This window comes from Flavobacterium rakeshii, from assembly GCF_009741375.1.
Classification (GTDB): Bacteria; Bacteroidota; Bacteroidia; order Flavobacteriales; family Flavobacteriaceae; genus Flavobacterium; species Flavobacterium rakeshii.
The window spans coordinates 115,344-171,905 of record NZ_WOWP01000024.1 but is presented as its reverse complement, the minus strand read 5'-3'; the positions used below and the strand labels follow the sequence as shown (position 1 = coordinate 171,905).

The 56,562-nt window shown below is 36.9% G+C and carries 65 protein-coding genes (2 of these 65 running past the window's edge); 50 read left to right on the top strand and 15 right to left on the bottom strand.

Annotated features, from left to right (window positions below; genetic code table 11):
• The 5 genes from rlmB to GN157_RS08205 all read right to left on the bottom strand — a co-directional run.
• A protein-coding gene (rlmB, locus tag GN157_RS08225; protein WP_157482974.1) for a 23S rRNA (guanosine(2251)-2'-O)-methyltransferase RlmB crosses the window boundary here: on the bottom strand, positions 1 to 32 show its 5' end (the start). 703 nt of this gene lie to the left of the window's left edge; 32 of the gene's 735 nt are visible here — the first part of the coding sequence; it begins with the start codon at positions 30 to 32; its stop codon lies beyond the left edge, outside the window.
• A 61-nt stretch (positions 33 to 93) separates the two neighbouring features.
• Positions 94 to 600 (bottom strand): lipid-binding protein, encoded by a 507-nt coding sequence (locus GN157_RS08220; protein ID WP_157482827.1) that lies wholly within the window; start codon positions 598 to 600, stop codon positions 94 to 96.
• A gap of 11 nt (positions 601 to 611) precedes the next feature.
• Positions 612 to 1,262 (bottom strand): DUF5011 domain-containing protein, encoded by a 651-nt coding sequence (locus GN157_RS08215; RefSeq protein ID WP_157482825.1) that lies wholly within the window; start codon positions 1,260 to 1,262, stop codon positions 612 to 614.
• An 18-nt stretch (positions 1,263 to 1,280) separates the two neighbouring features.
• Complete coding sequence (locus GN157_RS08210) at positions 1,281 to 2,822, bottom strand: SusD/RagB family nutrient-binding outer membrane lipoprotein (RefSeq protein ID WP_157482823.1); 1,542 nt, start codon at positions 2,820 to 2,822, stop codon at positions 1,281 to 1,283.
• 11 nt (positions 2,823 to 2,833) lie between these two features.
• Positions 2,834 to 5,989 carry a SusC/RagA family TonB-linked outer membrane protein gene (locus tag GN157_RS08205; protein WP_231749092.1) on the bottom strand — a complete coding sequence of 1,052 codons (3,156 nt, stop codon included), beginning with the start codon at positions 5,987 to 5,989 and terminating at the stop codon, positions 2,834 to 2,836.
• A gap of 487 nt (positions 5,990 to 6,476) precedes the next feature.
• On the opposite strand from GN157_RS08205, the gene GN157_RS08200 reads away from it, so the two are divergent.
• A complete protein-coding gene (locus GN157_RS08200) occupies positions 6,477 to 9,218 on the top strand; it encodes a fibronectin type III domain-containing protein (protein ID WP_157482821.1) in 2,742 nt (913 codons plus the stop codon).
• Between the two features lie 50 nt (positions 9,219 to 9,268).
• On the opposite strand, the gene GN157_RS08195 is transcribed toward GN157_RS08200, so the two are convergent.
• On the bottom strand, positions 9,269 to 10,864 hold the full coding sequence (locus GN157_RS08195) for a BamA/TamA family outer membrane protein (protein ID WP_231749090.1): 1,596 nt from the start codon (positions 10,862 to 10,864) through the stop codon (positions 9,269 to 9,271).
• A 251-nt stretch (positions 10,865 to 11,115) separates the two neighbouring features.
• On the opposite strand from GN157_RS08195, the gene rpsL reads away from it, so the two are divergent.
• The 45 genes from rpsL to GN157_RS07970 all read left to right on the top strand — a co-directional run bounded on the left by rpsL (position 11,116) and on the right by GN157_RS07970 (position 43,333).
• Positions 11,116 to 11,496, top strand: coding sequence for a 30S ribosomal protein S12 (gene rpsL / locus GN157_RS08190; RefSeq protein ID WP_035129761.1), 381 nt, complete (start codon positions 11,116 to 11,118; stop codon positions 11,494 to 11,496).
• A 27-nt stretch (positions 11,497 to 11,523) separates the two neighbouring features.
• Complete coding sequence (rpsG, locus tag GN157_RS08185; protein ID WP_035129762.1) at positions 11,524 to 12,000, top strand: 30S ribosomal protein S7; 477 nt, start codon at positions 11,524 to 11,526, stop codon at positions 11,998 to 12,000.
• Positions 12,001 to 12,023: 23 nt separating this feature from the next.
• Entirely contained in the window at positions 12,024 to 14,147 is a 2,124-nt protein-coding gene (gene fusA / locus GN157_RS08180; RefSeq protein ID WP_157482817.1) for an elongation factor G, read from the top strand.
• Between the two features lie 11 nt (positions 14,148 to 14,158).
• Positions 14,159 to 14,464 carry a 30S ribosomal protein S10 gene (rpsJ, locus tag GN157_RS08175; RefSeq protein WP_035129767.1) on the top strand — a complete coding sequence of 102 codons (306 nt, stop codon included), beginning with the start codon at positions 14,159 to 14,161 and terminating at the stop codon, positions 14,462 to 14,464.
• A gap of 110 nt (positions 14,465 to 14,574) precedes the next feature.
• Positions 14,575 to 15,192 carry a 50S ribosomal protein L3 gene (gene rplC / locus GN157_RS08170; RefSeq protein ID WP_035129769.1) on the top strand — a complete coding sequence of 206 codons (618 nt, stop codon included), beginning with the start codon at positions 14,575 to 14,577 and terminating at the stop codon, positions 15,190 to 15,192.
• Positions 15,192 to 15,821, top strand: coding sequence for a 50S ribosomal protein L4 (gene rplD, locus GN157_RS08165; protein ID WP_035129772.1), 630 nt, complete (start codon positions 15,192 to 15,194; stop codon positions 15,819 to 15,821). Before rplC ends, rplD begins: the two co-directional genes overlap by 1 nt.
• A 7-nt stretch (positions 15,822 to 15,828) precedes the next feature.
• Positions 15,829 to 16,119 carry a 50S ribosomal protein L23 gene (rplW, locus tag GN157_RS08160; protein WP_035129776.1) on the top strand — a complete coding sequence of 97 codons (291 nt, stop codon included), beginning with the start codon at positions 15,829 to 15,831 and terminating at the stop codon, positions 16,117 to 16,119.
• Between the two features lie 6 nt (positions 16,120 to 16,125).
• Positions 16,126 to 16,950, top strand: coding sequence for a 50S ribosomal protein L2 (rplB, locus tag GN157_RS08155; protein WP_035129779.1), 825 nt, complete (start codon positions 16,126 to 16,128; stop codon positions 16,948 to 16,950).
• A gap of 11 nt (positions 16,951 to 16,961) precedes the next feature.
• Positions 16,962 to 17,240: a 30S ribosomal protein S19 gene (gene rpsS / locus GN157_RS08150; protein ID WP_020213638.1), complete on the top strand. Its 279-nt coding sequence runs from the start codon at positions 16,962 to 16,964 to the stop codon at positions 17,238 to 17,240.
• 9 nt (positions 17,241 to 17,249) lie between these two features.
• Positions 17,250 to 17,660, top strand: coding sequence for a 50S ribosomal protein L22 (gene rplV, locus GN157_RS08145; protein WP_035129784.1), 411 nt, complete (start codon positions 17,250 to 17,252; stop codon positions 17,658 to 17,660).
• An 8-nt stretch (positions 17,661 to 17,668) separates the two neighbouring features.
• Positions 17,669 to 18,394, top strand: coding sequence for a 30S ribosomal protein S3 (gene rpsC, locus GN157_RS08140; protein WP_035129787.1), 726 nt, complete (start codon positions 17,669 to 17,671; stop codon positions 18,392 to 18,394).
• 19 nt (positions 18,395 to 18,413) lie between these two features.
• Positions 18,414 to 18,833: a 50S ribosomal protein L16 gene (rplP, locus tag GN157_RS08135; RefSeq protein WP_129749318.1), complete on the top strand. Its 420-nt coding sequence runs from the start codon at positions 18,414 to 18,416 to the stop codon at positions 18,831 to 18,833.
• 12 nt (positions 18,834 to 18,845) lie between these two features.
• Positions 18,846 to 19,037, top strand: a complete 192-nt coding sequence (gene rpmC / locus GN157_RS08130; protein ID WP_035129792.1) for a 50S ribosomal protein L29 — start codon at positions 18,846 to 18,848, stop codon at positions 19,035 to 19,037.
• Between the two features lie 17 nt (positions 19,038 to 19,054).
• Positions 19,055 to 19,312, top strand: a complete 258-nt coding sequence (gene rpsQ, locus GN157_RS08125; protein ID WP_035129794.1) for a 30S ribosomal protein S17 — start codon at positions 19,055 to 19,057, stop codon at positions 19,310 to 19,312.
• Positions 19,313 to 19,314: 2 nt separating this feature from the next.
• Positions 19,315 to 19,683, top strand: a complete 369-nt coding sequence (gene rplN / locus GN157_RS08120) for a 50S ribosomal protein L14 (RefSeq protein WP_035129796.1) — start codon at positions 19,315 to 19,317, stop codon at positions 19,681 to 19,683.
• Between the two features lie 12 nt (positions 19,684 to 19,695).
• On the top strand, positions 19,696 to 20,010 hold the full coding sequence (gene rplX, locus GN157_RS08115) for a 50S ribosomal protein L24 (RefSeq protein WP_035129797.1): 315 nt from the start codon (positions 19,696 to 19,698) through the stop codon (positions 20,008 to 20,010).
• A 2-nt stretch (positions 20,011 to 20,012) separates the two neighbouring features.
• A complete protein-coding gene (gene rplE, locus GN157_RS08110) occupies positions 20,013 to 20,564 on the top strand; it encodes a 50S ribosomal protein L5 (RefSeq protein ID WP_035129798.1) in 552 nt (183 codons plus the stop codon).
• 3 nt (positions 20,565 to 20,567) lie between these two features.
• Positions 20,568 to 20,837, top strand: coding sequence for a 30S ribosomal protein S14 (gene rpsN, locus GN157_RS08105; protein WP_035129799.1), 270 nt, complete (start codon positions 20,568 to 20,570; stop codon positions 20,835 to 20,837).
• Between the two features lie 71 nt (positions 20,838 to 20,908).
• Complete coding sequence (rpsH, locus tag GN157_RS08100) at positions 20,909 to 21,307, top strand: 30S ribosomal protein S8 (protein ID WP_157482815.1); 399 nt, start codon at positions 20,909 to 20,911, stop codon at positions 21,305 to 21,307.
• 17 nt (positions 21,308 to 21,324) lie between these two features.
• Positions 21,325 to 21,867 (top strand): 50S ribosomal protein L6, encoded by a 543-nt coding sequence (gene rplF, locus GN157_RS08095; protein WP_157482814.1) that lies wholly within the window; start codon positions 21,325 to 21,327, stop codon positions 21,865 to 21,867.
• Positions 21,868 to 21,878: 11 nt separating this feature from the next.
• Positions 21,879 to 22,229 carry a 50S ribosomal protein L18 gene (rplR, locus tag GN157_RS08090; protein WP_035129805.1) on the top strand — a complete coding sequence of 117 codons (351 nt, stop codon included), beginning with the start codon at positions 21,879 to 21,881 and terminating at the stop codon, positions 22,227 to 22,229.
• Positions 22,230 to 22,236: 7 nt separating this feature from the next.
• The gene (gene rpsE, locus GN157_RS08085; RefSeq protein ID WP_035129808.1) at positions 22,237 to 22,761 is read left to right on the top strand and encodes a 30S ribosomal protein S5; all 525 of its coding nucleotides are present in this window, start codon (positions 22,237 to 22,239) and stop codon (positions 22,759 to 22,761) included.
• A 12-nt stretch (positions 22,762 to 22,773) separates the two neighbouring features.
• A complete protein-coding gene (rpmD, locus tag GN157_RS08080) occupies positions 22,774 to 22,956 on the top strand; it encodes a 50S ribosomal protein L30 (RefSeq protein ID WP_035129810.1) in 183 nt (60 codons plus the stop codon).
• Positions 22,957 to 22,971: 15 nt separating this feature from the next.
• On the top strand, positions 22,972 to 23,424 hold the full coding sequence (gene rplO, locus GN157_RS08075) for a 50S ribosomal protein L15 (protein WP_157482812.1): 453 nt from the start codon (positions 22,972 to 22,974) through the stop codon (positions 23,422 to 23,424).
• Between the two features lie 14 nt (positions 23,425 to 23,438).
• Entirely contained in the window at positions 23,439 to 24,785 is a 1,347-nt protein-coding gene (gene secY, locus GN157_RS08070) for a preprotein translocase subunit SecY (protein WP_157482810.1), read from the top strand.
• An 8-nt stretch (positions 24,786 to 24,793) separates the two neighbouring features.
• Complete coding sequence (gene infA / locus GN157_RS08065; protein WP_035129818.1) at positions 24,794 to 25,009, top strand: translation initiation factor IF-1; 216 nt, start codon at positions 24,794 to 24,796, stop codon at positions 25,007 to 25,009.
• Positions 25,010 to 25,019: 10 nt separating this feature from the next.
• Entirely contained in the window at positions 25,020 to 25,136 is a 117-nt protein-coding gene (ykgO, locus tag GN157_RS08060; protein ID WP_002987490.1) for a type B 50S ribosomal protein L36, read from the top strand.
• Positions 25,137 to 25,138: 2 nt separating this feature from the next.
• The gene (rpsM, locus tag GN157_RS08055; protein ID WP_035129820.1) at positions 25,139 to 25,513 is read left to right on the top strand and encodes a 30S ribosomal protein S13; all 375 of its coding nucleotides are present in this window, start codon (positions 25,139 to 25,141) and stop codon (positions 25,511 to 25,513) included.
• A gap of 11 nt (positions 25,514 to 25,524) precedes the next feature.
• Complete coding sequence (rpsK, locus tag GN157_RS08050) at positions 25,525 to 25,908, top strand: 30S ribosomal protein S11 (RefSeq protein WP_035129822.1); 384 nt, start codon at positions 25,525 to 25,527, stop codon at positions 25,906 to 25,908.
• A 91-nt stretch (positions 25,909 to 25,999) separates the two neighbouring features.
• Positions 26,000 to 26,605 (top strand): 30S ribosomal protein S4, encoded by a 606-nt coding sequence (gene rpsD, locus GN157_RS08045; protein WP_035129825.1) that lies wholly within the window; start codon positions 26,000 to 26,002, stop codon positions 26,603 to 26,605.
• 20 nt (positions 26,606 to 26,625) lie between these two features.
• Entirely contained in the window at positions 26,626 to 27,618 is a 993-nt protein-coding gene (locus tag GN157_RS08040) for a DNA-directed RNA polymerase subunit alpha (RefSeq protein ID WP_035129828.1), read from the top strand.
• 33 nt (positions 27,619 to 27,651) lie between these two features.
• A complete protein-coding gene (gene rplQ, locus GN157_RS08035; RefSeq protein ID WP_035129831.1) occupies positions 27,652 to 28,149 on the top strand; it encodes a 50S ribosomal protein L17 in 498 nt (165 codons plus the stop codon).
• Positions 28,150 to 28,316: 167 nt separating this feature from the next.
• Positions 28,317 to 29,426 carry a glutamine-hydrolyzing carbamoyl-phosphate synthase small subunit gene (carA, locus tag GN157_RS08030; protein WP_157482808.1) on the top strand — a complete coding sequence of 370 codons (1,110 nt, stop codon included), beginning with the start codon at positions 28,317 to 28,319 and terminating at the stop codon, positions 29,424 to 29,426.
• Between the two features lie 213 nt (positions 29,427 to 29,639).
• Positions 29,640 to 30,935, top strand: a complete 1,296-nt coding sequence (gene eno / locus GN157_RS08025) for a phosphopyruvate hydratase (protein WP_157482806.1) — start codon at positions 29,640 to 29,642, stop codon at positions 30,933 to 30,935.
• Positions 30,936 to 31,106: 171 nt separating this feature from the next.
• Positions 31,107 to 33,080 carry a tetratricopeptide repeat-containing sensor histidine kinase gene (locus tag GN157_RS08020; RefSeq protein WP_197429419.1) on the top strand — a complete coding sequence of 658 codons (1,974 nt, stop codon included), beginning with the start codon at positions 31,107 to 31,109 and terminating at the stop codon, positions 33,078 to 33,080.
• 1 nt (position 33,081) lies between these two features.
• A complete protein-coding gene (locus tag GN157_RS08015) occupies positions 33,082 to 33,843 on the top strand; it encodes a LytR/AlgR family response regulator transcription factor (protein WP_035129841.1) in 762 nt (253 codons plus the stop codon).
• Positions 33,844 to 33,950: 107 nt separating this feature from the next.
• Positions 33,951 to 36,083, top strand: a complete 2,133-nt coding sequence (locus GN157_RS08010; protein WP_157482802.1) for a T9SS type A sorting domain-containing protein — start codon at positions 33,951 to 33,953, stop codon at positions 36,081 to 36,083.
• A 316-nt stretch (positions 36,084 to 36,399) separates the two neighbouring features.
• A complete protein-coding gene (locus tag GN157_RS08005) occupies positions 36,400 to 37,683 on the top strand; it encodes a citrate synthase (protein ID WP_157482800.1) in 1,284 nt (427 codons plus the stop codon).
• A gap of 176 nt (positions 37,684 to 37,859) precedes the next feature.
• On the top strand, positions 37,860 to 38,774 hold the full coding sequence (locus GN157_RS08000; RefSeq protein ID WP_157482798.1) for a dimethylarginine dimethylaminohydrolase family protein: 915 nt from the start codon (positions 37,860 to 37,862) through the stop codon (positions 38,772 to 38,774).
• A gap of 21 nt (positions 38,775 to 38,795) precedes the next feature.
• Complete coding sequence (gene ctlX / locus GN157_RS07995) at positions 38,796 to 39,731, top strand: citrulline utilization hydrolase CtlX (protein ID WP_157482796.1); 936 nt, start codon at positions 38,796 to 38,798, stop codon at positions 39,729 to 39,731.
• A gap of 2 nt (positions 39,732 to 39,733) precedes the next feature.
• Complete coding sequence (locus GN157_RS07990; RefSeq protein ID WP_035129856.1) at positions 39,734 to 40,147, top strand: RrF2 family transcriptional regulator; 414 nt, start codon at positions 39,734 to 39,736, stop codon at positions 40,145 to 40,147.
• A gap of 83 nt (positions 40,148 to 40,230) precedes the next feature.
• Positions 40,231 to 40,497, top strand: coding sequence for a DUF2061 domain-containing protein (locus GN157_RS07985; RefSeq protein ID WP_157482794.1), 267 nt, complete (start codon positions 40,231 to 40,233; stop codon positions 40,495 to 40,497).
• A complete protein-coding gene (locus GN157_RS07980) occupies positions 40,469 to 41,185 on the top strand; it encodes a phosphoadenylyl-sulfate reductase (RefSeq protein ID WP_317163525.1) in 717 nt (238 codons plus the stop codon). The genes GN157_RS07985 and GN157_RS07980 overlap by 29 nt, the downstream gene beginning before the upstream one ends.
• Positions 41,186 to 41,196: 11 nt before the next feature.
• Positions 41,197 to 42,090, top strand: coding sequence for a sulfate adenylyltransferase subunit CysD (gene cysD, locus GN157_RS07975; RefSeq protein ID WP_317163524.1), 894 nt, complete (start codon positions 41,197 to 41,199; stop codon positions 42,088 to 42,090).
• Position 42,091: 1 nt separating this feature from the next.
• Positions 42,092 to 43,333 carry a sulfate adenylyltransferase subunit 1 gene (locus GN157_RS07970; protein WP_157482788.1) on the top strand — a complete coding sequence of 414 codons (1,242 nt, stop codon included), beginning with the start codon at positions 42,092 to 42,094 and terminating at the stop codon, positions 43,331 to 43,333.
• Between the two features lie 42 nt (positions 43,334 to 43,375).
• Here the strand turns inward: GN157_RS07970 and GN157_RS07965 are convergent, their stop codons facing one another.
• Positions 43,376 to 44,008 carry a MarC family NAAT transporter gene (locus GN157_RS07965; protein ID WP_157482787.1) on the bottom strand — a complete coding sequence of 211 codons (633 nt, stop codon included), beginning with the start codon at positions 44,006 to 44,008 and terminating at the stop codon, positions 43,376 to 43,378.
• Positions 44,009 to 44,124: 116 nt separating this feature from the next.
• Between GN157_RS07965 and GN157_RS07960 the strand changes: the two genes are divergently transcribed.
• A complete protein-coding gene (locus tag GN157_RS07960) occupies positions 44,125 to 45,231 on the top strand; it encodes a carboxypeptidase-like regulatory domain-containing protein (protein WP_157482785.1) in 1,107 nt (368 codons plus the stop codon).
• 77 nt (positions 45,232 to 45,308) lie between these two features.
• Complete coding sequence (locus tag GN157_RS07955; RefSeq protein WP_157482783.1) at positions 45,309 to 45,677, top strand: CoA-binding protein; 369 nt, start codon at positions 45,309 to 45,311, stop codon at positions 45,675 to 45,677.
• On the opposite strand, the gene GN157_RS07950 is transcribed toward GN157_RS07955, so the two are convergent.
• Positions 45,652 to 47,163, bottom strand: a complete 1,512-nt coding sequence (locus GN157_RS07950) for a sodium:solute symporter (protein ID WP_157482781.1) — start codon at positions 47,161 to 47,163, stop codon at positions 45,652 to 45,654. The two genes, GN157_RS07955 and GN157_RS07950, sit on opposite strands and share 26 nt — an antisense overlap.
• Before the next feature lie 77 nt (positions 47,164 to 47,240).
• On the opposite strand from GN157_RS07950, the gene recR reads away from it, so the two are divergent.
• The gene (gene recR / locus GN157_RS07945; RefSeq protein ID WP_157482779.1) at positions 47,241 to 47,861 is read left to right on the top strand and encodes a recombination mediator RecR; all 621 of its coding nucleotides are present in this window, start codon (positions 47,241 to 47,243) and stop codon (positions 47,859 to 47,861) included.
• 2 nt (positions 47,862 to 47,863) lie between these two features.
• Here the strand turns inward: recR and GN157_RS07940 are convergent, their stop codons facing one another.
• The 7 genes from GN157_RS07940 to GN157_RS07910 all read right to left on the bottom strand — a co-directional run bounded on the left by GN157_RS07940 (position 47,864) and on the right by GN157_RS07910 (position 55,455).
• The gene (locus GN157_RS07940) at positions 47,864 to 50,662 is read right to left on the bottom strand and encodes a COG1470 family protein (protein ID WP_157482777.1); all 2,799 of its coding nucleotides are present in this window, start codon (positions 50,660 to 50,662) and stop codon (positions 47,864 to 47,866) included.
• A gap of 8 nt (positions 50,663 to 50,670) precedes the next feature.
• Positions 50,671 to 51,690: a hypothetical protein gene (locus GN157_RS07935; RefSeq protein ID WP_157482775.1), complete on the bottom strand. Its 1,020-nt coding sequence runs from the start codon at positions 51,688 to 51,690 to the stop codon at positions 50,671 to 50,673.
• Entirely contained in the window at positions 51,690 to 52,487 is a 798-nt protein-coding gene (locus GN157_RS07930) for a fimbrial biogenesis chaperone (RefSeq protein WP_157482773.1), read from the bottom strand. Before GN157_RS07930 ends, GN157_RS07935 begins: the two co-directional genes overlap by 1 nt.
• Before the next feature lie 35 nt (positions 52,488 to 52,522).
• Positions 52,523 to 52,927 (bottom strand): hypothetical protein, encoded by a 405-nt coding sequence (locus tag GN157_RS07925; RefSeq protein ID WP_157482771.1) that lies wholly within the window; start codon positions 52,925 to 52,927, stop codon positions 52,523 to 52,525.
• 268 nt (positions 52,928 to 53,195) lie between these two features.
• A complete protein-coding gene (locus tag GN157_RS07920) occupies positions 53,196 to 53,738 on the bottom strand; it encodes a hypothetical protein (RefSeq protein ID WP_157482769.1) in 543 nt (180 codons plus the stop codon).
• Between the two features lie 194 nt (positions 53,739 to 53,932).
• Entirely contained in the window at positions 53,933 to 54,457 is a 525-nt protein-coding gene (locus tag GN157_RS07915) for a hypothetical protein (protein ID WP_157482767.1), read from the bottom strand.
• Positions 54,458 to 54,573: 116 nt separating this feature from the next.
• Positions 54,574 to 55,455 carry an AraC family transcriptional regulator gene (locus GN157_RS07910; protein ID WP_157482766.1) on the bottom strand — a complete coding sequence of 294 codons (882 nt, stop codon included), beginning with the start codon at positions 55,453 to 55,455 and terminating at the stop codon, positions 54,574 to 54,576.
• Between the two features lie 312 nt (positions 55,456 to 55,767).
• Between GN157_RS07910 and GN157_RS07905 the strand changes: the two genes are divergently transcribed.
• Positions 55,768 to 56,562, top strand: the 5' portion of a protein-coding gene (locus GN157_RS07905) for an SDR family oxidoreductase (RefSeq protein WP_157482970.1). It continues 183 nt past the right edge of the window; the window shows 795 of its 978 coding nt (coding positions 1–795); its start codon is at positions 55,768 to 55,770; its stop codon lies off the right edge, out of view.

Genomic DNA, 56,562 nt, shown 5'->3' with positions numbered 1-56,562 from the left:
CTTATTCCAAAAATCTGATGTTCTTTTTCCATGCTGCAAAGGTATAAAAAAACCACCCTGTTAAGGGTGGTTTTAAGAGACGAAGTTTCTCTTTTAATACTCATCTTCCAAAAAGCCGGTTCTTTTGTGTCCTGCGAAGATGATTATTGTACCCGGATCATAACTAAACTCCCCTTTAAAGTAGATACTGTCAACTACAACACCTGATTCGGTAACTGAAGCGTTTTTAAGTATCTTACCATCGGTTACATTAAAAGTACTTCCTGGGTCCACTAAATTTTCCTCATCTGTGGTGTTGAAAGTAAAGTTGTTAAGGTCTACTGCTACAGTACCCTTTATCCAGTAACCGTTTTGGTCATCATCTATAAACATTCTGCTGTCTCCAGCATTTGTGTCATAAGTTTTATGAAGTATGTGCTGTGCTAATACATCGCCCGATGCTTCATCTATTATATCTATCCACCATTCACCGTTCATTTCGATAGACGGGTTGGTTTCCATACCGTAGTCATCATAACCATCTTCGTCACAAGAAACAATCAATGTTGTAAAAAGTGTTAATAGGAAGATGTGTACTATATTTGATTTTATTTTTTTCATATTGTTCTCTTTTATCTTGTGAAATTACGAGTTGCGGTACCGTAATAAGCAGAAGCCGTAAGTACCCAGTTGAAAGAGTCTTCACTGATTATATTTCCAATATTACTTTCTACATCTATTCCTGATTCTGATGCATCTACCTGGAAAGGTACATATACATGAGTATCATCTAAGTTGTAGAATGTTACATTTAGAAGATTTTTTGAATCAGAAAGAGGTAAGCCTCCGGCATTATTACACTGATATATTCTGTCGTCAAGTCTTGTAACTGTATTAGGGTTGCCATTTCTAAAAAATGTTCCTTCAAGGTCAATTGCGCTTGGGTCAGCACTAAGTACAATTACAATTCTTCTTTGTGAGGTTGAGAATCCATCACTGTTTACTGCAGAGTAATAAACATTGTATACTCCCGGAGTACTGGTGTCTACATCTTCAGATCCTACTGTCGTAACCTCGATTTCTTGACCAGCTTCAGTAGCCGATGCTCCCTCTTCAGTGTATGTATCTCCTACAGAAAGGACTTCGGTTGAAGATCCATTCATCTCTAATAAAGGATAATAAGTAACCTTTGTAGTACCAACAGGATCTTCATATCCGCAGGAAGCCAATATGGCAAGAGATAAAATTAATCCTGCTTTTATTGTTTTATGTAATATTTTCATGACTTTAGTTTTTTGAAATTATTCTGTTTTCTGATCCCACCAAACATTATCAGTAAGGCTCGTGTGCTGAGTTATATTAGGATTTCTGTTTACTTCATCATCCGGATAGAACAATATACTAGGTATTTGTACATTCGGTAATGTTGAAATAGCAGATGGTATCCTATTTCCTGCTGAATAATCTTGTGTTCCTTCAGGTACTACTTCAGGAAATTTAGTTCTTGTTGCTTCTATATAAGATTCAATATTGTTTATATAAGGTAAAGAAGCCCACTTTTGGATTATAACCTGTCTTACTAAAGCTTCGGTATCTCCTGTAGCATCATACTCATATACGCCTCCAGCATCAGTAAGAGCCATAGCTGCAATAGTTGCTTCCTCTGCTGTAAACACAGGCACTAGGTTTTCTTCAGTATCAGTTAGATCATCATCTTTTTGAAAATACCTTGAATAAGTAAGGAAAGATTGTAGTACACCGTTGTCATATTTTTCTTTAGCTCCTGCTCCGGCAGCATAGCGTATTAAAGCTTCAGCCTGAAGGAAGTTGCTTTCTGACATAGACATTAAGAAAACAGGAGTTTTTTGCCAAACATTAGGTCTTCCGTATGCAACTGCTGTATTATTAAAGTCATTACCTGTACCCTGTGAAATTGAAGGGAAGTTTAATGGGTCTTCTCCTGCAGGTCTATAAGCTGCCTGAATTCTAATGTCACCATTGGCTTCATAAAAATCACGTAATGTGTTGCTCGCAATATTATTTACATCTCCAAGTCGGTCTATCTGAACTTCGTAGAATGGGTTTCTTTGATTTTGAGAATCTCCAAAGTTTGTAAAGGCGGCATCGGCTGTTATAAAGTTGTCATCTGCAATTAATGCATTAACAGCTGCTGAATTAGCCATTGATGTGTAAGCCATTCTAACATACATTTTTAGTTTTAATGTATTTGCAAACTGTATCCACCTTGCTACATTACCTCCGTATATCTGATCTTGCGATCCAACACCTCCGTTAACAGGATTTGCCTCATATGCAGCTACCACAGCATCTAACTCGGCCATTAAGCCTGTATAAACATCCTCACCTGAAGTTACAGCAGGTGTAATGTTGTCAATGCCCTGAAGAGCTTCAGTGTAAGGAACTCCGTCAAATAAATCTACAAGTAGTTGAAATGTATATGCTTTTAAACACGTAGCAATAACTACAGTTCCTGTATCGCCATCCTGCTCAGCTTCGTCTATAACGAATTGAAGGTCGTTAAGACATCCTGCATAAAGCTCGGTCCAAAGCCTGTCGGCATATGACGTTGTTAAGTTATATTGATCAAAAACTTCATATTGGCTGGCACTAGGGGATTGTGTATGGTACTGTGCCCAAAAACCTCCTAGGTTAGTTAATTCACCACCCAAAACAGTTACAAGGGAAGCTTCTGCTGAAGCTAAAGCCAGCCCTTTTGTTATTTGCGGAGGTGAGTTTGGATCGGTATTTATATCCAAATCATCTTCACAGGATGTAAAGACTACCACAAATGATAGTAAGAATATTTTAAATATATTTTTCATGATAATTTTTTTTAAAAGTTTGCTTTAATGCTGAAACCGATACTTCTTGTTGAAGGGTTCGCGCTAAATTCACCAAACTGACTACGTAAATCTGTACCAAATGTTGAAGCTTCAGGGTCAATGTACTGATTGCTTCTAGGTGTCCATAAGAATAGGTTACGGCCTATGGCAGATACCTGTAATCTTTGTATAAATCCGTCACCTAATAATTCAGATGGTAAATCGTAGCTTAAAACAACCTCTCTTAGTTTAATGAACGACTTGTCAATTACTGTTGCTCTTGCAAGTGCATCAGCTCTGTAATAATCATCCATGTGCTCTACATCAACTGCAGTTGTGTTAGGAGAGTAAGAAATGCTACCGTCATCAGCTACATTTTTAACTACCGATCCAGGTACGATAAATGGCTGACGATCGTTGTATGTTGTTGTTATAGAGTTACCTGTAAAGCGTGTAATGTCTGCAGTACGAGAGTACATTAAACCTCCCTGGCGTATATCAAATGTAAAATCAAGTGTTACACCTTTCCATCTAAAGGTATTTCCAATACCCATGGTATAATCATATTGTGTATCACCATAAACCTCTTTTACAGATGAAGCAATTGGCACACCATTAGCATCTACTACAATGTTTCCGTCAGGATCTGTTTCCGGAACACTACCCATAATAAGAGCAATAGGCTCTCCCGGTCTTGCTATAAGTGATGTTGTACTTAAACCGCCAAGGTCTACCTGTTGGATACGTGGGTCAAGCTCTTCAAGTATTGCATTGTTTGTTGCAAAGTTTACCGAAGTACTCCACTCAAAACCATCAGTTTTACTTCTTATAAGATTTAAAGTAAGTAAAGCTTCAAAACCTTTGTTAGATATAGTACCAATGTTTGCAGTTTGGTTTGTATAACCGCTACTAGGTGCTAACGGAAGGTTTAATATCTGGTCTTCTACTTTTGCATCATAGTATGTTGCGTCAATAGAGATTAAGTTGTCAAAGAAAGAGGCTTCAATACCTACTTCAAACTCTTTTCTTCTTTCTGGTCTTAGGTCTGGGTTTGCCAGTCTGTTACCTACTTCATAACCAGTTATTCCGTTTACAGGATAGTTGTAGTTTCTAAATCCTTGGTTGTCTGTGCTACCTAAAGCATATATAGGTAGTACCTGGTATGGATCTGTATCAACCCCTGTTTCACCATAACCAACTCTTAACTTACCGTAATTAACTACATTTTTAATTTCCGGGAAAGTGTTAGTAAATAACCAGCTCATGTTAGCACCTCCATAAAATACAGATCTTTGATCTTTTGGAAGTGTAGAGTACCAGTCATTTCTTAAGTTAGCTGTAAAATATAACTGGTCGTTAAATGATACTGTTGTTGAGTTATAAACACCATAAAGTTTTCTTGAATTTCTGGTAGATGCAATAGTAGGCACATCTGCACTATTAGCAAACGAGTAAAACCCAGGTATATCCTGGCTAGGTACGCTTGCTGCAAGTGAACTACCTTCTCTTGTGTTAGCATTGAAACCAAATGTAGAGGCTAAACCTACTTTTTCACTTAAATCAAAATTCAGGTTATAAAGTATATCATGGTTTAACTGTTTAATAGTGTTGTGTGCTTCTGCATAAGTACCAGGCTGCTCTGTAGATGTACCATCGTTAGGGCTTCCCGGGTCTGCATCAACTTCGGCAGTCCATATTCTTAATTTATCACTGTATTGGTCTAAACCAAAACGGTAAGATACGCTTGACCATTTATTTATTTCATAAGAAAGCTCGATAGAACCATAAATTCTTTCTTTATTATAGTCACTACCATTTTCGTTAAGAGTAAAATATGGGTTGGTTACACCATAAGGTGTATAGTAGTTAGAAACATTGTGGAATGGGTTAGTGTAGTCTGCAAATTCTGTGATTGGAATATCAGTAGGGATTTGCATTAGGTTATTATATGTATTAACCCCTTGTCCTGTAGATACAGCGCTACCGCCAGTATTAACATAGTTTAAATTACCACTTAAACTGAAATTTTTGATTTTTGAACTACCCGATAAACCTATAGTGTTTCTTTCAAAAGAGTCAGAGTCTGTAGGATATATACCATCCTGTTGCAGGTTTGAGTAAGAAAGTCTTACACTGCTGTCTCCGCTACCGCCTGATACTGATGTTGTTGTAAATGTTGAAGTTCCAACGTCAAAAAAGTTTTCAAGCTGGTCTTTTTGGAAAACATATGGCTTGATAAGTTGTGAATTGTCTACAACATTACCCCATGTACGTACAGTTCCGTCAAAGCGAGGACCCCATGAACCATTTTCACCTAAATAGTGAACACCGTCCCAACCCTGTCCAAAAGTAGACTGGTATTTAGGAGTTCTTAAAATTGAAGTGAAAAATGTTGTTGTAGAGAAATCTACAGCAAGTTTTCCGGCTTTACCTTTTTTAGTTGTAATCATGATAACACCATTTGCAGCACGCGAACCATAAAGTGCTGTTGCAGATGCACCTTTAAGTATTGTCATGCTTTCAATGTCATCAGGGTTAATGTCTGATGATCCACGCCCAAAGTCATAACCTCCGTCCAGAGCGTCTGAGAAGTTTGTGTTGTCATTAATTGGAACACCATCCACTACATAAAGTGGCTGGTTACTACCACCAAGTGTACTAATACCCCTAATGATAACCCCAGATGAAGCACCCGGGTCTGTAGATGCATTGGAAATTACAACACCGGCAACTTTACCTTTAATAGCGTTAGCAATATCCCCCTGTGCACCTTTTTCGATCTCTTCAGATCTAATGGTTGATGTGGCAGCACCAATCGATGCTTTTTCACGTTTAATACCTACCGCTGTAATAACTACGGCATCCAGTTCGGTGGTATCGTCTGCTAATGTTACATTTACTGTGGTCGATGAAGCAGGAACTTCCTGTGCTTTCATCCCAATGTAACTAAAAACCAGAACCTGATCCGGACCGACTTTAATTTCATACTTACCATCGATGTCCGTTTGAACTCCGTTTGTTGTTCCTTTAATTAAAACGTTAACACCCGGAAGCGGAAAACCTGTCTGGTCTATGACAGTACCCGAAACTGTCCTCTCCTGCGCAAATGAGATTTGCATTATCAACGCAAAGAAGAGCGTCAATAATCCCTTTAGTTTTGTCTTCATTGAAATAGATTTGAGTTAGTTAACCAAATTTCTTATGTTGAAACTATTATTCCAAATTTTTTTGGATATATTTTATAATTTTAAGAGATTTTTAAGATTTTTTGTAGGAAAAAATTAGCTAAATTGTAGTAAATGTGTGTTGATTTAAAACTAATATTGTTAAAAGTGTTATAAAAATTTCGATTTTTAGATTTTTTTAACAAAACACTCTTCGCATTTCTTTAACCCTAATTTAAAGATGATGTAATTTAAAAACGATTGTAACAGTCTACTTTTGATGCGGACAAAAAAGTAATAGTAGATTAAGTAGTTTTAGTTTAGTTTAAAGGAGCTATCTGTGGAGACAGGTAGCTTTTTTGTTTTTACTGTTTTTGGACTTTATATGATGCAGTTTTGTTAACTCATGCTTAAACTTTTTGTAATCGCTGTCGTGATTAGTAGGGGTAATTTTGCGCATCATTCATCATAAAACTTTAAATCATAAACAATGAACAGAATTTACTTAGTGATTTTTTTCTGTGCTTTAGGTTTGGGAGGTTACGCACAAACGTTAAATCCTTATTTACAGGCACCAACCACAAACTCAATTTATGTTAACTGGAAAACAGAATCTAACCCTGAGTCAGTAGTTGAGTACGGAACAGCGGAAAATAATCTGGCTAACACGGTTAACGGAACTAATCAGGTTTTTAATGATACCGGGTATCAGGATAACTATTATTATCATACTGTTAAGATTGAAGGGCTTTCTTCAAACACAAAATACTATTATAGGGTTAAAACCGGAGAAGCAGTTTCTGAGGTTTACTCTTTTAAAACACTTCCTATGCCGGGTGAGGCTGCTACTGAAGACGGACACCTTCGCTTCCTTGTATTGGGAGATAATCAAATGAGGAATGTTCCCCGTTTTGACTCATTAGTATCGGCAGCAAAAAGAAAGATAGCTGATAAATGGGGTATTGATGCAGATCCGGCAGATAATATTGCGCTTACTGTTATGGTAGGGGATCAGGTAGATGTTGGTACGTTGGATCATTATGAAAATGTACACTTTAAAAAGAATAAAGCTTTGTCGGGTTATTTACCTATACAAACACTTGTAGGTAATCATGAAACTTATGGTACACTGGGTATGCAGGCTTACTATAATCATTACATACTGGATGAGATGTCTTATCAGGGAATTACTTCAGGAACCGAAGATTATTATGCGAATCAGGTGGGTAATACTCTTTTTATAGCTCTAGATACAGAGCATACCGGTTTACAGCAACTTAACTGGGTTACTCAGGTTCTTGAAGCAGCAAATAATGACGACACGGTAGACTGGATTATATCATTAGGTCACAGGCCGTATCAGGCAGAACAGTATGTGGGTGATATATCTACCTGGGTTCGTAATACTGTTATGCCGGTTTTAGTAACATCACCAAAACATATATTACATATAGGTGCACACCATCACCTGTACCATAGAGGTCAATTAAAAAATACACCAACTTACCAAATCATATCCGGAGGTGTAGCTTGGGATCAATATTGGGGTATGGCTGTAGAAGAGGATTTTGAAGATGTGCAGAAAACAATATCAAACTGGATCTATCAGATAATTGATATCGATGTGAACAACGGTACTTTTGATGTTGAGGCTTACTCTATAGGTAGTGTGTATACATGGAAGAACAACGAGCTTATGGATGAGTTTCACCGTTACTTGGGGTTAGAGTCGCCGGATACGCCAACAATTGAAAACGATTTTAACGGAGGTGATGTTGAGCTTCCGCTTGTAATTGAAGGTAGTGAGTATGCTACAACTTCAGAGGAGCCTTTGAACTCTACACAATTCTTAATAGGTAAAACACCTGAGTTTGATATTATAGAGAAAGATGTGTATAGGGATTTCGAAAATCTTTTCGGCCCTGTAGGTACGCAGGTAGATACAACTGCTAATATTAATGAAGGGGTAGATATTACTAAGCTTACTATAGCTGAAAACGAAATTCCAAACGGACAGTATTTTGTAAAACTGCGTCACAGGGATAGTAACCTGAACTGGAGTGAATGGAGTGAGGTGAAATCGTTTAATATTATAAACAGCGAATTTGCCAATACACTTATCCAGACCGATACCATTGCTTATGCGCCTAATACTCCGGTTGCGGTTTCTTATTCAGATGCGCCGGGTAATAATACCGATTGGATTGGGGTGTATAAATTAGAGCAGGAGCCGGGTAGTGGTAATCCGTCGGAAGACTGGGCTTACCTTAACGGACAAAATAGTGGTAACGTAGTGTTTGATGGTTTTGCTGATTACGGAAGATATTATGCTGCCATTTTTGAAAACGACAGTTATACTGAAGTAGCCGATAGGCAGGTGTTTTATGTTGGGCCGTTTGTTGAGTTAAGTACAGATGAAGAGGTATACGGTTCAGGCGATGCGGTTACTGTTTCTTTTGAAAACGGACCGCAGTTGCAAAATGACTGGATAGGTGTTTATAAAGTGGGACACATACCGGGAGATGTAAACTCTACACAATGGCAGTATGTAACTTCGGCTGACGGTAGTTTTACTTTTGAGGGACTGGCTGATGGGTATTATTATGCAGAGTATTATTTACAGGATGGTTATTATAGTATAGGAAATAAAGTGTTTTTCCAGGTAGGTGAGCAAATCACTCAGCTTATGATTAATAAAACGGTTTATAACTTAAATGAGAATATTATTGCCACTTGGACCGATGCGCCGGGTATAATAAAAGACTGGTTGGGGATTTACCATGAGGGAGATGATCCAAATGTTGATGAGCTTGTAAGTTATACTTATTTTGACGGGCAGCCGGAAGGTACTAAGGTTATACCTGATGAGAATATGCCTGCCGAGCCGGGAGATTACTTTATAGTAATGTTTACTAACGATTCATACAATGAGGTGTCTAACAGAATTTCTTTTGAGGTTGAGGATGATAGTATGGGTGTTTCTGAATACAGTAGTGAAACCGGCGTAATGGTTTATCCTAATCCGGTTAAAAAAGGAGAGAAAACTTATATCAAATCAAAATACCCAATTGATAAAATTGATATGTTTGATATGACAGGTAACCTGTTCTATTCGTCTAAAAACATAAACGATTATAATTATTCGTTAATCAATCAAAGTTTACCAAGCGGGGTGTATGTTTTAAAAATACATTCTAATAAGGTATATACTGTTAAGGTAATAGTAGACTAATTACGTTTATATAAAGAAAAAGCCGCTTAATCAAGCGGCTTTTTTTGTTTTTAAAAAGTAGTTCTAAAGCTAAGGTGTACAATAGAGTTGGATAACTTTATGGTTTGATCTTTTGTGCTTCCGTTAGCATATATAATATTGAAGAGTCCGGTTTTGGTTAAAAGTCCGAAACCAAACCCTAGTCCCAACAGATTATCTTTTATGTTTGATGTCTCATCCTGAATGTATCCGTAATCGGTAATGGAATGGATGTACATGTTTGGAGCGAGTACATAGCGGTATTCTGCTATAAGCGCAGTGTAGAGATTTGCCTGTAGGCTGTTTTCATTAAATCCTCTAAAGGAATTAATTCCTCCAAAACGATACAGTTCACTCACTATATAATTGTCGCTTTCTAAATAAAACGTTTGGTTTTTGAGGTTGATTATATTCCTGTCGTTTAGGTATAAGTTGTGTGATGCTTCCAGTTGAATAAAATACTGGTTGCTGCTTCCGGTTTTAGAGTCCCGTTGTCCCAGTCCGCCTTTAACTTCAAGGCTGGTTTTTTCGGGGAATAAAAAATCGTTGGTATTGTAATTAGCATACTCATAAGTGGTGGTCCAAAAATGATTGGAGTAGTCGCTAAGGGTGCTGCTGTTTAAATTTTGAATATCTACAGATTCGGTTTGCTGGTAACCTAAAAACAGTTTTGAGTTGTAGCTAAAGTAATAACCAAGGTTAAGGTCGGTTACCGTGTTTTGGAAAGTGCTGTCCTGCTTAAATATTTTAAGGCTGGCTTTTATTCCAAGCGGACTCTTAAATATGTAGGGTAGCTCCAGTGCTGCGTTAAAGGTGGTTTGTTTTTGTCCGTCGCTTTTCCAGTACAGGTTAAATTTCTCGCCTGAGTTTAATACATTATTAAGCAGGATGTCTACATATCCGTTAAAAATAATGTTATCGCTATCGTCGTTGGTAAAGCCTATAAAACCGTCAAAAGTATTTGGTTTTCCTTTTTCAAGGTACACATATATATTAGTACTGTCTTCTTTAAAAAGGATTTCAGGGTAACGGGGTTGGGTTACAAAACGCAATGAGTTGAAGTCTTTGTAAATGTGTTCCAGATTACTTTGGTTAAAAGTTTTTCCTTTATACTGTCGCAGTATATTTCGTCTTATTCCTTCGGGGAAGTTTTTGTATCCTTCTATAGTCAGTCCGTTTATGGTTCTCTTCTTTTCTGTTTTTAGCAGTAGGGAGGCATAAAGGGAGTTGTTTACTTTGTTGTAGTCTGATAATTGTACCGAGCTTATGGAGTAGCCTTTCTGTTCCAGTAGTTTGGTGTTAGATGTCATAAAACTTTCGGCTTCTTCCAATGGTATTGTGATGGTGTCTTGAGTAATATTGAGAAGCTCTTTTTCTTCTCCCGATATTTTTCCGGTGTATATATATAAGGTGTTGGTTTTGATGCCGGTACTAAAACTGTATACAAAAGTAGTGTCGTTTGTTTTTATATAATCCTGAATGTGTGCTTCAAGGTATCCTTTTCTTTGTAAGGTGGCAGTTAGTTTTTTTGCTTCGTCATTAACTGATTTTGCATTGGCGTGTGATTTGTTGTAACCAACAGAATCGATAATTTTCGTTTCAGTATCGGTTTTGCCTTCTGCTTTCAAATAGTAATTTTGGGCGTTTGCCCAAAAAGAAAAAAACAAAAGAGTGTATATGGATAAAAGGTATTTCAATTTTTGAGTCTTGATACGGTAAAAGTAACGCAAAAAAAGTGCAAAAAATATATTGGGGCAATTTTGAATACAATTCGTTTGAAAATTAATGGATTAAGATTTGTTTTGTAATTTTTAATTTATACATTTGCATCCCCGAAAAAAGCGGGTTTTTAAAACATAAGAAATTTTTAATATTAATTATGCCAACAATTCAGCAATTAGTAAGAACAGGGAGAGCCCAGATAACTAAGAAGAGTAAATCGGCTGCTTTAGATTCTTGTCCTCAAAGAAGAGGGGTTTGTACACGTGTTTACACTACTACACCTAAGAAACCGAATTCTGCAATGCGTAAAGTTGCAAGGGTTCGTTTAACAAACGGTAACGAGGTGAATGCTTACATCCCAGGTGAGGGTCACAATCTACAGGAGCACTCGATAGTATTAGTTAGGGGTGGAAGGGTTAAAGATTTACCAGGAGTTAGATACCACATTGTACGTGGTGCTTTGGATACTGCCGGTGTTAACGGTAGACTTCAAAGAAGGTCTAAGTATGGTGCAAAACGCCCTAAAGACAAAAAGTAATTTTAAAAAAACTTTTAAAGTAAAGACATGAGAAAAAGACAGGCCAAAAAAAGACCTCTTTTACCAGATCCAAAGTTTAATGATCAGTTAGTAACACGTTTTGTAAACAACTTAATGTGGGACGGTAAAAAATCAACTGCTTTTAAAGTATTCTATGATGCTATCGAAATCGTAGATCAAAAGAAACAGGACGAAGAGAAATCAGCATTAGAAACTTGGAAAGATGCTATTAACAATGTAATGCCACACGTTGAGGTGAGAAGCCGAAGAGTAGGTGGTGCTACTTTCCAGATCCCAATGCAGATCAGACCAGATAGAAAAATCTCTATGGCTATGAAATGGCTGATCCTTTATGCAAGAAAAAGAAATGAGAAATCTATGGCTCAAAGGCTAGCTTCAGAAATCTTAGCTGCTGCTAAGGAAGAAGGTGCTGCTGTTAAAAAGAGAATGGATACTCATAAGATGGCAGAGGCTAACAAAGCATTCTCTCACTTCAGATTTTAATTCATAAAGAAACATTATAAAAAATGGCAAGAGATTTAAAATATACAAGAAATATAGGTATTGCTGCTCACATTGATGCCGGTAAAACGACAACAACTGAGCGTATCCTTTTTTACACGGGTAAATCACACAAAATTGGTGAGGTGCACGATGGAGCTGCTACCATGGACTGGATGGCGCAGGAGCAGGAGAGAGGTATTACTATTACTTCTGCTGCTACGACTTGTACATGGAACTTCCCTACAGAGCAGGGTAAGCCACTTCCAGAGTCTAATCCATACCACTTTAACATTATCGATACTCCGGGTCACGTTGACTTTACAGTAGAGGTAAACCGTTCGTTAAGGGTTCTTGACGGACTTGTGTTCCTTTTTAGTGCAGTAGATGGTGTTGAGCCACAGTCTGAAACTAACTGGAGACTTGCAGATAATTACAGAGTTCCTCGTATGGGATTCGTAAACAAAATGGACCGTCAGGGTTCTAACTTCCTTGCAGTTTGTCAGCAGGTTAAAGATATGCTTAAGTCTAACGCTGTGCCAATCGTTTTACCAATTGGTGATGAGGCAGACTTTAAAGGTGTTGTAGATCTTATTAAAAATCAGGCTATCGTATGGCATGATGATACTCAAGGTGCAACATTTGATATCGTTCCAATTCCTGAGGATATGAAAGAAGAAGTTCATCAGTACAGATCTCAACTTATCGAAGAGGTTGCTGCTTATGATGAGAATCTTCTTGAGAAATACATGGAAGACGAAAACTCAATTACAGAAGAAGAAGTAAATGAGGCATTAAGAAAAGCTACTATTGATATGGCTATTATCCCAATGCTTTGTGGTTCTTCATTCAAAAATAAAGGAGTTCAGTTTATGCTGGATTCTGTTTGTAAATTCCTTCCTTCTCCACTTGATAAAGAGGCGATTGACGGAACTAACCCTGATACAGAGGAGCCTATTTCTCGTAAGCCATCTGTAAGCGAGCCGTTCTCTGCGTTAGCATTTAAAATTGCTACTGACCCTTATGTTGGTCGTTTAGCATTCTTTAGAGCTTACTCAGGTCGTCTTGATGCAGGTTCTTACGTGTTTAACACTCGTTCAGGTAATAAAGAGCGTATTTCCCGTATCTACCAGATGCACGCTAACAAGCAAAATGCTATCGAATTTATCGAGGCTGGTGATATTGGTGCTGCTGTAGGTTTTAAAGATATCAAAACCGGAGATACCCTTTGTGATGAGAAACACCCAATCGTACTTGAGAGTATGAACTTCCCTGATCCGGTAATCGGTATCGCTATTGAGCCTAAAACTAAGGCTGACGTAGATAAAATGGGTATGGCTTTAGCAAAACTTGCTGAAGAAGATCCAACGTTTACAGTGAGAACTGATCACGCTTCAGGACAAACTATCATCTCTGGTATGGGTGAGCTTCACTTAGATATCCTTGTAGACCGTCTTAAGAGAGAGTTTAAAGTAGAGGTTAATCAAGGTGAGCCACAAGTTGAGTACAAAGAGGCTATTACACGTTCTGCTAACCACAGAGAGGTTTATAAGAAACAGTCTGGTGGTCGTGGTAAGTTTGCTGATATCGTGTTTAAACTAGAGCCGGCAGACGAGAACGTAGTAGGTCTTCAGTTTGTTAACGAGGTGAAAGGTGGTAACGTTCCTAAAGAATTTATCCCTGCTGTTGAGAAAGGTTTCAAAGAAGCTATGAAACAAGGTCCTCTTGCAGGTTATGAAATGGATAGTATGAAAGTTACTCTTACTGATGGTTCATTCCACCCTGTGGATTCGGATGCATTATCATTCGAATTAGCAGCTAAAATGGGTTACAAAGAGGCTGCTAAAGCTGCCGGAGCTGTAATTCTTGAGCCAATCATGAAGCTTGAAGTACTTACTCCTGAAGAGAACATGGGTGATATCGTAGGTGACCTTAACCGTCGTCGTGGTCAAATTAACAACATGGACGACAGAGCAGGTTCTAAAGTAGTTAAAGCTAGCGTGCCTCTATCAGAAATGTTTGGTTATGTAACTACTCTAAGAACACTTTCGTCTGGTCGTGCAACTTCTACAATGGAGTTCTCTAACTATGCTGAAACACCTTCTAACATCGCAGAGGAAGTAATTAAAAAAGCTAAAGGAAACGCTTAATTAAAAAGAAAATGAGTCAGAAAATCAGAATAAAATTAAAATCATACGATCACAGCCTTGTAGACAAGTCTGCAGAGAAGATCGTTAAAACTGTAAAGAGTACAGGTGCAGTTGTTACTGGTCCTATTCCGTTACCAACTCACAAAAAAATATTCACTGTGCTACGTTCTCCACACGTAAACAAAAAATCAAGAGAGCAGTTTGAGCTAAGCTCTTACAAAAGACTTCTTGATATTTACAGTTCTTCTTCTAAAACTATCGATGCTCTTATGAAATTAGAGCTTCCTAGTGGTGTTGAAGTAGAGATCAAAGTGTGATAAAATAAACTAAGAAAGCAAGTGTCAGGCTTTTGGATTATCCTTTAGCCTGATACTTCTTCTTGTATAAGAGAAAAAATTTAAATACGTAATTATAATTAATTTTTAATATGTCTGGGTTAATTGGTAGAAAAATCGGCATGACCAGTATTTTCGATGAAAACGGAAAAAACATTCCGTGTACAGTAATCGAAGCTGGACCATGCGTTGTTACCCAAGTCAGAACCAATGAGGTTGACGGGTATAAAGCGTTACAACTTGGTTTCGATGACAAGTCAGAAAAGCACACAACAAAAGCGGCTCAAGGTCACTTTAAGAAAGCTGGAACTGATGCGAAGAAAAGAGTCGTTGAATTCAAGTATTTTGAAGAAGAACATAACTTAGGTGATGTTCTAACTGTAGATTTGTTTAATGAAGGTGAGTTCGTAGATGTACAGGGTGTATCTAAAGGTAAAGGTTTCCAGGGTGTTGTTAAGCGTCACGGTTTTGGTGGTGTTGGACAAGCTACTCACGGTCAGCACAACCGTCTTAGAGCGCCAGGTTCTGTAGGTGCGTCATCTTACCCTTCAAGAGTATTCAAAGGAATGCGCATGGCAGGTAGAACAGGAGGAGAAAATGTAACAGTTCAAAACCTTAGAGTTTTAAAAGTAGTAGCTGATAAAAACCTACTAGTTGTTAAAGGATGTGTTCCTGGACACAAAAACTCTTACGTAATCATTCAAAAGTAATGGAAGTAAAAGTATTAGATATCAACGGAAAAGAAACAGGCAGAACGGTTACTCTTTCTGATTCTGTATTCGCAATTGAGCCTAATAATCACGCGGTATACCTTGATGTAAAGCAGTACCTTGCTAACCAAAGACAAGGAACTCACAAAGCTAAAGAAAGAGCTGAAGTTACAGGAAGTACCCGTAAGATTAAAAAGCAAAAAGGAACCGGTACTGCACGTGCAGGAAGTGTTAAGAGTCCAGTGTTCAAAGGAGGAGGTACAATTTTCGGCCCAAGACCAAGAAGTTACTCTTTCAAACTGAACAAAAACCTTAAACGTTTAGCGAGAAAATCTGCTCTAACAATCAAAGCAAACGAGTCAAATTTAACAGTAGTTGAAGACTTCACATTCGAAACTCCAAATACTAAAAATTTCATTAACGTTTTGAAAGCTTTAGGGTTAGAGAATAAAAAATCTCTATTTGTGTTGGGTGATACAAATAAAAATGTATATTTGTCGTCACGCAATTTAAAGGCGTCTAATGTTGTAACTACCTCAGAATTAAACACTTACGCGATTTTAAACGCGAATAATTTAGTTCTTTTAGAAGGTTCGTTAGAAGGAATTCAGGAAAATTTAAGTAAATAATAGGGCAATGAGTATCATAATAAAACCTATCATTACCGAAAAAATAACCAAAGACGGTGAACTTTTCAACCGTTTTGGTTTTGTTGTTAATAAAAAAGCAAACAAAATCCAGATCAAAAATGCAGTTGAAGCTGCATATGGAGTTACTGTTGTTAATGTTAACACAATGAATTACAGGGCTGATAGAACAGTTAAATACACTAAGAGTGGTTTAATTAGCGGAAAGACAGCAGCTTACAAAAAAGCAGTTGTTCAAGTACAGGAAGGTGAAACAATAGATTTTTATAATAATATCTAATAGAAAATGTCAGTTAGAAAATTAAAACCTATTACCCCGGGTCAGCGTTTTAGAGTTGTAAATAGCTTTGACACTATTACAACTGATAAGCCGGAGCGTTCATTACTCGCACCGAAAAAAAACTCAGGAGGTAGAAATAGTCAAGGAAAAATGACCATGCGTTACACAGGCGGTGGTCACAAACAGAAGTATCGTGTTATAGATTTTAAAAGAGCTAAAGCTGGGATTCCTGCTACAGTTAAAACAATCGAATACGATCCAAACCGTTCAGCTTTTATTTCACTATTGGCTTATGCTGATGGTGCTAAAACATACATCATAGCTCAAAATGGTTTACAAGTAGGTCAAACCGTGGTTTCAGGAGAGAATGCTGCTCCTGAAATCGGTAATGCTTTACCTTTAAGCAAAATTCCTCTTGGAACTGTTATATCTTGTATCGAGCTACGTCCTGGTCAGGGAGCAGTTATTGCTCGTAGTGCTGGTACTTTTGCTCAGTTAATGGCTAGAGATGGTAAATATGCTACAATTAAAATGCCTTCAGGTGAAACAAGGTTAATCCTTTTAACTTGTTCGGCTACAATTGGAGCTGTTTCTAACTCTGATCACCAATTAGTTGTATCTGGTAAAGCAGGTAGATCTAGATGGTTAGGTAGAAGACCGAGAACTAGACCAGTAGCGATGAACCCGGTTGATCACCCAATGGGTGGTGGTGAAGGACGTTCTTCAGGAGGTCACCCACGTTCAAGAAAAGGTTTACCGGCTAAAGGTTACAGAACTCGTTCTAAAGTTAACCCGAGTAATAAGTATATCGTAGAACGTAGAAAGAAATAATTAAGTAAGATATGGCACGTTCATTAAAGAAAGGACCTTTCGTTCACTATAAATTAGAAAAGAAAGTTCAGGAAAATATCGAAAAAGGTAACAAAGGAGTTGTTAAGACTTGGTCTAGAGCTTCTATGATTACTCCGGATTTTGTTGGGCAGACTATCGCAGTACACAACGGACGTCAATTCGTTCCGGTTTATGTAACAGAGAATATGGTAGGTCATAAATTAGGAGAATTTTCACCAACAAGATCGTTTAGAGGTCACGCTGGTGCAAAAAATAAAGGTAAAAAATAATAAGAAGCTATGGGAGTTCGTAAAAGAGAAAGAGCAGAGCAGACAAAAGAAGCTAAGAAGCAAGTTGCATTTGCTAAGTTAAATAACTGCCCTACTTCACCTAGAAAAATGCGCATAGTGGCAGATCTAGTAAGAGGTCAGAAAGTAGAGCTTGCTCTTAATATATTAAAATTCAATAGTAAAGAAGCTTCTCGTAAACTTGAGAAATTATTGCTTTCTGCAATAAACAACTGGCAGCAAAAAAATGCTGATGCAAGTTTAGAGGATGCAGGACTATTTGTAAAAGAGATCAGAGTTGATGGCGGTATGATGCTTAAAAGGCTAAGACCGGCTCCTCAGGGTCGTGCTCACAGAATAAGAAAACGTTCTAACCACGTTACAATCGTGTTAGGAGCTAATAATAACACACAAAGCAATTAATAAGCAGTATGGGACAAAAGACAAATCCAATAGGAAATCGCCTTGGTATCATCAGGGGTTGGGATTCTAACTGGTATGGTGGAAATGACTACGGTGACAAACTTGCCGAAGATCACAAAATCAGAAAGTATATCCATGCCCGTTTAGCTAAAGCAAGTGTGTCTAAAGTAATCATCGAGAGAACTTTAAAGCTTGTAACCGTTACTATCACTACTGCCCGTCCAGGTATCATTATCGGTAAAGGTGGTCAGGAGGTAGACAGGCTAAAAGAAGAGCTTAAGAAAATTACTGACAAAGAGGTTCAAATCAACATCTTTGAAATTAAAAGACCTGAACTTGATGCTCACCTTGTAGGTTCTAGCATTGCACGTCAGATTGAAGGCCGTATCTCTTACAGAAGGGCTATCAAAATGGCAATCGCGGCTGCTATGCGTATGAATGCAGAGGGTATCAAAGTTATGATATCTGGTCGTCTAAACGGTGCTGAAATGGCACGTTCAGAAATGTTCAAAGAAGGAAGAATTCCTCTATCAACTTTCAGAGCTGACATTGATTATGCACTAACTGAAGCTCACACTACTTATGGTAGAATGGGAATTAAAGTGTGGATCATGAAAGGCGAGGTTTACGGTAAGAGAGACCTTTCTCCGTTAGTAGGTATGGATAAAAAACAATCCAAATCTTCAGGGTCAGGAAAACCACAGGGTAAATCTGGTCAACGCAAAAGAAAGTAATTATTTAAACTAAAGAAAAATGTTACAGCCTAAAAGAACTAAATACCGTAAGGTACAGAAAGGTAAGATGAAAGGCGTGTCTCAAAGAGGTCACGAACTTTCTAACGGAATGTTTGGTATAAAATCTTTAGATTCATCTTTTATTACTTCTCGTCAAATAGAGGCTGCTCGTATCGCTGCAACCCGTTATATGAAAAGAGAAGGTCAGTTGTGGATTAAAATTTTCCCGGATAAGCCTATCACAAAGAAACCTCTAGAGGTACGTATGGGTAAAGGTAAAGGTGCAGTTGAATACTGGGCTGCTGTTGTTAAACCGGGAAGAATAATGTTTGAAGTTGGCGGTGTGCCTTTATCAGTAGCAAAAGAGGCTTTACGTCTTGCTGCTCAAAAGCTACCAGTAAAAACTAAGTTTATAGTTGCCAGAGATTTCGAAGCGTAATCTAAATTTATTATGAAACAATCTGAAATTAAAGATCTATCTGCAGCTGAGTTACAGGAAAAACTTGGTGAATTACAAAAAACATATACCGATCTAAAATCAGCTCACGCTGTTTCTCCAATTGAGAATCCGTTGCAAATTAGAACCGTAAGAAGGTCTATTGCACGTGTGGCAACTGAGCTAAGCAAAAGAGAGTTACAATAATTGTATTCTGCTGAAAGATGGAAAAAAGAAACTTAAGAAAAGAGAGAATAGGTGTTGTTACTAGTAACAAAATGGAAAAATCCATAGTAGTTGCTGAAACTAAAAAAGTAAAACACCCATTATATGGTAAGTTCGTGTTAAAAACTAAAAAATACGTTGCACACGACGAAACAAACGATTGTAACATTGGTGATACTGTAAGGATCATGGAAACACGTCCTTTAAGTAAATCTAAATGTTGGAGATTAGTTGAAATCATTGAAAGAGCGAAGTAATTATGGTACAACAGGAATCTAGACTAAAAGTAGCAGATAACACGGGAGCAAAAGAAGTTTTGACTATCCGTGTATTAGGGGGAACGAAAAGACGTTATGCCTCTGTTGGAGATAAAATTGTAGTTTCAGTAAAAGACGCTACTCCTAACGGTAACGTTAAAAAAGGAGCTGTGTCGACTGCAGTTGTTGTACGTACCAAAAAAGAAGTGAGAAGAGCCGACGGTTCATACATCAGATTTGATGATAACGCATGTGTATTATTAAATGCTGCTGGTGAAATGAGAGGAACTCGTGTTTTTGGTCCTGTAGCAAGAGAACTTCGTGAAAAACAATTCATGAAAATTGTATCATTGGCACCTGAAGTGCTTTAATTGTTTTTAAAGATGATAAAGCTAAAAATAAAATCAGGAGATGCTGTAAGAGTTATTGCCGGAGACCATAAAGGTTCTGAAGGTACAGTTCTTAAAGTACTTCGTGACAAAAACAAAGCGATCGTAGAAGGCGTGAACATGGTGTCTAAGCACACTAAGCCAAGCGCTCAAAACCCTCAGGGTGGTATCGTGAAGAAAGAAGCTCCTATCCACATTTCTAACCTTGCACTTGTTGATCCTAAAACTAAGGAAACTACAAGAGTTGGTGTAAGAACTGAAGGAGATAAGAAAGTGAGATTTTCAAAAAAATCTAATCAAGTATTATAGTGATGGCTTATATACCAAGATTAAAAGAAGAATATAAGAGTAGAGTTATTTCTGCTCTTACAGAAGAGTTCGGTTATAAAAACGTTATGATGGTTCCAAAACTTGAAAAAATCGTTTTAAGCCGTGGAGTTGGTGCAGCTGTGTCTGATAAGAAATTAATCGACTATGCTGTAGAAGAGTTAACAAAAATCACTGGTCAAAAAGCAGTGGCTACTATTTCTAAAAAGGACGTTGCGACTTTCAAATTAAGAAAAGGTATGCCAATTGGTGCTAAAGTTACTTTACGTGGTGAAAGAATGTATGAGTTTTTAGACAGACTTATCACAGCTTCTCTTCCACGTGTTAGAGACTTTGGTGGTATCAAAGCTACAGGTTTTGACGGTAGAGGTAACTATAACCTGGGTGTAACTGAGCAAATCATTTTCCCTGAAATTGATATTGATAAAGTTAACAAAATCGCAGGTTTAGATATTACATTTGTAACTTCTGCACAAACTGATAAAGAAGCGAAGTCATTATTAACTGAATTAGGTTTACCTTTTAAAAAGAACTAAGTCATGGCTAAAGAATCAATGAAAGCCCGCGAGGTGAAAAGACAAGCGTTAGTAGATAAGTATGCTGAAAAGAGAAAAGCTTTATTAGAAGCCGGAGACTACGAAGCACTACAAAAACTTCCTAAAAATGCTTCTCCTGTACGTTTACACAACCGTTGTAAATTAACAGGTAGACCAAGAGGGTATATGCGTCAGTTTGGTATTTCACGTGTAACTTTCCGTGAAATGGCTAATCAGGGGTTAATACCGGGTGTTAAAAAAGCCAGCTGGTAATAAAAGAATTATAAATTGGTTTCAGGTTCGGCCTTTTTAAGGCCGAAAACCGTTACCGCAAATTAATATATATGTATACAGATCCTATCGCAGATTATCTAACAAGAGTTAGAAATGCAGTAAGAGCAAACCACAAAGTGGTTGAAATTCCTGCTTCTAACCTTAAAAAAGAGATCACTAAGATTTTATTCGATCAGGGATATATCTTAAGTTACAAATTTGATGATAACAAAGTACAAGGTACCATCAAAATCGCTCTTAAGTACGACAAAGAAACTAAAGAGCCTGTAATTAAGGATATCCAGAGAATTAGTAAACCAGGTTTACGTAAATATGCAGGTGCTACCGAATTACCTAGAATATTAAACGGTCTAGGTATAGCTATCGTTTCTACATCAAAAGGTTTGATGACCGGAAAACAAGCTAAACAACAAAATGTTGGTGGTGAAGTAATCTGTTACGTATACTAATAATAAAGACTTATACAATGTCAAGAATAGGTAAAAATCCAATTGCAATACCGTCTGGAGTAACAGTAGATGTTAAAGATGGCGTTATTACAGTAAAAGGAAACAAAGGAGAACTTACTCAGGATTTTACAGATGTTACTGTAAAAGTTGAGGAAGGACAGGTAATTGTTGAAAGATCTTCTGACAACAAGAACGACAGATCTAAGCATGGTTTATACAGAGCCCTGATTAATAATATGATTATTGGTGTATCTGAAGGCTTTACTAAGTCATTAGAGTTGGTAGGTGTAGGTTACAGAGCTTCTAACCAGGGTAATAAACTTGATATCGCTCTAGGTTTTTCACACAACATCGTTTTAGACGTTGTTTCTGAAGTAACAGTAGAGACTGTATCTGAGAAAGGTAAAAACCCAATCATTAAGTTATCTTCTCATGACAAACAACTTTTAGGCCAGGTTGCTGCAAAGATCAGATCTTTCCGTAAGCCGGAACCTTACAAAGGAAAAGGAGTTAAGTTTGTAGGTGAAGAACTAAGAAGAAAAGCAGGTAAATCAGCTTAAAAATTAAGACTATGTCATTAACAAAATCTGAAAGAAGACAACGAATTAAGTTCAGAATCAGAAAGATTGTAAGCGGAACTGCTGCTCAACCAAGACTTTCTGTTTTTAGAAGCAATAAAGAAATCTATGCTCAAATCATAGATGATGTGAACGGTGTTACTCTAGTTTCTGCATCTTCAAGAGAGAATGAAATAACTAAAGGTACTAACATTGAGACTGCTGCAGCTGTAGGTAAACTTGTTGCAGAGAGAGCTTTAAAAGCTGGTATTGAAACCATCACTTTTGACAGAGGTGGATACCTTTACCACGGACGTGTTAAATCATTAGCTGAAGGCGCTAGAGAGGCCGGACTAAAATTCTAAGAAAATTATGTATCATAATTATAAAAACGTAGAACTAGTAAAACCAGGCGGACTTGAATTAAAGGATCGTTTGGTAAGTGTTAATCGTGTTACTAAAGTTACAAAAGGTGGTAGAGCTTTCGGTTTTTCTGCTATTGTAGTTGTAGGAGACGAGAACGGAGTAGTAGGCCACGGTCTTGGAAAATCTAAAGACGTATCTGAAGCTATCGCTAAGGCAGTAGAAGATGCTAAAAAGAATCTTGTTAGAATTCCTCTATCAAGCCAAACTGTACCTCACGAACAAAAAGGTAAATTTGGTGGTGCACGTGTACTGCTTATGCCTGCTTCACACGGTACCGGAGTAATTGCCGGTGGTGCTGTACGTTCGGTTCTTGAATCTGTAGGTATTCACGATGTATTATCAAAATCTCAAGGTTCATCTAACCCTCATAACGTGGTAAAAGCAACTTTTGATGCTTTACTTCAAATGAGAAGCGCAGCTACTGTAGCTAAGCAAAGAGGTGTATCTTTAGAAAAAGTATTTAAAGGTTAATTCAAGGAAATCATGGCGAAAATATTAGTAAAACAAGTACGAAGCAAAATCAACTGTCCTCTTAATCAAAAGAGAACACTTGAGGCTTTAGGTCTTAGAAAAATGGGACAAGTTGTTGAACACGATGCAACTTCTGCTATCCTTGGAATGGTAAACAAAGTTAAACACTTAGTTTCTGTAGAAGAGACTAAATAACAATAACACACTGTTATGGATTTAAGTAACTTACAACCGGCTGAAGGTTCAGTTCACAATAAGAACAAAAGAGTAGGTAGAGGAGAAGGTTCAGGAAAAGGTGGTACTGCTGCACGTGGTCACAAAGGAGCTAAATCTCGTTCTGGTTATTCTAAGAAGATAGGTTTCGAAGGTGGTCAAATGCCATTACAGCGTCGTGTTCCTAAGTTTGGTTTTAAAAACATCAACCGTAAGGAATATGCTGGCGTAAACCTAGATACGCTTCAGGCTCTTGTAGATAACGGAATCGTTACAGATACTGTAGATTTTACAGTACTTGTAGAGAACCGCTTAGCTACAAAAAATGAACAGGTAAAGATTTTAGGAAGAGGAGAGCTTAAAGCAAAACTAAAAGTAACTGCTCACAAATTTACGGCTACTGCTAAAGCTGCTATCGAGGCTGCTGGTGGTGAAGCTGTAACTTTATAATCTTTTATAGTCACATGAAAAAATTTATAGAAGCGTTTATCAATGTTTGGAAAATAGAAGAACTAAAAAACAGAATTTTAGTTACTCTAGGATTATTACTTGTTTACCGTTTTGGTGCTCACGTAACATTACCGGGTATTGATGCAACAAAATTAAATGGCTTAGCTAATCAGGCTCAGGGCGGTATTGGATGGCTTATTGATGTATTTACAGGTGGAGCGTTCTCGCAGGCGTCTGTATTTGCTTTAGGTATCATGCCTTATATCTCTGCGTCTATCGTTGTTCAGTTAATGGGTATTGCGGTTCCTTATCTTCAAAAGTTACAAAAAGAAGGTGAGAGCGGTAGAAAAAGAATCAATCAGATTACCCGTTGGCTAACAATATTAATCACTTTAGTTCAAGGTCCTGGTTACATCTATAACCTGTACAGAACTTTGCCTAGAGAAGCTTTTTTGATAAGTTCAGACTCTGTTCCTTTCATATTCTCTTCTGTGGTTATCTTAACTACAGGTACAATTTTTGCAATGTGGCTAGGTGAAAAAATTACCGACAAAGGTATTGGTAACGGTATTTCACTGTTAATTCTTGTAGGTATTATCGCAAGAATGCCTCAGGCTTTTGTTCAGGAGTTCACATCTCGTGTATCTGAGAACAACGGAGGTCTAATGCTTTTGGTTTTTGAAGTAGTAGTATGGTTGTTAATCATTATAGCTTCTGTTCTGCTTATTATGGCAGTAAGAAAAATACCTGTGCAGTATGCTCGTCGTACTGCCACAGGAGATTTCGAACAGGATATTGCGGGTGGTAACAGGCAATGGATTCCTTTAAAGCTTAACGCTGCGGGAGTTATGCCAATTATCTTCGCTCAGGCTATTATGTTTATACCGGCAGCACTAGCAGGTCTTTCTGAGGCTGACGCTGCCAGAACAATTACTGCTCAATTCCAAAATGTGTTCGGTTTAGCGTATAATATAGTTTTTGCACTATTAATTATAATTTTTACGTACTTTTACACCGCGATTACAGTACCTACTAATAAAATGGCGGATGACCTTAAGAGGAGTGGAGGATTTATACCGGGTGTTAGACCAGGTGTTGAGACTTCAGATTATCTAGACAAAATCATGTCTTTAATCACATTCCCAGGTTCATTATTCCTTGCAATTATTGCCGTGTTCCCGGCAATTGTAGTGAGCTTAATGAATATCCAGTCACAGTGGGCTTTGTTCTATGGCGGAACATCGCTGTTAATCATGGTTGGGGTTGCAATAGATACTATCCAGCAAATCAACTCATATCTGTTAAACAGACATTATGACGGTTTGATGAAAAGTGGTAAGAATAGAAAAGCGGTAGCTTAATAATTTTTATGGCAAAACAAGCAGCAATAGAACAAGACGGATCAATTATAGAGGCATTGTCAAATGCCATGTTCCGTGTAGAATTAGAAAACGGGCATGTTGTAATTGCTCACATTTCCGGTAAAATGCGTATGCACTACATTAAGTTGTTACCTGGTGATAAGGTAAAGCTGGAAATGAGCCCTTATGATTTGTCTAAAGCAAGAATTACTTATAGATACTAAAGCTATTAAAATGAAAGTAAGAGCATCAGTAAAGAAAAGAAGTGCCGAGTGCATCATTGTGCGTAGAAAAGGCAGATTATACGTGATTAATAAAAAGAATCCTAGATTTAAACAAAGACAAGGATAATTATGGCAAGAATTGCAGGGGTAGATATACCTAAAAACAAAAGAGGAGTTATTGCTTTAACTTATATCTTTGGTATTGGTAGAAGCAGAGCTAAAGAGATTCTGGAAAAAGCTCAGGTAAGCGAAGATAAAAAAGTACAGGATTGGAATGATGACGAAATCGGTAGCATTCGTGAGGCCGTTTCTTACTTCAAAATTGAAGGTGAACTTCGTTCTGAAATCCAGCTTAACATTAAGCGTTTAATGGACATCGGATGCTACAGAGGTATCCGTCACAGAGTTGGTCTTCCATTAAGAGGTCAGCGTACCAAGAATAACTCTAGAACAAGAAAAGGTAAGAGAAAAACTGTTGCTAACAAGAAAAAAGCAACTAAATAATAAGTAGTAGTATGGCTAAAGCGAATACAAAAAAACGTAAAGTTGTTGTTGAGTCAACAGGCGAAGCTCATATTAGTGCAACTTTTAACAACATCATCATCTCTTTAACTAACAAGAAAGGTGAAGTTATTTCATGGTCATCTGCAGGTAAGATGGGCTTCAGAGGTTCTAAAAAGAACACTCCTTATGCAGCTCAAATGGCAGCAGAAGATTGCTCAAAAGTTGCTCTTGAGGCAGGTCTTAAAAAAGTAAAAGTTTACGTTAAAGGTCCTGGAAACGGTAGAGAGTCTGCTATCAGATCACTACACAATGGTGGTATTGAGGTTACAGAAATTATCGACGTAACTCCACTACCTCACAATGGATGCCGTCCTCCTAAGAGAAGAAGAGTTTAATTTATTATAACTAGAGTATAACCAAACAGGAATACGGATTATCGGAGGAGGAGACCTGAATTCATAATCCCCTGTTTAATTATTTTTTAAAATGGCAAGATATACTGGTCCTAAAACTAAAATCGCCCGTAAATTTGGTGAGGCGATCTTCGGAGATGACAAGTCTTTCGAAAAAAGAAATTACCCTCCAGGGCAACATGGTTTAGCTAAAAAGAGAGGTAAAAAATCTGAATATGCAATCCAGTTAATGGAAAAGCAAAAAGCTAAGTACACTTACGGTGTTCTTGAAAAGCAATTCAGAAACCTATATGAAAAGGCAGCTGCTACTAAAGGTGTAACAGGTGAAGTGCTTTTACAACTTTGTGAAGCTAGATTAGACAACGTAGTATTCAGAATGGGTATTGCTCCTTCTAGAAGAGCTGCAAGACAAATCGTTTCACACAGACACGTTACTGTAAACGGTGAAGTTGTTAACATTCCTTCTTACCACCTTAAGCCAGGAGATAAAGTTGCTGTTCGTGAGAAATCAAAATCTCTAGAGGCTATCGATCGTTCTTTATCAAACTCTGCTCATGTTTACGAGTGGATCACTTGGAACAACGATACTAAAGAAGGTACTTTTGTTTCAGTACCTGCAAGGATACAAATTCCTGAAAACATCAAAGAACAACTAATCGTTGAGTTGTATAACAAATAAAAATTGACATCAGTCGAAATATGGCAATATTTAATTTTCAAAAGCCCGATAAAGTTATCATGATCGATTCTACCGATTTCCAAGGTAAATTTGAATTCAGACCTTTGGAACCGGGATATGGATTGACTGTTGGTAACGCATTAAGAAGAGTTTTGCTTTCTTCTCTTGAAGGTTACGCAATTACTTCTGTTCGTATCGAAGGAGTTGACCATGAGTTCTCTACAATAGCTGGTGTTGTTGAAGATGTTACTGAGATAATCCTTAACTTAAAACAAGTTCGTTTTAAGCGTCAGATTGACGACATCGATAACGAATCTGTTACTGTATCAGTAACAGGTAAAGATCAGCTGACAGCTGGTGATTTCCAGAAATTTATTTCAGGATTCCAGGTGTTAAACCCTGAGCTTGTTATCTGTAACATGGACAGCAAAATAAACATCAACCTTGAACTTACTATCGAGAAAGGTAGAGGTTATGTGCCTGCAGAAGAGAACAAGAAGCAAAACGCAGCTATAGGAACTATTTTTACAGACTCTATCTTTACTCCTGTAAAGAACGTTAAGTATACAATAGAGAACTTCCGTGTTGAGCAAAAAACCGACTACGAAAAACTGGTTTTTGAAATTATCACCGATGGTTCAATTCATCCTAAAGATGCTCTTACAGAAGCAGCTAAAACGTTAATACACCACTTTATGCTGTTCTCTGATGAAAGAATTACACTTGAGGCCGATGAAATAGCTCAAACAGAATCTTATGATGAAGAATCACTTCACATGAGACAACTGCTTAAAACTAAGCTGGTTGATATGGATCTTTCTGTAAGGGCATTAAATTGTTTGAAAGCGGCTGAAGTTGATACATTAGGAGACTTAGTATCGTTTAATAAAAATGACTTAATGAAGTTCCGTAACTTTGGTAAAAAATCTTTGACCGAGCTTGATGAGCTTGTTGCTTCTAAGAATTTACACTTCGGGATGGATTTAACGAAATATAAATTAGATAAAGAATAATCTGGGCCGTAAAGGTTTTAATTACAGACAGCAATGAGACACGGAAAAAAAGTAAATCATTTAAGCAGGCAAGCTGGTCATAGAAAGTCTATGCTAGCTAACATGGCTTGCTCCCTTATAGAGCACAAGCGTATCAATACGACTGTTGCTAAGGCGAAAGCCCTTAAGCAGTTTGTTGAGCCTCTTGTAACAAAGTCTAAAGAAGATACAACTCACAACAGACGTATCGTTTTCTCTTACCTGAGAAACAAATATGCAGTTACTGAGCTTTTCAGAGAAGTTTCTGCTAAAGTTGGAGATCGTCCGGGTGGATATACTCGTATCATTAAACTTGGTAACCGTCTTGGTGATAACGCTGATATGGCAATGATCGAGTTTGTAGACTTTAACGAACTGTACAACGCTGCTAAGAAAGAAGCTAAGAAAACTACTCGTAGAGGTAGAACTAAAAAAGCTGCTACTACTGCTGAAGCTCCTGCAGCTGAAGCTCCTGCTGTTGATACAGAAGAAAACAAAGAAGCTACTGAATAATCATGGTAAAACTGATTTTTCAATAATATTAAAAAGGATAAACTTTATAGTTTGTCCTTTTTTTTTGACCTGATCAACCCGGTTTTTTAAAGCAATTGATTAGGAAATTTTAGAAAGATAATTTTTTGAAGTAACTTTGCACGCAATACAGCAACAAACATTTATAAATGAAATATTCAAATCGTAACAAAGCCATACTTTTATTAGCAGATGGTACTGTTTTTTATGGTAAATCTATTGGGATTGAAGGAACAGTTTTTGGTGAGGTATGTTTTAATACCGGTATGACCGGTTACCAGGAAATTTTTACAGACCCTTCTTATTTTGGTCAAATTATGGTGGCGTCTAACGCTCACATTGGTAACTACGGTACTAATGAAGAGGATGTAGAGGCTGATCGTGTAATGATTTCGGGTCTGGTTTGTAAAAACTTTAGCTTTAACCATTCGAGAGTTAATTCTACAGAAGGACTGAAAGAGTATTTTGAAAAGAATAACCTTGTAACTATATCTGATGTAGATACAAGAGCACTTGTGAGCTATATACGTGATAACGGTGCTATGAATGCCGCTATCTCTACAGACGGAACTTCTTTAGAAGAGCTTAAAGAGCAACTTGCAGCTGTGCCAAACATGGACGGACTTGAGCTTTCTTCTAAAGTGTCTACTAAAGAGCCTTACTTTGTGGGTAATCCTGAGGCTAAATACAAAGTATCTGCACTTGACCTTGGTATCAAGAAAAACATTCTTAGAAACCTTGTTAAGAGAGACTGTTATGTAAAAGTGTTCCCATACAACTCTACATACGAAGATTTAAAATCGTTTAATCCTGACGGATACTTCCTTTCAAACGGTCCTGGTGACCCGGCTCCGCTAACAGGTGCTCAGGAAGTAGCTAAAAAGATTCTTGAAGAGAACCAACCGGTGTTTGGTATCTGTTTAGGACATCAGGTTTTAGCTTTAGCAAACGGTATAGCTACTTATAAAATGTTTAACGGTCACAGGGGGATTAACCACCCGGTAAGAAACATTCTTACAGGTAAAGGTGAGATTACTTCTCAAAACCACGGTTTTGCCGTAGTGAGAGAAGATCTTGAAAAGAATCCTGAGTTCGAACTTACACACGAGCACATTAACGATGGCACTGTGGCAGGTATGAGAATGAAAAACAAAAACTGTTTCTCTGTACAATACCACCCAGAGGCAAGCCCTGGTCCACACGATGCATCATACCTGTTCAATCAGTTTATTGAGAATATAGAAAAAGCTAAAAACTAAATTTTAAACGCTTTTTTCTAACAAATAATGAATTTGGGCTAATATTTATTAGCCCAAATTCTGTTTATAGAGGTTTTGTAAATGAAATTTACGTTAAGATGCAGAAACTAAAACGATTGCGTTTATAAGTTTTTAAAAATAAGACCTTTTCATTTTTCAAAATGTTTAAATTTGTTTGGTTAACTAAGAAAATAACAAACTAAAAACTATATAATGAGTATTATTATTAAAGTACACGCTAGGCAAATACTGGATTCTCGTGGAAATCCTACAGTAGAAGTTGATGTAATTACAGAAAATGGTATTCTTGGTAGGGCGGCTGTTCCTTCAGGAGCTTCTACAGGAGAGCACGAGGCAGTAGAGTTGCGTGATGGCGGTAAGTCTTATATGGGTAAAGGCGTGCTTAAAGCCGTTGAGAATGTAAATACAAAACTTGCAGGTGAGATAGTGGGGATGTCTGTTTTTGAACAAAACTCTATAGACAAAGCCATGATTGACCTTGATGGTACTGCTAATAAATCTAACTTAGGTGCTAACGCTATTCTTGGTGTGTCTCTTGCAGTGGCAAAAGCTGCAGCAAACGAACTGGGTATGCCGTTATACAGATATGTAGGTGGTGTTTCTGCTAATACACTTCCGGTTCCAATGATGAATATCATTAACGGAGGTTCGCATTCAGATGCTCCTATTGCTTTCCAGGAGTTTATGATTATGCCTGTAAAAGCAAACAACTTTACTCATGCAATGCAAATAGGTACTGAGGTTTTCCATAACCTTAAAAAAGTACTTCATGACAGAGGTTTAAGTACTGCTGTAGGTGATGAGGGAGGTTTTGCTCCAAACCTTGCAGGTGGTACAGAGGATGCTCTTGATACAATTAAGAAAGCTGTAGAGAATGCAGGTTACAAGTTTGGTGACGAAGTAATGATTGCTCTTGACTGTGCTGCATCAGAATTCTATGTAAACGGTAAATATGACTATAGTAAGTTTGAAGGTACCGAAGGTAAAGTAAGAACTTCTCAGGAGCAGGCAGATTACCTTGCAGAACTTGCGGGTAAATACCCTATCATCTCTATTGAAGATGGTATGTATGAGGATGACTGGGAAGGTTGGAAATACCTTACAGAGAAAATAGGTGATAAAGTTCAGCTTGTTGGTGACGATTTATATGTTACAAACGTAGAGCGTTTATCAAGAGGTATTGAGCAGGGTATTGCTAACTCAATCCTTATTAAAGTAAACCAAATTGGTACACTTACAGAAACTATCGCAGCTGTGAATATGGCTCACAATGCAGGATATACATCTGTAATGTCTCACCGTTCGGGAGAGACTGAAGATAATACTATCGCTGATTTAGCTGTTGCACTTAATTGCGGACAGATTAAAACAGGTTCTGCTTCACGTAGTGACCGTATGGCGAAGTACAACCAGCTTCTTAGAATTGAAGAAGAACTTGCCGAAGTGGCTTACTTCCCTAAAGAAAGAGCTTTTAAAGTTAAAAGATAATACAATAAGCTTACTTAAGCTTTGCTTGTGCAAAAGCGCCTTCGTATTTACGGAGGCGCTTTTTTTTATTCGATTAATACAAATTCTAAATCAAAAGCTTCAAATACTCATCTGTTATCAATAAATCAAATTGAAATCATAAATTTGTTAATGACAATTAATGTGTTGCATATGAAGTTTTTAAAAACCCTTGCCGTAATAACCTTATTTCTGTTTAACTGTACTGTTTTTTCCCAAAACAGGGTGCTGGATAGTCTGTTAAATCAGTTAGACAAAGCTTCTACAGATAAACAAAAGGCAGAACTGCTTAATGCAGTGTCGTCAGAATATGTAGAGAACAATCCGGAATTGATGATGCAGTATGCTCAAAAGGCATTAAAGCTCTCTAAGCAGAAAAACTTCAGGAAGGATGAAGGAGAGGCCTGGTTTAATTTAGGTAATGCTAATATTATGCTGAGCAGGTATACCGAAGCTTTAAAGAGCTTTACTAATGCTCAGGATATTTTTGAACAACTCTTACCCGAGGCAGCAGATAAAAAAGACGAAATAAAGGCAAATTTGGCTAAAACCTACGGGAGTATAGGTATAGTGTGTTCGGAACAAAATAATTATGCGGGTTCGCTCGAATATTATTTTAAAGCACTAAAGCTTTATAAGGAAGCAAAACAGCAGGAAATAGTATTAAGATTGTATAACAATATAGGTATTGTTTATAAAGCCCAAAAGGAATATGATAAAGCTTTGGAGTACTTTAATAAAGCACTTGCTATACAAAAAGAGATTGGTGATAGTAGTAGTGCAATAACCATTACTAATATTGGTAATATTTATCTTCTTGAAAACAAACCCGAACAAGCATTGGCTTCTTTTCAGGAGGCTTTAGCGATATTTAATGAGCACGAAAACAAAAGAGGTTTGGGCGAGCTATACAATGCTATGGGACAGTATTATGAAAAGACAGGTAAGTATGTAAGGGCCGAGGAAAATTATTATAAAGGGCTGAATGTTTTTGAGGATGTAAGCGAGAAATATGGCGCATCAGCATCGCTGGCTTATCTGGGTGATCTCTATGCGAAACAGGGTAATGATACTAAGGCGCTGGAGTATTTAGGGAAATCATCTGTATATGCCGAAGAAATAGGGGTACTGGAGCAGGTAAAATCGTCTGAAAAGAGTATAAGCGAACTGTATGAGAAAAAGGGCGATTATAAACAGGCTCTGATTCACTATAAGAAATTTGAAAAGGCAAAAGACAGTATTAATAATGCCGAGAATATTAAAAACATGGTTCGTGAAGAAATGAACTATGAAATGGAACGCAAGGCCGAAATGCAAAAGGCTGAGGCCGATAAAAAGCAGGCGATTTATAATGAGGAGGTAAAACGCCATAATCAGCAGATGTTCTTTGTGGTGCTGTTCATTCTGTTACTTTTCGGGATAGCCTTTTTAGTGTCTAACAGGCGTCAGCTTAAAAAAACACTTACATTGCAAAAGGAATTGGCGGAGTATGAGCAAAAGGCACTCCATTTGCAAATGAATCCGCATTTTGTGTTTAACTGTCTGGGATCTATATCCAGTTTTATTGTGCAAAACGGTACCGATTCGGCCATTAAATACCTCTCCAAGTTCTCTAAATTAATGCGTTTAACACTGGAGTACTCTAAAGAGTCACTTATCCCTATTGATAGTGAGATTGAGGGGTTGCGTAATTACCTGGAGCTTGAGCAGCTTAGATTTAATAATCTTTTTGAGTTTACGATAACCAAAGATCCCGATATTGAAGATGATATGGCTATTCCGCCATTATTGTTGCAGCCGTTTGTGGAAAATGCTATTTTGCACGGACTGGTTCCTAAAAAAGAAAAAGGAGTAATAAAAGTTGATTTTGCTTTAGATGGAGAAAAACTCATTTGTACGGTTACTGATAACGGTATAGGTTTTACTAAATCAAAAGAAATGAAAGTCAATTCGGTTACAGTACATAAATCAATGGCTTTAGAAATAACCCGTAAAAGGCTGGAAGTAATACAGGCATTTACCTCAAAAACCTCAAAGGTTGAAATTGAAGATATGATGACGAGCGAAGGGCAATCAGGAGGGACAAGAATAGTTTTAAATTTACCAATACAGTACGCAACTAACTAATATGATAACAGCTTTACTAATAGACGACGACAGTAATTTAAGGAACGGTATGAAAGGGCTATTGTCTCTTTATGCTCCGGATATAGAAATAGTAGGTGAGGCCGATAGTGTGAAAACGGGTATTAGTGCTATTGAATACCATCAGCCCAATGTGGTGTTCCTGGATATTTTACTGGGTGACGGAACCGGTTTTGATATACTGGAACAGGTAATGCAACGCAAAGGCAGGTTGTCCTGTCACGTGGTGTTTATTACGGCGCACGAACAGTATGCAGTAAAGGCATTCCGTTTTAGTGCTCTGGATTATTTGCTTAAACCTGTTGATCCCGAAGATTTGAATAACGTGGTCGATAAAATAAAAAAGACACTGTCGGCATCTGATAATTATGCGCATATTGACCTGTTGCTGGAGAATATAAGCAAGAAGGTGGATAAATTTAAAAGGATAGCGCTTTCTACTTCCGATGGAATTCATCTTTTTGAGGTAAAGGATATCATTCGTTGTGAATCGCAGGATAATTATACTAAGTTTTATATAAAAGACAGTAAGCCTATACTGATAGCTAAAACGCTTAAGGAGTATGAGGATTTGTTGTCAGAACACGGTTTTGAACGCATACATCAGTCGCACTTAATAAACCTGGCCTACTTAAAGTCATACATCAAAAAAGACGGAGGTTATGCTGTTATGGCAGATAATAGCCATTTGCCTATCAGTCAGCGTAAAAAAGAACGTCTTCAGGAGCTGTTAAAGTCAATGTAGAAGCGAATTCTAACTGGGAGTTAGCAAATTCTAAACGACGGGTGCGCAGAGAAGCATAAAAAAATATATTTGGGAAACCGATTAACCGCACACATATATAAACTAACATGAAAAAGAAACTACTTTACTTATTACTCTTATTCTCGGGTATTGCCAGTGCCCAGATAGTGAATATACCCGATGCTAATTTTAAGAACTGGCTTTTGTCTGCAAATACGTCAAATGATATTGCAAAGGATGAGAATGGTGCAGCAATTAAAATAGATCAGAATAATGATTATCAAATTCAGGAAAGTGAAGCGCTTTTAGTGTGGAATTTAAATTTGCAAGACTCAGGAATGAGTGATGCTACGGGTTTGGAATATTTCACTAATTTGAGAAGTTTAGAGTGTGCCAATAATAGCGATCTTGTTTATTTAGACTTGTCGAGTTTAATTAATTTAGAAGATTTTAATTGTGATGGAGGGACGCCATTACAGTTTTTAAGTTTTGCCGGATTGCTAAACCTTCAATATGTATACTTGTATGGAACTAGTCTTACTACAGTTGATTTTGCAGGGGTTACTTCTTTAGAGTATTTAGGTATTCACCATGCTCCGTTAACTGATTTAGATTTTTCTGAAATGATAAACTTGCAGGAACTGTCAATTCTTGATACTGATTTAGTAAATGTTGATTTAAGTGAGTCACCATTATTATCTAAAATTGATTTTATAGACAATAGTTTACTTGAAACAATGAGTATTAAAAATGGCGCAGTTATACCTAACCCTGCAGATATTCATATAGATAATAATAACCCGTTGCTTAATTTTATTTGTATTGATGAAGATGAATTGTCACAAATTGAATTGGTTGACGGTATAGAGAACATTGTTGTGAGTACGTACTGCACTTTTACACCCGGAGGCGATTATAATACTATAACCGGTACAGCTGTTTTTGATGCTGATAGTGATGGTTGTGGTCCTGAGGACTTTCCTTACTCTTTTGTGAAATTGAGTATTAGTGATGGTGTTGAAGGTGGTTATACTTTTACAGGTATAAACGGGGAGTATAGTTTTTACACTCAGGATGGTAATTTTACAGTGGTTCCTGAGTTTGAGGATAACTGGTTTACAGTAACTCCTGCTTATGTAAACTTTCCTGTTGTAGATAATTCGGTTTCAGTTCAAAACTTTTGTATAGAGCCAAATGGGGTTCATAACGATGTAGAGGTGGTTATGGTTCCTATAACTCCGGCAAGACCGGGTTTTGATGCCGTTTATAAAATAGTGTATAAAAACAAAGGTAATCAGGTTGTATCAGGTACTGTGGGATGTGAATGGGATTATCAAACACTTACTCCGATTGTTTTAAGTCCGATGGCCGATGATATAACTCCCGGGGTATACGGGTGGAATTATACAAACCTACAGCCTTTTGAGAATAGGGAGATATTAATGACTCTGCATGTAAATGGCCCGACAGATACACCTGCTGTTAATATTGATGATGTATTGCCATTTACCGCAAATATAGATGGAGGTGCAGATGAAAACCCTAATAATAACCAATATATATTTAATCAAACTGTTGTAGGTTCTTTTGATCCTAACAATATCATTTGTATTGAAGGCGAGACATTACCATCAAATGCAATAGGAGACTATTTACATTATGTGGTTAATTTTGAGAATACAGGTACTGCACCGGCATCTTTTATAGTTGTGAAACATGTTATAAATGAAGCTGATTTTGATATTAATTCAATTCAGATTTTAAACAGCTCGCATCAGGTAGAAGCCAGGATTCAGGATAATGTCATTGAATTTATTTTTGATAATATAAACCTTAATGCTGCCGATCATGGTAATATACTGTTCAAACTAAAATCGAAACAGGATTTACAGGAAGGCGATAATGTAATGAATGAAGCCGGTATTTATTTTGATTACAATCTTCCGGTAGCGACTAACCAGGCGGTAACTGAGTTTGAGGATATAATGGGACTTGATGACTTTACAAAAGATAATTCGATTAAAGTGTATCCTAATCCGGCAAAAGATGTATTGAGTGTTCAGGGAGATGTAAATCTGCGCTCTGTGAGCCTGTATGATATTCAGGGTAGATTATTACAAACTGTAATGCCAAATGATGTTCAGGCTACTTTAGATATCTCTACGAGAGCAAAAGGTATTTACTTCCTTAAAGTGACTTCTGATAAAGGGGTTAAGGTTGAAAAAGTGATAAAAGAATAAAAGATAAAAGTAAACTTCATGTTGAGAGGTCGGTGTTTTTTAAATACCGGCCTTTTGTTTCTTCTTTTTGATAAAAGCGAACTTTCAGATAATTAATGGTTTAGTGTTGTTTGGATAATTAAAAAATAGATTTTTAACACTAAAAGAGGTGTTAATATTGCATATTTTTCAATATTGTTAGCTTCAAACTATTAACTTTTGTTTTTTATATGCAGATTTAACGATTTTAATAAGTAATTTTCTTCCTAAATAAATTGTAATTTATTAAATTCGCAGGAATATAATTTTACAAACAAAAATAAACTCAAATAACATCATGTCAAATATCGCTATATTGGAAATTGATGGCAAAAAATATGAGTTTCCGGTAATCGTGGGAACTGAAAATGAAGTAGCTATCGATATTAATAAACTTAGAGGCGAAACCGGCGCCATAACAATTGATCCGGGGTATAAAAACTCAGGTTCATGTACAAGTAATATTACCTTTTTAGATGGAGAGCAGGGAATATTACGTTACAGAGGTTACTCAATTGAGGATCTTGCCGAAAAATCTAATTTTTTAGAAGTAGCTTACCTTTTAATTTTCGGAGAACTTCCTACTGCTGCTCAGATAGAGAAATTTGAGAAAGACATAAGAAAATACACGCTTGTTAATGAGGAAATGAAAAACATCATTGATGGTTTCCCAAGAACAGCTCACCCAATGGGAGTGTTAGCATCTTTAACAAGTGCGCTTACTGCATTTAACCCTAAATCAGTTAATGTAGACAACGAAAAAGAAATGTATGAGGCAGTATGTAAAACTATGGCTAAGTTCCTGGTTATTGCTACATGGACATACAGAAAAAATATGGGTTACCCGTTAAACTACTACGATAACACTAAAGGATATGTAGAGAACTTTATGCGTTTAATGTTTGAGCTTCCTACAGGTCCTTACAAAATGAACCCTGTTGTGGTTAATGCACTTGATAAGCTATTTATCCTTCACGCAGATCACGAACAAAACTGTTCTACATCTACAGTAAGAATGGTAGGTTCATCACACGCTGGTTTATTTGCTTCAATTTCTTCGGGTGTATCTGCATTATGGGGACCACTTCACGGTGGTGCTAACCAAGCAGTACTTGAAATGCTTGAGGCTATCCAGAAAGACGGGGGAGATGTTGAGAAATTCCTTGCTAAGGCAAAAGATAAAAACGATCCATTCCGTTTAATGGGCTTCGGTCACAGAGTTTATAAAAACTTTGACCCAAGAGCAAGAATCATCAAAAAAGCTGCAGACGAAGTTCTTGCAGATCTTGGTGTAGATGATCCGGTACTTGATATCGCTAAGAAATTAGAAAAAGCAGCTCTTGAGGATGAATACTTCAAATCAAGAAACCTATATCCTAACGTAGATTTCTATTCAGGAATCATTTACAGGGCTATGGGTATACCTACAGAAATGTTTACAGTTCTTTTTGCAATCGGTCGTTTACCGGGTTGGATTGCTCAATGGAAAGAAATGAGAGTAAACAAAGAGCCTATCGGTCGTCCAAGACAGGTTTACACCGGAAGTCCGCTTAGAGATTTTACAGATATTAATAACAGGTAATCAATCCTGTATTATATATAAAAGTCCTGCATTGCAGGACTTTTTTGTTGGTATATTATCAATTTGCAGTAAATTTAGATAAGCTCTGTTGAAAAATTGATAATATTTAAACTAACATCGTGGTAAATGTTTATAATTAAGGGGCATTTTCTATATTTGCCAAAAAGCCAGAAACCATGTTGAATCTGAATATTAAAAATGAAACATCACGATTAAGGGCTGTGATATTAGGGACAGCTATAAGTAACGGACCTACACCACAGGTACACGAGGCTTACGATCCTAAATCACTGGAGCATATACTTGCCGGTACATATCCGGTAGAAGAAGATATGGTCAACGAAATGGAAGCCTTTAATGAAGTGTTTAAGAAATATGACGTTAAGGTTTATAGACCTGAAATTATAGAGAACTACAACCAAATATTTAGTCGTGATATTGGGTTTGTTATTGAAGATGTATTTATAAAAGCCAATATACTGCCTGATAGGGAAAGAGAGCTGGAAGCTATACAGTATGTGATAGACCAGATAGATCCTGTTAAAGTAGTGCGTCCTCCCGAGGAAGTTCATATTGAAGGGGGAGATGTTATGCCCTGGAACGATCATATATTTATAGGTACCTACAAGGGTAGCGATTATAAAGATTATATTACTGCCCGTACCAATATGCAGGGGGTGAATTATATTAAAGAGCTTTTTCCTAATAAAATAGTTAAAGAGTTTGATTTAGTTAAGTCTAAAATAGAACCAAGGGATAATGCACTTCACCTTGATTGCTGTTTCCAGCCTATTGGTGCAGATAAAGGTATTATATACAAAAGCGGTTTCCGTGAAGAGGCAGATTATATGTATCTTGTTAATCTCTTTGGAAGAGAAAATCTTTTCCATATAGAAAGAGAGGAAATGTATAACATGAACTCTAACGTATTCTCTATAGCTCCGGATGTTGTTGTGGTTGAAAAGAACTTTACAAGGCTAAAAAAATGGCTTCTTGAAAAAGGCTTTACGGTGGAAGAAGTTCCTTATGCTGAAATAGCAAAACAGGAAGGTTTATTAAGATGTTCAACATTACCGCTTATAAGGGATTAATAATATCCGTAAATTTATATTATGAGACAGATTACTGATACTATATTAATGATACGTCCGGTTGCTTTCAGGATGAATGAGCAAACCGCGGTAAATAACTATTACCAAAAGGTTATGGATAACCTTTTGCCGGATACGGTAAATGCTAAAGCGCAGCAGGAGTTTGATGCTTTTGTAGATAAGCTTAGAGCTGTTGGGGTAAATGTGGTAGTTGTGGATGATACAGTTGATCCAGATACTCCCGATTCGATATTTCCTAACAACTGGGTGTCTTTCCATGAAAATGGAGATGTAGCGCTTTATCCTATGTTTGCAGAGAACAGACGTTTAGAAAGAAGAGAAGATATACTTGACCTTTTGGAAGAGAAAGGTTTTCCTATTGAGAATATAGTAGATTATACATCGGCAGAGGAAGATGATATTTTCCTTGAAGGCACAGGAAGTATAGTGCTTGACAGGCAAAATCAAAAAGCTTACTGTGCACTGTCTCCAAGGGCGGAAGAAGAGTTGTTTATTGAGTTTTGTGAAGACTTTGAGTATACTCCGGTTATATTTGAGGCGTTCCAAACAGTAAACGGTGAGCGTAAACACATTTATCATACTAATGTTATGATGTGTGTGGCTGAAACTTTTGCAGTTATTTGTGCTGAGTGTATTGATGACAAGAAAGAGCGTAAAATGGTGCTGGATAACCTTAAGTCAGACGGGAAAGAAGTTATTCTTTTAACAGAGCAGCAACTAAACCATTTTGCAGGAAACATGCTACAGGTTAGAGGCAATAATAATAAGAGTTATCTCGTTATGAGTGCTTCGGCTTATCAGGTTTTAACAAAAGACCAGATTGCAAAAATTGAAAAACATACAGAGATTTTAAGTTCAAGCTTAGATACTATTGAGGCCTGTGGCGGCGGGAGTGCCCGTTGCATGATGGCCGAGGTGTTTTTAACTAAAGAATAAATATGCTGTCTAAAAAAACAAAATACGGATTAAAGGCTCTTATCTACATTGCGAAGCATTCGGGTACAGAGCCTGTCCTTATTTCCGAAATTTCGGATAACGAGCGTATACCTAAAAAATTTCTTGAGGCTATATTGCTTGATTTGAAAAAACACGGAATATTAGGTTCCAAAAAAGGAAAGGGTGGAGGATACTATCTCCTAAAAGATCCTAACGAAATTACTGCCGCTACACTTATCAGGGTATTAGACGGACCTCTTGCTATGTTACCATGTGTTAGCCTTAATTATTACGAAAAGTGCGATGATTGCCCTGATGAAGCAAAGTGTAACCTGAATAAATTTATGGCTCAGGTAAGGGACAATACCCTTAGTTTACTGCAGCAAAAGTCCTTATATGACTTAGCTAAATTATAACAATAAAAAAAAATTTTGTTATTAGTCTAGTATTTCTATAGACTAATGGTATATTTGTCTCCTGAAACTAAAGAGATTATAGTATGCTTGATTTAATAAAGGCAAAAAAGAGCTTTTCGCTAAAGGATAGCCCAAAGATTTCGGCAATAAAAGCAGTGACATGGCGTATAGTAGGAACTATAGATACCATGATTATTTCCTATATACTTACAGGTAATATTACCATTGCATTTTCTATAGGTAGTGTAGAGGTAATGTCTAAAATGTTTCTTTACTTTTTACATGAAAGGGCTTGGGCCAGATTAACCAGAAAGAATAGCGATAATGGAGAAGTTAAAGTATCTGAATAAAGAGTTACAGGGTAAAACTATACAGGATGCCCTGGCATTTGTTTTGGAGAATTTTGAAGGTAAAAAAGTATTCTCTACATCATTTGGTATAGAAGACCAGTTGCTAACGCATTATGTTGCCCCACATTTTGAGAAGCTTTCGGTATTTACATTAGATACCGGCAGGCAGTTTAATGAAACGTATGAAGTGTTTCATAAAACCCAGAAAAAATATCCTGAGCTGCATATTGAAACTTTCTTCCCTGAGGAGAAAGATGTAATGGAATATGTAGCCAGTAACGGTATAAACGGGTTTTACGACAGTATTGAGAAAAGAAAGTCGTGTTGTTACATGCGTAAAGTAAAGCCGTTGCAAAGGGCTATTAAGGGAGCCGGCTTATGGATAACAGGATTACGTGTCGAACAGTCTCAAAATAGAGAGAGTATGGAGTTTTTAGAATGGGACGAGGCTAATCAGTTGGTAAAATACAATCCGTTATTGCATTATTCCCTTAAACAGGTAGAAGAGGAAATAAACGAATATAAAGTTCCTGTGAACAGTTTGTACAAAAAAGGTTTTTTAAGCATTGGTTGTGCACCATGTACCAGAGCCCTGGCTGAAGGCGAAGATTTCAGAGCCGGACGCTGGTGGTGGGAAAACGGAAAAAAAGAGTGCGGACTACATATTCATCAGGAGAAAAATTATTAATCATGACACATATACAATCACATCTTAAGACATTAGAAGATGAAAGTATTTATATAATAAGGGAGGTAGTATCTCAGTTTCAAAAACCGGTGCTGCTTTTCTCAGGAGGTAAAGACTCCATAACACTTGCCCGATTGGCTCAAAAAGCTTTTTATCCGGCAAAAATTCCGTTTCCGTTCCTGCATATTGATACAGGGCATAACTTTCCCGAAACGATTGAGTTTAGGGATCAGTTAGTAGAGGAATTGGGGGTAGAGCTTATTGTGCGCTATGTACAGGATAGTATTGACCAGAAAAAGGTTCAGGAAGAAACCGGTAAATATGCCAGTCGTAATTCCCTGCAAACGGTAACGTTACTGGATGCTATTGAGGAATTTGGTTTTGATGCCTGTATGGGTGGTGCAAGACGTGATGAGGAGAAATCACGTGCTAAAGAACGTATCTTCTCTGTAAGAGATGATTTCGGTCAGTGGGATTCAAAAAAACAACGTCCGGAACTGTTTAATATCCTTAACGGAAAAATTCATTTTGGAGAAAACGTAAGAGCTTTTCCTATAAGTAACTGGACAGAGGAAGATGTGTGGAATTATATCGCTCAGGAAGGTGTTGGCCTGCCAACTATATATTTTGCCCATAACCGTAAACTGGTTAAAAGAGATGGAGCTTTCCTAGCACATTCTGACTATCTTAATCTGGTAGATACTGATGAGATTGTTGAAACAACAGTACGTTTCAGAACCGTAGGAGATATGACCTGTACGGCAGCATTTGTGTCTGAAGCTAATACGATACCGGATATTATGTTTGAAAATAAATCTTCCAAATCATCAGAACGTGGTGCAAGAATTGACGATAAACGATCTGAGGCAGCATTGGAACAAAGAAAGAAAGGAGGGTATTTTTAATATGGATTTACTTAGAATTAATACTGCCGGAAGTGTAGACGACGGCAAGAGTACGCTTATTGGGCGCTTTTTGAACGACAGTAACGCACTAACTATAGAACAGGAAGAATTAATAGAAAGAAAAACTAAGGAGAAAGGTCTTGATGATCTTGACTTTTCGGTTATAACAGATGGTCTTATTGCAGAAAGAGAGCAGGGTATTACTATTGATGTAGCCCATATATACTTCTCTTCACAGAAGCGTAAGTTTATCATTGCCGATAGTCCGGGGCACGTAGAGTATACCCGTAACATGGTTACCGGAGCGTCAAACTCTGAGGTGTCAATCATACTTATTGATTCAAGAAAAGGATTGCTGGAACAAACCTACAGGCATTACTTTATCAGTAACCTGCTGCGTTTAAAAACGGTTGTACTGTGTATTAATAAAATGGACCTAGTAGATTATAGTGAAGATACCTATCTTACTATTGCTGCCGAGATTAATAAAATGACATCGAGGTTTGGCTATAAGCCGGATATTCATATACTACCTATAAGTTCGCTTAAGGGAGATAATGTTGTGCTGCACTCTGATAATATGCCGTGGTATAGCGGGCAAACCCTATCGGAAGTATTACATAATATTAAACCGGGAGAGGCCGAAGTGGCCGATTTTAGGTTTGATGTACAGCAGGTACTACATGTGCAGAATAAAGAGTTTACAGATTACAGAGCTTATGCCGGTAGGGTAATTAGCGGAAGTGTATCTGTAGGTGATGAGGTTACTGTATTGCCGTCTGGTATAAAAAGTGAGGTGGTAGAACTTCGCAGGTTCACCAATACCCAACAGGAGGTGAAAACAGGTGAATCAATTCAGTTACGACTTAAGGATGATGTGGATGTAAGCCGCGGAATGATACTGGTTAAAAATGAAGAAGAGAGTTTGCTGTCAAAAGAGATAAGTGCAAAACTGGTTTGGCTTGATGAAAAACAATCGGTGCCGGGAGGAAGGTATTTACTACAGTCAGGTACGCGAGTGGTGCAATGTAAACTTCAGCAGATAGAAGCGGTTATCCCGCCGGAAAATCCTGAAGAATTACACGAGGCTACAAACCTTAAACTTAATGATATTGCTAAAGTAGCTATAAAAACAGCTGCTCCGGCTTTTCTTGATGCGTTTGAAAATAACAGGCTAAATGGTGCCTTTATTTTAATAGATCCGCAAACCAACAACACAGTGGGGGTTGGCTTTTCGGATTAAGAGTCTTTATAAATAAGTAGCCCCGCAATTGCGGGGCTTTTTTTATTTTAGAGATATGGTACTCAGTATATTTACTACAGAGCTACTTATGTATTGTATACCTATGGCGATTACTATAAAGCCTATTATTCTTGAAATGGCTACAATACCCGATGCTCCCAGTATTCTGGAAAGGTAATGGGCACTTCGCATTACTAAAAATATAACTACGGCAACTGCAGCTATAGCTACACAGGTAATAATTTTTTGTGATATTTCGGGAGAATCCTGATACAATGCTATAAGTAATGACATAGATCCCGGTCCGGCAAGCATAGGTATTGCTAACGGGGTAAGGGCAATGTCGTTTCTTTTTTGAGCATCGTTTGCTACTTTTTTATTTACACCTCTTGTTTTGCTAAACTTTCCTGTTAACAGTGCAAATCCCGAATTTACAATGATAAGTCCTCCTGCAATACGAAGGGCATCTATACTAATCCCAAAAAAAGCAAGGATGTACTGCCCTATAAAGAAGGAGATAATAAGGATTATAAAAACGTTAATGGCTGTCCAGAAGGAAATACGTGAACGTTCGGCCATTGAGTCATCCTGGGTTAGTCCAACAAAAATAGGTACTGCCCCTAGCGGGTTAATTACCGAAAAGAGTGCAGCAAAAATGTAAATGAATAATTCCATGAAAGGTTGTTTATTTTGTTTTCAGGGTAAATTTAATAAGAAAATATGGGCTTTGCGAAATCATGTATTTATTATAGCATTAATAATTTCGTTATTTTTAATGCCAAAACCACACTATGAAAACAAAAATATTACCATTTATTATACTGTTTTTAATGCAGGTTCATGTTATGGCCCAAAGTGTTTCGGGTTATGTTTATGATGCAGCCGGAGATTTTCCGCTCGAAGGAGCTTTCGTTTATCTTGACGGTACTACCTATTCTGCAAGTACTGATTCTGAAGGTGCTTTTACTATTAATGTAGGTCAGCAATTGTCGGCAGCTTTAGTTGTAAAATATATAGGATACCAAACTGCAATTATAGAAAATCCGTTTTCCTATCAGTCTAAAATAAAGATTACTTTAAAAGAAGATACCATTAAAATGGATGAACTCGTAATTAGCGGTGAAACGGCTTTTAGCAGAAAAGAAATGCTTACAGTTTTCAGGGAACAGTTTTTAGGGAAAACCAAAGCGGGAAATTCCTGTAAAATACTTAATGAGGATGATATAAGACTGTACTATGAGGTTGCGACAAATACGCTAAAGGCAGAATCGGATAAGCCCATTCGTATTCAGAATAAAAGATTAAAGTATAATGTAGAGTTTGATTTAGCCGATTTTCAGGTGCATTATACAAAGAAGACGCTTTCCCCTTTTTCAATGCAAACCAGTTTTTATGCAGGCACCAGTTTTTTTAAGGATGTATCTGAAAAGGAAAATATCAAGAAAAAGAGAGATGAAGTTTATAGGGGTTCATTACTACATTTTATGCGTACCATAGCCAGTAACAGATGGACTGAAGAACATTATGGTTTGTTTGTGGAAAGTATGCCTGTTAATCCAGCCGATTATTTCAAGGTAACTGATACCTTAGATTATAAAAAAGTAACCTGTTTAAAAACTACAGTAAAAGTCATAGAAAGGCATGTGGGTGTTAGGATGACAGGAATGACTAGCCGTGAAGCTGAAAAAGCTTTACAAGCCCCTAAAGAAAGAAAAATACGATTTGCTGTTTTGCAGGATCAGGTAAATCAGTCGTTTTTTGAACTGAATGCCGATCATTTTTATATTGGTGAAAACGGACTGTTCTGGCCAATATCCAGTATTATTTTTGGAGGGTATTTTGGCGAACTGAAAGTGGGTGATATGCTGCCGGCAGATTATACCTATACTGCTGATTAGTGTAGTATGTTATCGTTTGGCTAAAGTGATATGAATACAGATATTCTTTCTGTATTTTTGGAATAAATGATATTGTTATGAAAACAGAAAAGAAAACACTTGTTATGGGAGCTTCTGTTAATCCCGATAGATATGCTTACAGGGCTGTAAAAATGCTGCAACAGCATGGCCATCCTGTAGTAGCTGTAGGGAAAAAGGAAGATAACCTTGACGGATTACATATAGAAAAGGAGCTTATAGATTTTGACGGAGTAGATACGGTAACACTATATCTTAACCCTATGAACCAGCAAAAATACTACAACTACATTATCGGGCTAAAACCAAAAAGAGTAGTGTTTAATCCCGGTACCGAAAATCCTGAGTTTTATACATTACTTAAAGAGCATAATATTGAGGTAGAGGTTGCCTGTACTCTTGTTATGCTGTCGCTGGGAAATTATTAGGTTCAGCTTTTTTACTGATGCATAGTAACAGTATAAAAGTAATTAGTCCGTTTATAATTATCAGTTCGTTGTCAAACACGTAGTTGCCAAACAACAGTTTTGAGTTCATACTAAGCAGTAGGGTTATAAATGGTGATGCTATACATACTAATGGGGTGAGTTTATCTCTTAGCGTAAGTTTTTTCATTATTAAACCAAAGGCATATAAGCCAAGTAACGGGCCGTAAGTATAAGAAGCAATCCTGAATATCATACTTACAACAGAAGCATCGTTAATAGCATTAAATACAATAATTACTAAAAACATAAGGAAAGAGAATGAAATGTGTACCCAATGCCTTGTTCTTACAACATTAGGTTTGTTGGCATTTTCAGTTTTATCCATTCCTAAGAAGTCCACACAAAAAGAGGTTGTAAGTGCTGTTAATGCCGAATCGGTAGTGGCAAAGGTTGCTGCTGTAAGCCCTAGCAGGAAAATTACCGAAGGAACCAGTGACAGGTGATGGAAAGCAATTTCAGGGAAAAGTAAATCGGTTCTTGGTGTGCCGTTAACAGTAGGTACACTTAATCCGTTTTTATTGGCATAAATATATAGCAGAGCTCCAACTCCAAGGAAGAAAAGGTTAATTACAACAAAAATACCTGTAAAAGTAAACATGTTTTTTTGTGCCTCGCCAATGTTCTTGCAGCTCAGGTTTTTCTGCATAAGATCCTGATCGAGTCCAACCATGGCTATGGTAACAAATATTCCGCCTAAAATCTGTTTAATAAAATGATAACGGCTGGTTATGAAATCTTCAAAAAAGAATATTTTGGAATAATTACTCTGTTTAACGGTTTCAAAAGCCTGTGGAAGGCTAAGCTCTAAACTGTCGCATATAAAATATATGGTAAAGAATACCGATGAAACTATAAAAAAGGTTTGAAGTGTATCGGTAATGATAATAGTTTTCAGTCCGCCTTTATAGGTGTATGCAAAAATAAGGAGGAGGGATATTAATACTGTTGCCCAAAACGGAATTCCAAAGGCATCAAACACATAACGCTGCAATACAATAACCACAAGGTATAACCTGAATGCCGAGCCAATCGTGCGGCTTATAAGGAAAATCATGGCTGCGGTTTTATAACTGTACTGCCCAAGGCGTTTCTCTATATAACCGTATATGGATGTAAGGTTTAACCTGTAGTAGAGGGGGAGCAATACTTTTGCAATAAGTATAAAACCTATGGCATTACCCAATACAAACTGGAAGTATTTAAACTGCTCTCCGTTTGGTGAGCCTACTTCGCCGGGAACGGATATAAAGGTAACTCCCGAAAGGGCAGTTCCTATCATTCCAAATGCAACCAAATACCATTTTGAGCTTTTATTGGCTTTAAAAAAGGCGTCGTTACCGCTATCTTTATTGCTTACCAGCCTTGATATGGCTATTAATACTCCAAAGTATACTATTATTATGGATAGGATGGTTATTGGCTGCATAGAATTAGTTTATATACAAAACAAATAAAAAATATTACAATATACTCACAATTTACAGGTTTTGTACATTTGCATTTATGGAAATGTCTTCAAAATTACTGGAAAGGGCAGTGGCTGAAATTTCTCAGTTACCGGGTATAGGGAAACGTACAGCCTTAAGGCTGGCATTACATTTATTAAAGCAACCGAAAGAACAGACAGAGCATTTAACGGATGCGATATTAAAAATGCGTGATGATATTCGGTTTTGCAGGGAATGCCACAATATATCTGATGTTGAGGTATGCGAAATTTGCAGTAACCTTTCCAGAGACAAATCGATTGTTTGTGTTGTAGAGGATATAAGGGATGTAATGGCTATTGAGAATACCGGTCTATTTAAGGGAATATACCATGTTTTGGGAGGTAAAATATCTCCTATTGATGGTGTAGGTCCAAGTCAGCTTAATATACCTACACTGGTTGAGAAGGTTAAAAACGGTACGGCAAAAGAACTTATTTTTGCCCTTAGCTCTACTATGGAGGGTGATACTACCAACTTTTATATTTACAAACAGATAAAAGATTGTGATGTAGTGCTTTCGGCTATAGCCAGAGGTATATCTGTAGGAGATGAACTGGAGTTTGCAGATGAGGTTACTCTGGGAAGAAGTATTATCCATAGAGTGCCTTTTGAAAACAGCCTAAAGAATCACTAAGTCTATTTTTTCTTTTTCTTGTTGCCTGATGACTGACTAGGAAAACCACGTGATGAGAATTTACGTGTTTCTACACGTTTTTCCTTTATATTCAGATTGAACTTAACATTGGTAATAGTATCTGGTATTGCCTCGATACTTCTGTTGTTGTGTTCTATGTCAACATATTCTGATACATCTGATTTTTCAAGAGTAATGGTATAGTAGCCTTTTGGAACATATAGTACAAAGTTACCTATATCGTCTGTTCTTGACTGGAATATGTTTCCTGTATCGTCTACCGCTATGATAGATAGTCCGCCAAGTTTTTTGGTAATCTCATAACTTCTTTCTGTTTGAGTATAAGATACAGAACCTTTGATAGTAGAGGTTTTTGTAAGCCCGATGGATAATTGAGTATCCTGAATAATATTTATGGTACGGCTGTAGGCGTGCCATTCATTTGTATTTACCGGACGTATTTCGTAATCTCCTGCTGGTAGTGATCTGTATTTTATTATACCCTGCTTGTTTGTTCTAAAGGCTTTACCACCAATGATGATAAGCTGATTGGCGGCAGGAGTGTTTTCTGCCTCTTTACCTTCATTCTCATAATATACATATACCTCAAGATCACTTTTAGAGCTGTCTATTCTAATTGGTCTGAACTGTTTTGTTAATCCAACCTGGAAAGAGTTTAGTGAATAAGGATTGTTTGATATGTCACTATAATATCCGTTAATAAACAGGCTAAAATCAGGAGTGATTTTATAATTGGCTCTTCCACTAAACTGAGTAATACGTTCGTTTATAGTGTTTGATGCAAATGTAGCTCCGGTATATAAAATCAGTTTGCTGTCAAAAAACTTTAATACAACACTTGGGTTAATCATTATGTTGTAAAAAGTTTTATCGGGATTTGTTTGATGATTAGCAATTGCCTCACCTAGGTTAAAGCTGTTATATTGATAGGTAGTGAGTAGGTTTAAGAATTTCCACGAATATATAAGGTTTGCCTTTACATGAAATTGTGAAGGTTGATTTTCAATGTTGGTTTTAAAGCTACCACCGTCAACAATAAGATTAACGGTTGAAGTGTGATTGCTGTAGTTAATACCGAGATTCATACGGTATGCATCCATGCTTCGGCTTTGCGAACCTCCTACATAAAGTGGTTCATCACGTTTTTCGGAATATATGTTTGGTGATACAGTTAATGTAATGTTAGAAAATCTTCTGGATGCACCTACACTATAACGAGCTGTTGTGAATAATGTTGAGTATAAAACCTGTTCGGTTAGAGATTTTGGTTTAACCGACATATAATTATAAACGGCCCACATATTGTATTTTTCAGTAGTCCAGTTTACACGTTCGTTAAAGTTTAAAACACCTCTTTTAACTCCTGCATAATAACCATTACTTATAAAGTTAGTACTACTATAATACAGGTTACCCTGTTTGCCTACAGCAACTATTTCTCCCGCTGCTCCGGTTTTGTTAGTATTAGCAGTATCATAGTTAGCATTGCTTAAGCCTCCGCCTGCCTTAAGTGAAAAGTTTTGTTTTTTTAGAACATTAAATTTAGATGTTGCTAAAAGACTGTTTATACCGGTAAACTTATCGTGGTCGTATATAAGGTTGCTTTCAAAACCTTTTTCTAACCATCCGCCATTGTGAAAATAAGATGCCCAGGCAGAAGTTCCTCCTGAAGGATTAGAATAGTCGGCCAGATTGTACGACTTATCTATTCCTCCAACTTCAATCTTACTATTCTTAGATGTAGAATAGTACGCCTGGGCACCCCGCCCCACTAAGTTAATATCGGCAAATTTAGATATGTTACCTGCCTGTATGCCAAAATCACTATTCTTATATCCCAGCCATGTATTTCTTAAAAATAGCTGATTAGAATTAGTCCATAAATTGGCATCTATATTTGTATATATTTTACTGTCATTTATTTGTGCTTCTGCATTTGCATATAAATAATAGGCGCTTGCATTGCTGCTGTTTTCCAAATGACTTACAGTTACCTGGTTCGTTTGGTTAAAAGTTTGAGCATAGTCTGGGTTAAACTGTGTTGTATAACGCCTGTCCTGTTTAATAGAGCTGGCACGTATGTTTGCAATACCAATAATATCTCCGCTTTGGTATAATGAGGTGATGGTTAGGTTGAAATCTTCCTGAGCCAATATGTTTTTAGTAACCTGTTTTTTTAGGTAAACTAAAGTATCTGTAAAGGCATTGATTTTTATACTGGTAGTCTCCATCATATCCTTGGTTATAAAATTAGGATATCGGGTAACTATATCTATTTTCTGCCGGGTATTACCATCATTTGAAATACGAATAGGGATTGTTAGTGTATCACCTATGTTTTCATAGATTAGGTTTGTTTCCAGCAGGAACATTTTTATCAGCTTCCTTTCGGTTATTGTAACAGGAAGAATTACTGATTTTGTATTGTTGTTGTTTGTTGTAAAAATTGCTTCAATAGAGGGCTGGTTTCCTGCCTTTGCTGTTTTTGATATAATTGCCTTTACCGGAATATAAACCGAATCGTTTGCGGTTAGGTTTATTGTTTTTGGTTTACGTTGTACGAGGTACAAGTCTTCGTGGTTACTGTGAACCTCAAACTCTCCTGTTAGGTTATTACTTGTTTTATTTTTAATTTTTACAAAAGCATCTATTACGGCTGAGTTTTTAGAGTCAGTTTTTTGTTGGGCAAATTCAATAGTAAATTCGCTTTCCTGAGCAAGAGAGAAGTTTCCTATTGTCAAAAAAGTAATAACTATAATATATTTAAAAATGCCCTGCATTAATGCTTTTAGTTTGGTACGATTACAAAGTATACGTATGTGGTGTAGGTTCCCGGTGTTGCGGAAAGATTAAGAGCATTTGGCGGTATAAAGAATCTTAAATTAAACTCGATACTCTGTACATATTGTGACCGTATGGCTATTACCTGATCACTGGCTGAAAGGCTTATGGGGGAGTATATGGTTAATCCGGGGATGTTTTCGTTTGTACTGAGCTCAACATTTAATATCGATACCGGTATGGTAGATGAGGTAGTTGCCGATGTCATCTCGTTAGCAGATGCTTTTACGTTAAGTTGATAGTTACTTGGAGTGGTCACCTTTAAACCTTTAATAACCTGCTGTGAAACTCCGTTAGTATAGCTTTCAGAAGTATTGTATTGTAAATTAAAAATGTTTGCTCCGTTTTGTAAACTAACATTTTGCTGACCATTGTTTCCCTGGTAGTTAAGTTGTAAACGTGCGCTACCGTTTGTTGATTCTGTTCTTGTGGCAATAAGCTCTTCTGTTCCGTTGTTTTTTATTTTGTATAGTTTATACTCATAAGCAGAGTAGTAAGTTCCGTTAGGGTTTACAAGTAGATGGTTACCTCCCTGTATAATGAGGTTGAATCGAAACCTTCTGTCTACAGTTCCTGTTAAAGGAATATTACTATGAATTAGCGTTACTTCGTTAAAAGTACTTAACTGAAAAGGTTGAGTGGAAATGTTTATAAGTGAGTTGTCTGACGAATTGTTGTTTTGCTGTTCGTTAAACTGTAGTGAGCTGTATTGCGCTCCAATGGTATAAGAATCGTGAGTGTAATCCTGTAGTAATCTCACTGTTAGTTTCCATTCGTGTATGTTATTAGAGCCATTATATTTTTGAATTGTAACAGTAGCTTGGTCGATTTGGGTTTTTCCGTTTACCATTTCATCATAGGTTGTCATTTGTGGTTGTCCACCTGCCCATGAGTTGAGTGTGACTTGTGCTTTACCCTGAAGGAAAGTTAACAATAATATTATAAGGATTGCTTTTGCAGTTTTCATTATAGGCTAAATTCGAGTTCTGCTATTTTAATGACATCTTTTTCTCCATAAGTCAAAATTGCCGATACGGTATAATCGCCTTTAGGCAGGTCTGTCGGTAATATTTGCTTTAATGATCGTATGTTGCCGGGTAGTGTATAAAATTCAGATTCTTTTAATACTGTTTTTTTTCCGGTACTATTATTGAAAAGTTCCCATTTAACTGTTCCGTCTGCCCATATTTTGGATTGATTTTCAACTTTAAGCTCCAGGATTTTATTTTCCTGCTCATCGGCATAACTTAAAAAATCTACAAAGTCTATAAGTGCTTCGCTCTCTTTGTTGAATGTGTGATAAATTTTCACGCCCATCCTAACGGTGACCTGTATTGAGGCTCCGTTTTTATCGGTCGATTTACCTGGGTTAAGCTGGGTGAAAAATATCATTGAGTTATGTACAGGAGTGCTTTCATCGACATCCTGTGGTACTTTTAATATGACTTCAATTTCTTTAGTTTCTCCCGGTTTAATAATAAAATAAGATGAAGGTAATATTTGAATCCAGTTTGAGCATGAAGTTGAAATAGTGTTGGCTTCCAGTATTTGGTTTTTACCATCTTCTTCATAGCTCCAGTCGCTAAAAGAAGTGCCTATTTCCAATTCTTTATTAGTTGGGTTGGTGATTTTTACAAATTGTGAGCCCGAAGCACCTTTTCCAAACTTGTAATATAATCTGCCTGGTGTTAGTGATATACCAGCCTGTGCAAAAACTGTATTTGCTGCAAAGAATAACGTAATAGCTAAAAAGAATTTTTTCATGATTCAAATTGTTTATAACGGTAAAGTTATAGAAATTACTGAGGTACCACTGTATAAATTACATTAGTAGTGTATGTACCCGGTTCTTTGTTTAAATAATTACTGGTTTGTGAGGCAGGGATGGAGTAAGTAACATGAAAACCGCGTGCGCTCTCGCCTTCTCCAGAAGACACTATGTTAGTGTTTGAGGTAGATAATGGCACAGCGCTATTTATCTGTAAACTAGCTGGAGCTGCGCTGCCTGATCCTGTTAGATCATCACCCAGGGAAGTTGCTATCATTATGGTATTAACCGGTAATGTAGTCATGTTTCCGTTTAACGAAAAGTATTCGGTGGTAGCTCTCACATTTATCTCGTAACCATTATTTGAGGTTACTTTAATGTGATTGGTTTGCTGGCCCGACGAATTTCCGTTAATGTAATGGGTAGACAGGCCCATGTCTATATTTACAGAGGGCTGTGTTACTTCTATACTAATTACCTGGCCGATTAAGACATTAACCTGCGTTTCGGCTGAACCGATTTGGGAGAAAGCAAAAAAGGGGCAAGATAGTAACAGAAGCAAATAATAAATTTGCGGTATTTGTTTCAATGGGGGGATTTTCTTTGCCTTTATTGCATGCAAAATAAGTATACTGCATGTACAGAAAAGCACCAACTGTAATAGTATACAGTTGGGGCTGATTCCTAAAAACTTTCAGTATTTATTATAGTGCGTATAGCGAATAAGTTACTGTAGTAGTATATGTTCCGGCAGAGTGGTTAAGATATTCTGAAGCACTTTCTGAAGGAATTGAATACTCAATGTTGTAACCTCTTAATGATTCACCAGTTTCGCAAGAAATAATAGTGTTCTCTGTTGAATTACTTAAAGACTGAGCAGTAAGTGTTGGAGAAACAGAACCTTCTGAACCTGCACCAAGGTAAGAGCCTAGTGTTGGAGTAACAGTAATAGTGTTGACAGGGATAGTTTCTGAACCTGAAGTAAGGTCTGAAAAAGCAATTACTTTAACTTCATACTCTCCTGTAGCACTAATTTGAACGTGATCAGCTTTTTGACCTGAAGTATTACCAGACTGGAAGTGTTCAGGAGTGTTCATGTCGATGTCAACCGATGCATTAGCAACAGTAATTTCAAATGAACTTGCTAAGTTTACGTTAAGTGTTGTTTCGGCTGTGTCTTGAGCGAATAGTGAGTTTGCAGATAATGCAATGATTGCAACAGATGCAATCTTGAAAAAATTAGTCATTAGTTTGTATTAATTTTAGTGGGACAATTCTTAATACCTAGGGGGCTAAGTAGTAAGGTTTACTTTTTGTTAATTTTAACGCTGCAAATGTATGGTGTTTATAAGAGATGATAATAGTCAAAAAAATACTTTTCGCTATCATTTTAAGTTAAATGTAACATTGTGCTAATTTAATGTTATATATATGTATGTTTTTAAGGCATTAGTATCGTGTATGTAATTAAGGTAGAATACGTTCCTGTAGGTTTGTTTAAGTATTCTTCTCCTCCCGATACGTGGTATTCAATGTTGAATGACCTTTTAATGTCTCCGCTATTTGACTGTACAAGCGTATTGTCTGTAAGCGATAAAGTAGTAGGTGACAGGTTTATATTGCCTAGTGAATCACCTCCTATGTTTCCTTGTGTTGGTGTAACTGTGACAGTCCCAATGTCAATAGTTGCTCCTTCACTGATAAGGTTTGAAGCGGCAGAAACTCTTATTTCATAATTACTGCTGCTCATTATTTCAATATGGTCAGACTCATTGGTAGATTTACCGTTGATATAATCTGACGAGTTATTTAATGATAAGGATACATTACTTTGGTTTTCGTTTACTTTTATGCTTTGAATATCATTTAAGTTAATATTCAGGTTTGTGCTCGAGTTGCTTTGAGAGTATGCTGTGTATGTTACACAGTTAAAAACAACGATTAAAAGTAAAATCAACTTATTCATATATCCGCCCCTCTAAAATCAATACACTCCAAATATAGTAGATTAATGTATTGGACGTGTTATGAGTGTATAAAGAAACGTTGAAGTGAAAATAAATTCGACGAAATGCATAAATGTTACGGTAAGAGGTTGTTTTTTTGGGTTGAGTACTCTCTATACTCCCTTGGTGACATGTTTACAGCTTTAGAGAAAAATCGTATAAAATTACTTGGTTCTTCAAAGTTTAATTCAAAAGCAATTTCTTTAATATTCATTGGGCTATGGAGTAGTAATCTTTTGGCTTCCAATATGGTTTGTTCGGTTATTAGTTTTTTTGGAGATTGTCCGTAAATGTTTTTACAGGCATCTGTTAGTTTTTTTACAGATGTGTTCAGTTCTTCAGTGTAAAATTTTAATTGTTTCTGTTTCTTAAAGTTTTCTTTTATCAGCTGTCTGTAATTGTGTACCAGTTCGTTCTCCGGATTTGTGATTTGATTAAAACTTTCGGGAGTATTGGAGTGTGCTTTTTCGTGGCAATACAATAGTAATCTCTCAATACTGTTGTGTGCAATCATGTATTCGATTTCATTATATGGTTGGGAGCATTGTTCTGAAAGATTCTTATAGTGTTGTTCAATGCTTATTTGGGTGGCATTGTCGAGTTTGAATTTGTATAGTTTTTTCGAGTTATCAAAAAAGTAGCAGCTGTTAATAAAGTTGATGTCGGTTTCATGTCGACAATAAAAGCTTTCCTCAAAACGTAGTACTAATACTTCAAAGGAGGAAGGGTTTTCTATTTTAAAGACCTGATTGATGCCTATAAAGGCGCATTCTCCTTTCTTTATTTTTATTTTATTTATGTCTATTTGTAAAACAACTTCTCCTGATCTCACATAAAACATGGTGTAGAAATCTCCGCGACACGAATGGTTTATTATTTCGGATTGCTTAGGAGTGACATAAAAAGCATAATAACCAAACGGATGAATGTTTTTGTCTATGTGTAGTTGTTTAATCATTTTTTGAATGTGTCGTGTTTTTTCAAAAATATAAAAAACATGTTCTTGAGCAACTATGTGTTTGCTTTTTCGTTATAGTTGTGTTTTTGTTCTGTAATGTGTTATTGTATTGTTAAATACTTGTAGATATTATACGGGACGGTAAAAAATGATATACTTTGCGCTAGTTATTTTGTAGATAAATAATGGCGCTGCTGAAATAGCGTTTTAGGGGAAAAACCCTGTAGTTTAATTTAAATGTGGTTTAAGAATATAATCTGACTATATTTGCATGAATTTTTTAACAAAAATACCCAACCAAATCAATACATGATGGAAAATGCAGCGAAAGTTTTAATTACTGGTGGAGCCGGTTTTATTGGTTCTAACTTATGTGATTATTTTTTAGCTAAAAATTATAAAGTAGTTTGCTTAGACAACTTTTCTACAGGTCACAGAAAAAATATAAATCATCTTTTAGGGAATCCTGACTTTACTTTAATTGAAGGTGATATAAGGAATCTTGCTGATTGTCATAAGGCAGTGAAAGGTGTTAGTTATGTTTTACATGAGGCTGCTTTAGGTTCTGTTCCCCGTTCAATAAACGATCCTATAACCAGTAATGATGTTAATGTTAGTGGTTTTTTGAATATGCTTACAGCTTCGCGAGATGAAGGTGTAAAAAGATTTGTTTATGCTGCGAGTTCTTCAACTTACGGTGACTCTGAGTCATTGCCTAAAGTTGAGGATAAAATTGGGAAGCCTCTTTCGCCCTATGCGATTACAAAGTATGTAAATGAACTCTATGCTGATATTTTTAGTAAAACATATGGCATAGAAGTGATAGGTTTGCGTTATTTTAATGTTTTTGGCAGACGCCAGGATCCTAATGGTGCTTATGCGGCAGTTATACCAAAGTTTGTAATGCAGTTTATGAAGCATGAAAGCCCTGTTATTAATGGAGATGGTAATTATTCCAGAGATTTTACATACATAGATAATGTTATTCAAATGAATGAACTTGCTATGTTGACAGAAAACCCAGAGGCTATTAATACAGTTTACAATACGGCTTTTGGTGATAGGACAACACTTAATGATTTGATAGGTTATCTTAAGGATTTACTG

What these genes read in the sequence shown, in the direction of transcription:
- GN157_RS08220 (WP_157482827.1), bottom strand. Translation starts at nt 600, where the DNA reads ATGAAAAAAATAAAATCAAATATAGTACACATCTTCCTATTAACACTT.
- GN157_RS08215 (WP_157482825.1), bottom strand. Translation starts at nt 1,262, where the DNA reads ATGAAAATATTACATAAAACAATAAAAGCAGGATTAATTTTATCTCTT.
- GN157_RS08210 (WP_157482823.1), bottom strand. Translation starts at nt 2,822, where the DNA reads ATGAAAAATATATTTAAAATATTCTTACTATCATTTGTGGTAGTCTTT.
- GN157_RS08205 (WP_231749092.1), bottom strand. Translation starts at nt 5,989, where the DNA reads ATGAAGACAAAACTAAAGGGATTATTGACGCTCTTCTTTGCGTTGATA.
- GN157_RS08200 (WP_157482821.1), top strand. Translation starts at nt 6,477, where the DNA reads ATGAACAGAATTTACTTAGTGATTTTTTTCTGTGCTTTAGGTTTGGGA.
- rpsL (WP_035129761.1), top strand. Translation starts at nt 11,116, where the DNA reads ATGCCAACAATTCAGCAATTAGTAAGAACAGGGAGAGCCCAGATAACT.
- rpsG (WP_035129762.1), top strand. Translation starts at nt 11,524, where the DNA reads ATGAGAAAAAGACAGGCCAAAAAAAGACCTCTTTTACCAGATCCAAAG.
- fusA (WP_157482817.1), top strand. Translation starts at nt 12,024, where the DNA reads ATGGCAAGAGATTTAAAATATACAAGAAATATAGGTATTGCTGCTCAC.
- rpsJ (WP_035129767.1), top strand. Translation starts at nt 14,159, where the DNA reads ATGAGTCAGAAAATCAGAATAAAATTAAAATCATACGATCACAGCCTT.
- rplC (WP_035129769.1), top strand. Translation starts at nt 14,575, where the DNA reads ATGTCTGGGTTAATTGGTAGAAAAATCGGCATGACCAGTATTTTCGAT.
- rplD (WP_035129772.1), top strand. Translation starts at nt 15,192, where the DNA reads ATGGAAGTAAAAGTATTAGATATCAACGGAAAAGAAACAGGCAGAACG.
- rplW (WP_035129776.1), top strand. Translation starts at nt 15,829, where the DNA reads ATGAGTATCATAATAAAACCTATCATTACCGAAAAAATAACCAAAGAC.
- rplB (WP_035129779.1), top strand. Translation starts at nt 16,126, where the DNA reads ATGTCAGTTAGAAAATTAAAACCTATTACCCCGGGTCAGCGTTTTAGA.
- rpsS (WP_020213638.1), top strand. Translation starts at nt 16,962, where the DNA reads ATGGCACGTTCATTAAAGAAAGGACCTTTCGTTCACTATAAATTAGAA.
- rplV (WP_035129784.1), top strand. Translation starts at nt 17,250, where the DNA reads ATGGGAGTTCGTAAAAGAGAAAGAGCAGAGCAGACAAAAGAAGCTAAG.
- rpsC (WP_035129787.1), top strand. Translation starts at nt 17,669, where the DNA reads ATGGGACAAAAGACAAATCCAATAGGAAATCGCCTTGGTATCATCAGG.
- rplP (WP_129749318.1), top strand. Translation starts at nt 18,414, where the DNA reads ATGTTACAGCCTAAAAGAACTAAATACCGTAAGGTACAGAAAGGTAAG.
- rpmC (WP_035129792.1), top strand. Translation starts at nt 18,846, where the DNA reads ATGAAACAATCTGAAATTAAAGATCTATCTGCAGCTGAGTTACAGGAA.
- rpsQ (WP_035129794.1), top strand. Translation starts at nt 19,055, where the DNA reads ATGGAAAAAAGAAACTTAAGAAAAGAGAGAATAGGTGTTGTTACTAGT.
- rplN (WP_035129796.1), top strand. Translation starts at nt 19,315, where the DNA reads ATGGTACAACAGGAATCTAGACTAAAAGTAGCAGATAACACGGGAGCA.
- rplX (WP_035129797.1), top strand. Translation starts at nt 19,696, where the DNA reads ATGATAAAGCTAAAAATAAAATCAGGAGATGCTGTAAGAGTTATTGCC.
- rplE (WP_035129798.1), top strand. Translation starts at nt 20,013, where the DNA reads ATGGCTTATATACCAAGATTAAAAGAAGAATATAAGAGTAGAGTTATT.
- rpsN (WP_035129799.1), top strand. Translation starts at nt 20,568, where the DNA reads ATGGCTAAAGAATCAATGAAAGCCCGCGAGGTGAAAAGACAAGCGTTA.
- rpsH (WP_157482815.1), top strand. Translation starts at nt 20,909, where the DNA reads ATGTATACAGATCCTATCGCAGATTATCTAACAAGAGTTAGAAATGCA.
- rplF (WP_157482814.1), top strand. Translation starts at nt 21,325, where the DNA reads ATGTCAAGAATAGGTAAAAATCCAATTGCAATACCGTCTGGAGTAACA.
- rplR (WP_035129805.1), top strand. Translation starts at nt 21,879, where the DNA reads ATGTCATTAACAAAATCTGAAAGAAGACAACGAATTAAGTTCAGAATC.
- rpsE (WP_035129808.1), top strand. Translation starts at nt 22,237, where the DNA reads ATGTATCATAATTATAAAAACGTAGAACTAGTAAAACCAGGCGGACTT.
- rpmD (WP_035129810.1), top strand. Translation starts at nt 22,774, where the DNA reads ATGGCGAAAATATTAGTAAAACAAGTACGAAGCAAAATCAACTGTCCT.
- rplO (WP_157482812.1), top strand. Translation starts at nt 22,972, where the DNA reads ATGGATTTAAGTAACTTACAACCGGCTGAAGGTTCAGTTCACAATAAG.
- secY (WP_157482810.1), top strand. Translation starts at nt 23,439, where the DNA reads ATGAAAAAATTTATAGAAGCGTTTATCAATGTTTGGAAAATAGAAGAA.
- infA (WP_035129818.1), top strand. Translation starts at nt 24,794, where the DNA reads ATGGCAAAACAAGCAGCAATAGAACAAGACGGATCAATTATAGAGGCA.
- ykgO (WP_002987490.1), top strand. Translation starts at nt 25,020, where the DNA reads ATGAAAGTAAGAGCATCAGTAAAGAAAAGAAGTGCCGAGTGCATCATT.
- rpsM (WP_035129820.1), top strand. Translation starts at nt 25,139, where the DNA reads ATGGCAAGAATTGCAGGGGTAGATATACCTAAAAACAAAAGAGGAGTT.
- rpsK (WP_035129822.1), top strand. Translation starts at nt 25,525, where the DNA reads ATGGCTAAAGCGAATACAAAAAAACGTAAAGTTGTTGTTGAGTCAACA.
- rpsD (WP_035129825.1), top strand. Translation starts at nt 26,000, where the DNA reads ATGGCAAGATATACTGGTCCTAAAACTAAAATCGCCCGTAAATTTGGT.
- GN157_RS08040 (WP_035129828.1), top strand. Translation starts at nt 26,626, where the DNA reads ATGGCAATATTTAATTTTCAAAAGCCCGATAAAGTTATCATGATCGAT.
- rplQ (WP_035129831.1), top strand. Translation starts at nt 27,652, where the DNA reads ATGAGACACGGAAAAAAAGTAAATCATTTAAGCAGGCAAGCTGGTCAT.
- carA (WP_157482808.1), top strand. Translation starts at nt 28,317, where the DNA reads ATGAAATATTCAAATCGTAACAAAGCCATACTTTTATTAGCAGATGGT.
- eno (WP_157482806.1), top strand. Translation starts at nt 29,640, where the DNA reads ATGAGTATTATTATTAAAGTACACGCTAGGCAAATACTGGATTCTCGT.
- GN157_RS08020 (WP_197429419.1), top strand. Translation starts at nt 31,107, where the DNA reads ATGAAGTTTTTAAAAACCCTTGCCGTAATAACCTTATTTCTGTTTAAC.
- GN157_RS08015 (WP_035129841.1), top strand. Translation starts at nt 33,082, where the DNA reads ATGATAACAGCTTTACTAATAGACGACGACAGTAATTTAAGGAACGGT.
- GN157_RS08010 (WP_157482802.1), top strand. Translation starts at nt 33,951, where the DNA reads ATGAAAAAGAAACTACTTTACTTATTACTCTTATTCTCGGGTATTGCC.
- GN157_RS08005 (WP_157482800.1), top strand. Translation starts at nt 36,400, where the DNA reads ATGTCAAATATCGCTATATTGGAAATTGATGGCAAAAAATATGAGTTT.
- GN157_RS08000 (WP_157482798.1), top strand. Translation starts at nt 37,860, where the DNA reads ATGTTGAATCTGAATATTAAAAATGAAACATCACGATTAAGGGCTGTG.
- ctlX (WP_157482796.1), top strand. Translation starts at nt 38,796, where the DNA reads ATGAGACAGATTACTGATACTATATTAATGATACGTCCGGTTGCTTTC.
- GN157_RS07990 (WP_035129856.1), top strand. Translation starts at nt 39,734, where the DNA reads ATGCTGTCTAAAAAAACAAAATACGGATTAAAGGCTCTTATCTACATT.
- GN157_RS07985 (WP_157482794.1), top strand. Translation starts at nt 40,231, where the DNA reads ATGCTTGATTTAATAAAGGCAAAAAAGAGCTTTTCGCTAAAGGATAGC.
- GN157_RS07970 (WP_157482788.1), top strand. Translation starts at nt 42,092, where the DNA reads ATGGATTTACTTAGAATTAATACTGCCGGAAGTGTAGACGACGGCAAG.
- GN157_RS07965 (WP_157482787.1), bottom strand. Translation starts at nt 44,008, where the DNA reads ATGGAATTATTCATTTACATTTTTGCTGCACTCTTTTCGGTAATTAAC.
- GN157_RS07960 (WP_157482785.1), top strand. Translation starts at nt 44,125, where the DNA reads ATGAAAACAAAAATATTACCATTTATTATACTGTTTTTAATGCAGGTT.
- GN157_RS07955 (WP_157482783.1), top strand. Translation starts at nt 45,309, where the DNA reads ATGAAAACAGAAAAGAAAACACTTGTTATGGGAGCTTCTGTTAATCCC.
- GN157_RS07950 (WP_157482781.1), bottom strand. Translation starts at nt 47,163, where the DNA reads ATGCAGCCAATAACCATCCTATCCATAATAATAGTATACTTTGGAGTA.
- recR (WP_157482779.1), top strand. Translation starts at nt 47,241, where the DNA reads ATGGAAATGTCTTCAAAATTACTGGAAAGGGCAGTGGCTGAAATTTCT.
- GN157_RS07940 (WP_157482777.1), bottom strand. Translation starts at nt 50,662, where the DNA reads ATGCAGGGCATTTTTAAATATATTATAGTTATTACTTTTTTGACAATA.
- GN157_RS07935 (WP_157482775.1), bottom strand. Translation starts at nt 51,690, where the DNA reads ATGAAAACTGCAAAAGCAATCCTTATAATATTATTGTTAACTTTCCTT.
- GN157_RS07930 (WP_157482773.1), bottom strand. Translation starts at nt 52,487, where the DNA reads ATGAAAAAATTCTTTTTAGCTATTACGTTATTCTTTGCAGCAAATACA.
- GN157_RS07925 (WP_157482771.1), bottom strand. Translation starts at nt 52,927, where the DNA reads ATGGGCCTGTCTACCCATTACATTAACGGAAATTCGTCGGGCCAGCAA.
- GN157_RS07920 (WP_157482769.1), bottom strand. Translation starts at nt 53,738, where the DNA reads ATGACTAATTTTTTCAAGATTGCATCTGTTGCAATCATTGCATTATCT.
- GN157_RS07915 (WP_157482767.1), bottom strand. Translation starts at nt 54,457, where the DNA reads ATGAATAAGTTGATTTTACTTTTAATCGTTGTTTTTAACTGTGTAACA.
- GN157_RS07910 (WP_157482766.1), bottom strand. Translation starts at nt 55,455, where the DNA reads ATGATTAAACAACTACACATAGACAAAAACATTCATCCGTTTGGTTAT.